The sequence below is a fragment of the Neobacillus sp. NPDC093127 genome, assembly GCF_044754175.1.
Taxonomy (GTDB): domain Bacteria; phylum Bacillota; class Bacilli; order Bacillales; family Cytobacillaceae; genus Neobacillus.
Map to the genome: position 1 here is coordinate 115,344 of NZ_JBIVOP010000010.1, position 57,671 is coordinate 173,014.

Consider the following 57,671-nt stretch of genomic DNA (forward strand, 5'->3'; position numbering starts at 1 on the left):
ACAATGCTTCGTTCAAAGATGAAAGTAAGGCATCGGTAAAAACGGCAGAGGCAACATTCAAGGAACAGGAAAAAAAGCCAAATCAAAAGAGTGGAAAAACTTATTTTTACTTACCTTCTGGTTACAGTATAAAAGATAAATCACCAAATAATATTATTCTACAAAATGGTGCTGACACCTATATTCTGTTCCTTAACCCGCAAGAAGGCAGCTCAAGTGATGTTGTCTATAAAGCAACGGTCGACCAATACAAGAAACTCGATACGAACGAGAAGTTTACAAATGATAATAAACTTGGCTTTTTAACAATAAAGCAGTTGAAGGATAACAGCCTGAACGAATTAACCATCGGTGTCGGCGGGGCAAAAATAACGACGCAAGCCAAAACAAGTAATCTGAATGATGTTGCCAAAGAAATGATGGAAATTGTCAATTCAGTTGAAACCGAGAAATAAAACGGAGGGGATCCCTTCGTTTTTTTGTGGTGTCAATATACTCCTGTATTAAAAAAACAATTAAAATTTGCTGTAACCTTTTTATTATTCATTCGTGGTTTAAGTGAAAGGAGGGGGAGCCTTGGACGAAAAGCGGAATATCAAACTAGAAGATATTTATCGGAAATACGCCGAGGGATTGTATTATTATCTACTCCGTCTAGCAGGCTCTCCCACCTTAGCTGAAGAGCTGGTTCAAGAAACCTTTTATCGTGCGACCATTTCCTTGCCATCGATTAAGCATCAGGAAGTAAAACCTTGGCTGTTTAAAATAGCACGAAATATTTATATTGACGAATGGCGAAAAAGGCAAAGGTGGAAATGGGTTCCGTTTTTTGAAAAGGAAGAAATGATTAGTCCGTACGGCATTCCGGAAGATGAAGCAGTAAAGAAGGAAAATAAAAAAGAGCTTAAGGATTTATTAGCCTTGCTGCCGGAAAATTACCGGACAATTCTTTATTTCCGAGAGTATGAGGACTTTACATATCAAGAAATTCAAGAAGCTATGGAATTATCTGAATCCCAGGTAAAGGTATTACTTTTTCGCGCTAGAAAAAGGTTAAAGGGATTAGCTGAGAATGTGAAAGGGGAAAGCAAACATGACAGAATGGACAAAGGATAAAGAGAAAAAAGTATTATGGAAATACCGTTTTTTGTTAACATTTAGAATCCTTAGAGTCATTGTCATTCTTCTCTGTCTTTACGGGGTATATATGATGCTATTATCGATTGGCTATTCAAAAACAAATCTCTACAGCAAAAATGAATTTCAAATGAATTTGGCGATTGATTGGACACAAGCTGGTAACTATGGAGAATCCGGTCTTCATGGAGAAATCACACCGTTTTTAAGTCAAAAAATCTCATTTCCACTGTACCGGACAATCGGAAAAGAAGAACAACCAATTGGCACAGTTAATTTAACCAAAGGGATTGGACCCTTTTCCACAAAAGAAATAACCTATTTAAATCCGGCAGATGCAAAGCTTTTTCAGTTCTATTTACCAGAAGATCCGCGAACGGGAAAAGCTTTAAGACTTCAAAGCACCCCAGAAGTCTGGAGTTCCTTGAACAAGGTGCATGAAGGGACTGTTGCCAACTTAGCTTTTTCGACAACAACATTTCTTAAGCCTGAAGAGTTGCTTGATCGCTTAAAGGATTATGATGTCGATGTCCTTTGGATGCCCATATACACGGGAGAACTTAAAGAGCTTAAGGATATTGGTTATACTCTAGGAGGAGATAACTATTTATCTGTCGATTCCCTTGGATTATCTAAAGCAAGGCAGAGTGATGATTACCATTCCTATAGTGTAACTGGTATTCGCAAGGAAACAATAAAGGAAAATGAGAACATCATGCTTTCCAATATGAAAATGCTAATTGATAACGAAAGCAGCTCGTATCTTGAAAATGTATTGGGTCTAAGATATTTAAATGAAAGGTACCAGTATTTAAAAAAGAATGGCTTTCATGTATATGGTGCAGTTGTAACGGGTCCGGTAAAGGAATTATTAAAGCTTAAAAACTTGGATATCGTACAGGGAGCAGAACTAGGAAAATTTGAATACTGGAATTGGGTAGAAAAAGAATAATCCTCATAAAGTCAGCTTGATTCTGGGTATGATATTAAGAGGGCTTCTGCAAATACGGTGCATATCGTTGGACTGAAAAGTTGGAAGACTGATATGATTTGAAAAGTAAGCTACTAAAATGGATTAATTCAAACGGAGGCGTTGAATTTGAAAAATTTAGAGTCAATGGAGCAATTTGAACAACTTCGTGACGGATCAAAAACGATCTTTATGTTTTCAGCAAACTGGTGCGGGGATTGCCGCTTTATCGAACCTGTGCTGCCGGAAATAGAAGCTAAATTTACTGAATTTACATTTATTCATGTAGACCGCGATCAATTTATTGATTTATGCCAACAGGTTGACGTCTATGGCATTCCAAGCTTTATCGCTTATGAAAACGGAAAAGAGCTTGGCCGCTTTGTCAGCAAAGACCGAAAAACGCAAGAAGAAATCGAAGGATTCATCTCGGGTTTAAAATAATCTAGCCTAACCCTCTCTCTTCTTTTGAGATGAGGGTTTTTTTAATGTACAATAGAAAAAGCAGCTCCTGGAATTGGAGGATTACAAAGTGAAAATGGATAGCAAAAAAATGAAAAGAGAATTAGAGGCGCGACTGGCTGGGAAAGACAGAGTCATTTCTTACGACCGTGAAAAAGATCAGCTGCGCATTGAAAGTGAATTAGTCGGTAAAGGTATTACCATTTCATTGCCTGGAATCGTTGCTAAATGGCATGTCAATAAAGAAAAGGCCATTGATGAAATCGTTTATTACGTCGAGGAAGGACTCCGAGCAATGGAGGAGCCCATTCAACTGACAGACCACGAACGAAAAATATTCCCTATCATCCGCTCCACTTCGTTCCCGTCAGAAGCGGAAGAGGGAATTCCGTTTTTGAGTGATGAGCATACGGCAGAAACCAAGATTTATTACGCCTATGATATGGGCAAAACTTATCGATTGATTGACATACGAATGATGGAAAAAGAGGGCTGGGAACCTAACAGGATAAAGGAGATTGCCCTTTTTAATGTCAGATCACTGTCAACGCAATTAAAAGAAGATCAAGTGGCTGGGAATACGTTTTATTTTCTCAATACGAATGATGGTTACGATGCCAGCCGGATATTAAATAAAGGTTTCCTCGCTGATTTTGAAAAGAAAATGACGGGGACAATGGTTGTTGCTGTTCCCCATCAAGATGTGCTGATTATTGCCGATATTCAGAACGACCGAGGCTATGATGTTATGGCCCAAATAGCCATGAGTTTTTTTGCAAATGGGCATGTGCCAATTACGGCATTGTCATTCATATATGAAAATGGGGAATTAGAACCGATTTTTATTATGGGAAAAAATAAATAACACATCATTCGAAAAAGGATCACAGAAAAAGTGGTCTTTTTTCCTTACCGCTAATAGCCATTTAGAAGATAATTTGACTCATTCTCAAGAATTATCTCGAAAAAATAATTTTTACTGCTAAAATAGAGTGATAGATAAAGTAGAAAGAGTGATAGTTTTGAGTTGGATTCAAGACTTTTTCCAAAAATTCAAAAGAGATGATGATGAAAAGTACGACGATTATAGCTTACATAATCATAGACCTGAAAACCTCCCGCTTCTTAACCAATATGAAAGTCTGAAGGATTTAGATACGAAAATTTCTTATCAATATCCAAAAGGCAGTGTTCGTCCTACTCCTGCACCACGGGAAAACCGAAAGGCAATCGAAGCACCTTTACGCCAAATAAGAACCAAGAAGCTTCTCGAGGAAAGAAGAAAGATAGAGCAGCAGGAAGTTCAACCAGTAAAAGAGGAAGTGCCTAAAATAAAGTATGAACAATCAGCAAGAAGCCGGGGGCCGTTTCAACCCACGGAAATTCCTTCACCGGTTTTCGGATTCAATAGGCCGAAAAAAACGGACACAGTCGTGGAGCATGAATTGAGCCACTTTATAACTGAGGATTTTGATAATCAGCTAGATGAGCTGGTTCTTAGAAAAGAGCCAGCGCCATTAACTTCCATTCACGAAGAGCCAGCGCCAAGAACTCCAGTTCACGAAGAGCCGGCGCCATTAACTTCCGTTCAGGAAAATCCATTTCCACTAACTCTAGTTCACGAAGGTCCATCTCAACGAACTCCAGTTCAGGAAGTGCCAAATGAACTAGGTGCTGCAGTGGAACTAGAGGTTATTGATACAGCCACTGAAGCTATTGAAATCATTCAGAATCAAAAGACCATCCCACTAGCCGAAGAGTTTGCGGAGGGTCTCAAGGAAGCAATGGAAGAGGCTGCGCCTGGACTTGAACTTGAAATGGAGTCTGAATCTAATCCTGAACAAAAAATTGAAATGAACCCTGAACCCCCGCCTGCACCAAAGCGTTCCCATTTGCCTTTCAATGTCATGATGCTAAAGCAGGATAATCAAAAATGGGAAGAACGAAAACGAAGAAGAGAACGGGAACAGCAGCAAGTTATTTCGACCGAAATCAAACCTGCCGAAATCGTTCAGCAGATTAATCAGCAAGCTCCTGACATAGTGGAGGAAATCCAGCATAAGATGGATGATGAATTATATGCACTTCCGAAATCCAGTTTGTTAAACCCACCTGTTACTGAGGTGAGGGATACCAAATGGCTGTTAGAACAAGAGGAGCTTTTAAACCTTACATTACAAAACTTTAATGTTGGTGCAAGTGTTGTCCATGTGACCCAAGGTCCGTCGGTTACTCGCTTTGAGGTACAACCAGAGCCGGGCGTTAAAGTAAACAAAATTACTAATCTAAGTGATGATATTAAACTAAGCCTTGCAGCAAGAGATATTCGAATCGAAGCTCCAATTCCCGGGAAACATACGATTGGGATTGAGGTTCCGAATCAAAAGTCACGTCCTGTTCTTATCAATGAAATTATTCAGACGAGTGTGTTTGAAGAATCAAGCTCACCGTTAACGGCGGTACTGGGCCTTGATATTGCCGGGAAGCCGATTGTAACTGACCTAAAGAAAATGCCGCACGGCTTAATTGCCGGGGCGACAGGCTCAGGAAAAAGTGTGTGTATTAACACGATATTAGTAAGCTTGTTATTCAAAGCTAAACCTGAAGATTTAAAGCTTTTGCTAATTGATCCAAAAATGGTGGAACTTGCGCCATATAATCGGATTCCCCACCTTGTCAGTCCGGTAATCACGGATGTGAAGGCAGCCACTGCCGCGCTTAAATGGGCTGTCGATGAAATGGAGCGGCGTTACGAGCTATTTGCCCATACTGGTGTTCGCGATATTAACCGGTTTAATGATCTGGCAATGCAACATAAACGCTATTCAGATAAGCTTCCGTTTATTGTCATCGTAATCGATGAGTTAGCCGATTTAATGATGATGTCTCCGGCAGATGTAGAAGAGGCCATCTGCAGGATTGCCCAAAAGGCTAGGGCTTGCGGGATTCATTTAATTGTTGCGACACAGAGACCATCTGTTGATGTGATCACCGGGCTAATAAAGGCGAATATTCCAACTCGGATTGCCTTTTCAGTTTCTTCCCAGGTTGACTCACGGACAATAATCGATATAAGCGGCGCTGAAAAATTGCTTGGCCGCGGCGACATGCTGTTTTTAGAAAATGGTTCTTCAAAGCCTGTCCGTTTGCAAGGAACGTATGTATCAGATGAGGAAATAGATCTTGTCGTTGCCCATGTAAGAGAACAGCGGGAGCCTGAATACTTGTTTGAGCAAGAAGAGTTATTAAAAAAGGCCCAAGTAACAGAAGAGGAAGATGAACTTTTCTACGAGGCTTGTGAATTTATTATTGAGCAAGGCGGTGCCTCCACCTCAAGCCTGCAGCGGCGCTTTAAAATTGGTTATAACCGGGCGGCGAGGTTAATGGATATGCTAGAAACGAATGGATATATAACCGGAGCAAATGGCAGCAAGCCGCGTGATGTCCTAATAACAGAGGCCGATTTAGAAGCGATTCATGACTAGGACTATCTAATTATCTTTTGTATTCTTTGTAGACAGAAACAAAGAATAAATAGTACACTGACCGGAACGGATTTAACTGCAAAGGTTATCAAATAGTTTTTCTTAAGGAACAATGTTATAATAATGAAATGATTTTAAAAAACGTAAGTGAACCTTATTCCATTTTTCAGTAAGGTTATAAATAATGTCAAATACAGACAGATGTCATATACTGTTTACAGTATTACGTTCGTTGGAGGTTCTTCTATGACTATTTACCATTTTGTAGGTATAAAGGGGTCTGGAATGAGTGCACTTGCACAAGTTCTACACGATATGAAATTTCAAGTGCAAGGCTCTGATTATGAAAAACATTTTTTTACTCAGGATGCGCTTGAACAATCAGGGATTACAATCCTTCCCTTTCAAAAGGAAAATATCAAGCCAGGAATGACGATAATTGCCGGGAATGCTTATCCCGATACTCATGAGGAAATTCAAGAGGCGATGAAGCTTGGGCTTCCTATTGTACGTTACCATCGCTTTTTAGGCGATTTTATGCAAAGCTTTATAAGTGTGGCGATTACCGGTGCACATGGAAAAACGTCCACAACTGGACTGCTGGCACATGTAATAGAAGGAGCTAAGCCCACCTCTTATTTAATTGGCGATGGAACAGGTAAGGGCCAAGAAGGTGCAGAATATTTTGTGTTTGAAGCATGCGAATACAGAAGGCACTTCCTATCGTACTTTCCAGACTATGCCATCATGACAAATATTGATTTTGATCACCCTGATTATTTTGCCAACATTGACGATGTTTTTTCGGCTTTTCAAGAAATGGCAATCCAAGTGAAAAAAGGGATATTTGCTTATGGTGATGATGAGCAGCTGCAAAAGATTCAGGCAAAGGTTCCTGTTTTGTTTTACGGATTTGGTGAAGAAAATGACTATCAGGCCAAAAATCTTGTCAAAACAACAAATGGAACGAGCTTTGATGTTTTTATTCGTAATACATTTTTTGATAACTTTTCGATTCCGACCTTTGGCGACCATAGTGTTTTAAATGCACTGGCCGTGATTGGTTTATGTCATTATGAAGAAATAAATGTCGATGTCGTTAAGGAACTTTTAACAACGTTCCAAGGTGTGAAAAGAAGATTTACTGAAAAAAGAATCGGGTCACAAATATTAATTGATGATTATGCCCATCATCCAACCGAAATTAAAGCTACCATTCAGGCGGCTAAACAGAAATATCCTGATCAAAAGATTGTCGCTGTCTTCCAGCCGCATACATTTACGCGCACCCAAGCCTTTTTAGAGGATTTTGCCGAAAGTTTAGGCTTGGCGGATAAAACGTATTTATGTGAAATCTTTGGCTCGGCACGGGAAAATCACGGAAAGCTGACAATTAAGGACTTACAAGATAAAATCGCTGAGTCTGAAATTATAATGGAAGAAAATACTTTCGTCTTAAATGAACATACCAACAGCGTCATTATTTTTATGGGCGCTGGGGACATCCAAAAATTTCAGGAGTCTTACGAAAAACAGCTTTCCTAATGTAAAAGGATGCCGGCATTTTGCCGGCATCCTTTTACTGTAACCATAAATCAAACTTCAGAGTGAATTTTTTAACACAAAAGGCAGGAAAACGAGACAAAGATAGGGAACTATTATAAGATAATTAGTGAGGTTTATATCCATCTAGGATGGGTAATACATAATGATAGAATTAAGGCGGGGGTGCATGATGCAAATTATTTTATACTTAAGTGTAGCCTTGATTGCGATTGCGTTTTTAGTGCTTGTTATTTACTTAGCAAAAACGCTTAAATCACTTCAGGGTACACTGACAAGCGTTTCGAAAACATTAACAGGATTAGAAAAACAACTGGATGGTGTGACAAGTGAAACAACGTTGCTGCTGCAAAAAACAAACGCACTAGCTGAAGATATTCAGCATAAATCCGAAAGTTTAAATAGTGTGGTTGACGCGGTAAAGGACGTTGGGACAACAGTCTCTAAATTTAATGGCACGCTTAAGAACATTACGAATTCAGTTGATAAGCAGGTTGATGAAAACAAAGAGAAAATCTCGCAAATTGTTCAATGGAGTAATGTCCTGCTTGAACTAAAGGATAACTGGCAGGCTAGAAAAGAAGCGAAAAATAAAATAAGCCCAGCTGAGGGCATGAAGGTAAGATCACATTAGAGGTTTCAAGGAGGTTAATAATTGATGGCTAAAAGAGAATATGAATCACGTGAAACGAATCAAGCTCGGAATGAGGGATCTTCGAATAGCTTTTTACTAGGAGCCCTCATTGGCGGTGTTGCCGGGGCTGCTGCAGCGCTGTTTTTGGCGCCTAAAACAGGAAAAGAGCTTCGAAATGCAGTAACAAATCAAGCTGGTTCTTTAATGGATAAAACGATTGAATTGCGGGGAAGCGTGAAGAACAAGAGCAATGAATTGGCCACGAAAACATCTTCTCTTTCCCAAGGGCTCGTCCAGCAATCCTCTGACCTATTAAAGAAAGTAACAGGAAGAACTAGCAGCCAAGATGAAACCGGGGAAGAAGCAGATTTAACCTTTATTCCGATTCATGAACCAAAAGAAAAGAAAGCCATCAAAAAAACCATTTCGATTGGGACATTAGACAGCTCGGAAATTAGAAAAAAGTTGGAGGAAGCCCAAAAAGCTTTTGACGCGGAAGAGAGTAAGGTAAAGCTTTAAAGGGAATTTATTTGTGATACAAACGGTGGAGTGATAAAATGACTTCACCGTTTATTTTTTATTTAATGGAGGTTGATGAGATGCTTAAGAAAGTGGAATCGGTTGAAGAATTTAAACAACTGGTAGATAAAGAAAGTAAATTTTTTCTTTTAAAACATAGTTTAACCTGTCCAATTAGCCATGCTGCGTATAAAGAGTATGAAAAATATGCTAATGAACACCAGGATATTCCAACGTATTTCTTAGCTGTTCAGGAAGCACGTCCTTTGTCTAACGAAATAGCGGAGAAATTCCAGATTAAGCATGAATCTCCGCAAGCGATTCTTTTTTCGGGCGGAGCACCATCATGGAATGCCTCCCACTGGAAAATAACGAATCGTGCATTGGTAAATGCCAGGATGGACACTCAATAAGACTGTACCCGTTGGCAAAGGAAAAAATTACAAGCAAATGATGCACAAATTAATAGTTTGTAACATAATTTAATTTAATAGACATAAAAATACTTTAATACTTAAAAGCGTTTAATTGTTAAAGAAAAAAAGGGTGACAAAGAAATATATTTCCGCTATAATAAAGCCTAATTAAAAAAATTATAAAATTTAAAAAAATTTGCTGGCAAGCTAATATCTCGTGATTATTGAATGTTACAAACTTTGGTATTAGACTGATTTGCAAATGAAAGGACGGGGACGATGGATGGGCAAAAATGATTTGGATCAACTAAGGGCGCGTGTCGATGAACTTAACTTGGAGCTGCTGAGGCTGATAAATGAAAGAGCAGGGCTCGTCCAAGAAATTGGACAAGTAAAAGGAAATCAAGGGGTTTACCGTTACGATCCAGTCCGTGAAAGAAAAATGCTAGAGGTTATTAAGGAGCATAATGATGGTCCGTTTGAAAATTCAACTATTGATCATATCTTTAAGGAAATTTTTAAAGCTGGCCTAGATTTGCAAAAGGATGACCATGAGAAAGCCTTACTTGTTTCAAGAAAGAAGAAGCCTGAAAATACAATTGTTACCCTAAAAGGTGACAATATTGGTGATGGAAAGCCGCATTTCGTTTTCGGTCCTTGCGCGGTAGAGTCATATGAGCAAGTGGCAACCGTTGCGACAGCAATGAAAGAAAAAGGCCTGAAGCTGCTTCGCGGCGGTGCTTACAAACCAAGGACTTCTCCGTATGATTTTCAAGGTCTTGGGGTAGAAGGATTAAAAATTCTAAAACGGGTAGCAGATGAATTCGATATGGCTGTTATTAGTGAAATCGTAAATCCTGCTGATATTGAAATGGCGGTTGACTATATCGACGTCATTCAAATCGGGGCACGGAATATGCAAAACTTTGAATTACTAAAAGCAGCCGGTGCTGTTAAGAAACCTGTGTTATTAAAAAGAGGTATTGCAGCAACAATCGAAGAATTCATCAATGCTGCTGAGTACATTATGGCACAAGGGAATGGACAAATCATTCTTTGTGAGCGCGGGATTAGAACATACGAGCGAGCAACAAGAAATACCCTTGATATTTCAGCAGTACCAATTTTAAAACAAGAAACACACTTGCCAGTCATGGTTGACGTAACCCATTCTACTGGAAGAAGAGATTTACTGCTGCCTGCAGCGAAAGCGGCGATTGCTATCGGAGCAGACGGAGTAATGGCCGAGGTTCATCCGGACCCTGCCGTAGCCCTTTCTGATGCCCAGCAGCAAATGGACCTGAACCAATTTGACAAATTCTATAATGAATTGCTCGCATCACACTTTGTTCGGATTTAAATAACAGTAGAAATCTTATTAAAACCCTTCTGCAGTCTTCATGCAGAAGGTTTTTTTAATAAAATATCGAGAAATTACGAAAAATGTTGACAAAGACAATTGCGGCTTTATTCTTCTTATCGTATGATTAAATACATATATCAGATTGTATATTTCCTCACAAATGAGTAGATTTATATTAGATGTTGTAAAATAAAGAAAACAATGTACGTTTTAGGAGAGTGTTATTAGTGAATATAACTATTTATGACGTTGCAAGAGAAGCCAATGTTTCCATGGCAACCGTTTCCCGTGTAGTAAACGGGAATCCAAATGTAAAACCAGTAACCCGCAAAAAAGTTTTAGAAGTCATCGAAAGGTTAGGCTACCGTCCGAATGCTGTTGCAAGGGGTTTGGCAAGTAAAAAAACGACAACTGTCGGTGTCATCATTCCAGATATCTCCAATATCTTTTTTGCTGAATTAGCCCGCGGGATTGAAGACATTGCCACGATGTATAAGTACAATATCATTTTGAGCAATTCCGATCAAAATAAGGAGAAGGAATTACATTTGCTTAATACGATGCTGGGGAAACAAGTGGATGGGCTTGTCTTCATGGGAGGAAATATTACTGCAGAACATGTGGAGGAGTTTGAAAAATCACCTGTGCCAATCGTTCTTGCCGGCTCAATTGAAGAATCGAATCAGATTCCTTCCGTAAATATTGATTATGAACAGGCTGTTTTTGATTCTGTTAAAGAATTCATCGAAAAGGGACATAAGAATATTGCCTTTGTTGTTGGGCCTCTTCATGAGCCGAAAAATGCCCTGAAAAAACTCAAAGGGTACCAAAGAGCATTGCAAGAAGCAGGGCTCCCTTATAATGAAGAGTTGGTTGTTGAAGGTGACTATACGTATGACTCTGGCATTGAAGCAGTGGAGAAATTACTTGAAGCACCAGAGAGACCAACGGCTATTTTAGTGGGTGCTGATGAAATGGCACTGGGAGTTGTCCATGGGGCGGAAGATAAAGGCTATAAAATTCCTGACGATTTTGAGGTTATCACTTCTGATAATACAAGGCTGTCGTTGATGGTACGACCGCAGCTGACAACTGTCGTTCAGCCGTTATATGATATTGGTGCCGTTGCCATGAGGCTGTTAACTAAATTAATGAATAAAGAGAAAACAAGTGAACATACTGTTGTTCTGCCTCACCGAATTGAACACCGTCAATCCACGAAGTAATGAGCAATGCAATGGAGACTCATCGAACGCGAAGTTAGATAATGAAAAGGGCTGCCAAACGTAATGGCAGCCCTTTAACTTGATTGACTTTTTTTCTGATTGCGAATCGGATACAGTGCTTTTTCAAGCGTAATTAAATTCTTCTCGGTTATCTCCGCTTTCCTAGGAATTGGGGGATATAAGTTATCAGGATCATCCCATTCCTTTGGCAATGGTACAGGTGATTCCTTTTGCCAGTAATCTACCCAATCAGCAGGTAAACTGCCATAACAATTGGAGTTTTCCGTCATTTCCAACCAAATGTGGGCCCAGGCTCTCGGCACAACCCTCCAAATATCATAACCGCCGCCTCCTACCGCAATCCATTTTCCACCACAATATTGATGGGCAATTTCATGGGCGAGCTTTGGAATTTCCCGGTAAATCTTCATCGTAGCTGATAAATGTGTTAAGGGATCATAGTAATGGGAATCGGCCCCATTTTGTGTCAAAATCACATCCGGCTTAAAAAACTCAGCTACTTCCTTAAGGGCTTGTGTGTAGGCATACAGCCACGATTCATCTTCAGTAAAGGCATCTACCGGAATATTAAAAGAATAGCCGTAGCCCAATCCCTGTCCTCTCTCATTGATATTTCCGGTTCCAGGAAATAAATATCTTCCAGTCTCATGAATCGACAGGGTACATACGTTAGGATCATCATAAAAGGACCATTGGACGCCATCACCATGGTGTGCGTCAGTATCGACATATAAAACACGGGCATGATATTTTTCTTGAAGATATTTAATTGCTACTGAACTATCATTGTATATGCAAAATCCTGAGGCTTTTCCGCGAAAACCGTGATGCAAACCGCCGCCAAGACTGAGGGCGTGCAGCGCCTTGCCAGTCATCACCTGATCGACAGCTGTCAGTGTGCCGCCAACTAATAAAGAGCTCGCCTCGTGCATATTAGTAAATACAGGAGTATCTTCTGTACCCAAGCCATAGTTCTCGGCAATTTCGTTTGGAAGCTGCCCATGTCCTGCTTTTTTAACTGCATCTATGTAGCTTGGATCATGAATAAGAGCAAGCTCTTCTTCTGTTGCCATTCTTGGCGCAATAATATGTTCTGAATCTAATCCACGAATTTTAGTTAATAAGTCTACTGTTAGTTTGAGCCGGTATTGATTGAAAGGATGATGACTGCTGAATTTATAACTCAGCAGTTCTTCTGAATAAATAAAGGCTGCGCGATCTTTCATATAGAAATCCCCGGCAGATTTGGCCATAAGACATGATGACCAGCCATTTTAAGTTCATGAATTAATCCCGTGGGATTCATTAATTGGACTCTAATGACAAGGATTTTATATTGCTCATCGTGTTTATCCGGGTATACCAGCACACTAAGAATATTTGCTTTTCGCTTGCGAATGATATCAGCAATATTACTGAGAACACCGGAGATATTAGGAACCCTTAGTTCGATTTGAGAACCCGGCTGATGGGCGCCTGTTAACTCGACCATGGTTCGCAGTAAATCTGTTTCAGTAATAATACCGACTAATTTCTTATCCTTTATGATTGGAATGGCGCTGATTTTTTGCTCGTAAAAAACTGCGGCAATTTCCTCAACAAAATCAAGTGGATGTCCGGTGATGACATTGCGCTCCATAATCACTTCAAGCGGTTTTTTCAAATCATCCGGATTGTCATTCGTCCGAAAAGTCGATGGTGTTGCCTCTTTTAATCGGGAAATGGTGACAAGACCGACTAAATTATTTTCATCATTAACGATGGGAATATGGCGGATATTATTGGTTTCCATTGCTTGGATAGCATCTGCAATGGAGTTTGTCGGTTGTAAGGTTACCACATCTGTATTCATAATTTCTTCTACAATCATTAGGAAATCCCCCTAATTATAAAAATTTCAGGCGAAATAAACTGAATTAATACATGAACCGATTCATAAAGCGGAGCCGGTCAAATTTTTGCACGGTTTCGAGATCAATGCGTTTCCCAATTCGGGCCATTAGGCAGTTAGCCGGATGTGAGCATATTTCGGGATCATCTGTTGCATACCATTCTAAACCGCCTGCGTTCATCATTTTTTCCATGATTTTGCGATATTCCCAGACATTTAATTTGGTGTTTTTTAAATCCCAATGCCAATAATACTCGGTTGTGATGATAAGATAATCCTCCATCGCATCATCCATCATCGATACGATTAATAGATTCTTTCCGACAGCGCAGCCCCGGAATTCTGGGATTACCTCAATGGCTCCAAGTTCGATTAAATTATCCATTTTTCCTTCAGACCAGCGCTCTAGCGGGTCTGGGTAAAGGTAGGTTACATAACCAACGATGGTATGCCGGTTTCGTGCGATAATAATCCTGCCTTCTTCTAGTTTCGCAATCCCTATTAAGGCCTGATGCTGCTGGGCAGGGGAGCGAAATGCGACAAGATCTTCATGAAATTCATAGCCTGCTAGTTTATCTGAAGAAATAGGTCCTTCAATGATTAAGTTCCCATGAGGAGTTTTTAATTGTTTAGCATTATAAGTCTTTTTGTGTTCCATACGGTCACCTACCCGGTAAGATCGTTTGTATTTCAATTCTATTATACATAAAAACAAAAAGAAAAAGTTGACTTTACCAAATTTTCAGTGTTGTTAAAAATATTGACAAATAGAAAAGGGAAAATATTAAAATAATTACAAGTGTATTTTTAAAATTGTGAATAGTTACTATTTGTACTATAATAATCTCATATTCTTCAAGAGGGGGAGATTGGAATGAAAGTGGAAGCGTTGCCAGTTGTGCAGGGGGAACATAATTTACGTAATTATGATGAGACGTACAATCAATTCGACTGGAAAGAAACCGAGAAGGCATTCTCTTGGAGTGAAACAGGGCTTGTTAATTTGGCCTATGAGGCGATTGACCGCCACGCTCAAACCTTCCGAAAAAATAAGGTTGCCTTATACTATCGTGATGCAACAAGAAATGAAAAGTACACCTTTAAGGAAATGAAGGATCTTTCAAACAAAGCTGGGAATGTGTTAAAAAATTATGGTGATGTAGAAAAAGGTGACCGAGTTTTTATTTTCATGCCGCGTTCTCCAGAGCTTTACTTTACAGTTTTGGGAGCGATTAAGCTTGGAGCCATTGTCGGCCCATTATTTGAGGCCTTTATGGAAGGGGCTGTCAGAGATCGTCTGCAAGACAGTGAAGCTAAAGTATTAGTTACGACCCCGGAATTGCTGGACCGTGTTCCAGTAAATGAATTACCGGCATTAAAGCATATTTTCCTAGTCGGAAAAAATGTCGATGAAGAGGGCCCTTATATTAATTTCTTGAATAAATTTAGTGAGGCAAGTAAGGATTTACGAATTGAATGGGTGGACCGGACAGATGGTCTGATTCTGCATTATACCTCTGGTTCTACAGGGAAACCAAAAGGAGTACTGCATGTACATAATGCAATGATTCAGCATTATCAAACAGCAAAATGGGTCCTGGATTTAAAAGAGGAAGATGTTTACTGGTGTACGGCCGATCCAGGCTGGGTTACCGGGACTTCCTATGGAATATTCGGCCCTTGGTTAACGGGAACCTCAAATGTGATTATTGGCGGACGCTTTAGTCCTGAAGCCTGGTATCAAATGATTGAGGATTTTGGGATCACGGTTTGGTATAGTGCTCCGACCGCTTTCAGGATGTTAATGGGTGCAGGTGACGAGGTTGTTAAGAAATTCGATTTAAGCAGCCTCAGGCATGTGCTGAGTGTTGGCGAACCATTGAATCCGGAAGTAGTGAAATGGGGAGCAAAGGTATTTAATAAACGGATTCATGATAACTGGTGGATGACTGAAACAGGTGCCCAGCTGATTAGTAACTATCCTTGCTTGGAAATTAAGCCAGGTTCGATGGGGAAACCAATTCCAGGAGTGGAAGCTGCTATTGTCGATAATCAAGGGAATGAACTCCCGCCATATCGAATGGGGAACCTTGCAATCAAAAAAGGCTGGCCATCGATGATGAATGCGATATGGAATAATCCGGAGAAATATGAATCCTACTTTATGCCAAATGACTGGTATGTCTCCGGTGATTCCGCCTATATGGATGAGGACGGGTACTTCTGGTTCCAAGGACGGGTTGATGATGTCATCATGACGTCCGGTGAGCGTGTTGGACCATTTGAAGTAGAAAGCAAGCTTGTTGAGCATCCCGCTGTTGCAGAGGCTGGCGTTATCGGAAAGCCGGACCCGGTCCGCGGAGAAATCATCAAAGCCTTTATTGCCCTGAGGGATGGATATGAACAGTCAGATGAACTGAAAGAGGAAATCAGGCAATTTGTTAAAAAGGGTCTTGCAGCCCATGCAGCGCCGAGGGAAATTGATTTCCGCGACAAACTGCCGAAGACGAGAAGCGGTAAAATTATGCGCCGCGTCTTGAAGGCTTGGGAGCTAAATTTACCAGCAGGTGACCTTTCCACATTGGAGGATTAATTAACAATTAAAACCGCACCGGTCAAATGATCGGTGCGGTTTTTAGTATTATGGTGTTGTTACAGGTATTTCAGTTTTTTCAGGCGCAGGTATGGCAGCTCCGACCTCAACAAGATTAGATGGAGCGGATTCGTTACCAGCGATATCTACGGCTGTTACATAATAAACACCGTTTCCGGCATTATATGAAAGGCTCGAACCATTGATTACACTCGCGACTTTAGTTGAAAACACATTCCCTTGGTAGACTCTGTAGCCCACAATATCATTATCCGAGGCTGCTGACCAAGTTAATTTATTTCCTGAGGCTGTTAATCGGACACTATTAGGCTTCTTCCCATTGTCGACCATTTTGGCGTCAGGAACCAGAATTTTCCCCCAACGATCTCTCTCAGGAATAAGCTGTCTAGTATTTTTGAAATTCTTTCCAACCATTCGAGTAATAAAGTCCGGATTTAAGATAAGACCAAACTGGGCAAACTCATTTGGCGTAGAATCTAACGCTAAATATCTTTTGCCGCCAATCGTGACAAACTTTCCTTCAATCAAGCTATCATCAATTTTCGTTGGAACATCTTTCACATTAAAGTAATCACTTTCGATTAAGCCGGCCTTTGAACACGCAGCGGATGGCAGCATGCCTGAAACAGCACAATAGGAGCGTTTTACGATTCCTTCAGGCATGGTAAATGACTCTTTTGGGGCCACTAAATCCGGCCTGATTTTATAAGCTGCATTCATTAATTCAGCCCAAAGGTTATTTGTGCGCTGGCTGTAGGACAGCACTCCTTTTGACTGCAGCGATTTTGGCGTATCGTAACCAGTCCAAATTCCAAAGGTAACGTTAGGGTTTGTCGCAACGAACCAGGAATCAGTATATTCATTACCTGTCCCTGTTTTCCCTGCCCAATCAGCTTTAAAGTTCAATTTACCATTAATCCCTGCGGCAGTACCCATTTTAATAACATCGCGCATCATATCTAGCGTGATATAAGCTGTTTGCGGTTTGAAAACATCCACTGGCTTCACTTCATGTTGATAGATAACCATGCCGTTTTTATCAACAATTTTATCAATTAAATAGGCATCAATAAATTTCCCATTGTTTGCAAAGGTACTAAAGGCATTCGTATTCTCTTCAATGGTAACACCCTTCCCTAACGAACCAATGGCAGCTGAAAGGTTTGTAAAATCATCTTTTAGAAGAGATGTAAATCCCATTTTTTCTAGGTATTTTGCCGGTTGTTGATCAACTATATCCTTGTATAATTTTACTGCCGGCACGTTATAGGATTTTGCAAGCGCATAGCGTGCAGAAACTAAGCCGCTATAACCTCCACTGTAATTTCGCGGCCATGGTTTACTTCTACTGGGATCCAAATATAATTCAACATTTGGCAGCGGTGTTCCCGGTGCCGCTTTACCTAATTCAACCGCAGGGCCATAGACAAGAAGCGGTTTCATCGTGGATGCATTTGGCCTGTAAGCACTAGTTGCATGATTAAGCTGCTGTTTGTTGTAATCCCTTCCGGCAACAAAGCTAATAATCTTCCCGGTCTTATTTTCGATTAGTTCTGCTCCAACCTCCACAGGCTCCATAATCGTTTTCTTTTCTCCAGTTTCCGGGTCTTCCACTTCCTGAGGTTTATCTGCTCCATAATATTTATAATTGTCTTTTACCTGCTGCATGACATCGTAAATATCTTTATCAATTGTCGTATGAATTTGGTAGCCGTTTTGATGCAAATTATGGTTAGCTAACGTTTTGTACTTGTAATAAAGATTATCATCATTTTTTAAGTCTTTTTCTGTATAGCCGTCCTTTTGAGCTAACACGGCAGTCATCGTCTCGATGGCACGCTTTTCGATTTCAACCGTCAGCCAAGGGTATTTTTCAAGTGGATTTGCAACCGGCTCGATAAAGTCCTTGGTGATATCATAGGCAGAGGCATCGGCGTACTGCTTCTCGTTTATATACCCGCCGTCAAACATTCGCTTTAATACTGTTTTCATCCGGCTAAGTCCTGGTTCAAGATTGTTCTTAATTGTTCCCTCTCTTGTAAAAGGGGTATAGCCAAATGGACTTTGCGGCAGCCCAGCGATGAAAGCTGATTGTGCCAAGTTTAATTCACTTGCTTTCTTGCCGAAAATCCCTTTAGCCGCCGTTTGTACACCGGCAATGTTTCGTCCGGATGAGTTTCTTCCAAAGGTTGAAACATTCAAGTAAGCTTCAAGAATTTCTTTTTTGTCAAAAAACTTCTCTAACCTGAGGGCAAGTAATATTTCATTGGCTTTCCTTTGAAATGAAACCTCATTAGTTAGAATTTGGTTTTTTATTAATTGCTGTGTTAAGGTACTGCCGCCTGTTTGGACAGAAGAGTTAGATACTTCCTGGAAAACGGCGCGAAAAACAGCTTTTGGGACAACGCCATTATGCTTGTAAAAGTATTCATCTTCGGTAGCGACAACAGCGTTTATCAAATCCTTCGATACTTGATCAACCGTCACTTCTTCGCGTTCAAGATCGGTTCTAAGTTTACCAAGATAGACATTATTAGAAAAATATAATTCCGATGTTTCTGTGTAATTATAAATATCCTTTTTCATACTCTCGTATGAGCGAACTGGCTCATCCTTTACAAGCGAGGCGAAATAGCCGGCCCCAACCCCTGCAGCGAATGAGCCTCCAATAATGACAACGGTCAATATAAGGAGAAATAAGTTCCAAACAACTTGATATGTGATTCGTGCACTTTTCACCGTTTTTTTATGGGTAAACAAGTTAAGTGCGGATTTCGCTTTTTCCAACCAAGCTTGTAATTTTTCATTATTCAAAAGCATCACCTCTTTTAAAATCACATCCATTATAGCATACAGATGGCGAAATAATTGACAAACTTCTACATTTTTCTGAAATTTCCAGTTCGGGTTTGACAGTAAGAAGAAAATATGATAAAAAAACTATAAGTTAATTTTATATTAAAGCTGTGAAGGGAACCAATTGTAGTTCTTCTATCCCTGTTTAAAGAGAGCCTGGCGGTGGTGGGAGCCGGCACATATAGAAGAGTGAATTACCTCCTTGAGCTTTCTCTGTGAATTTTATTATTAGTAACGGAGAACGGTGATAACCGTTATTTTTTTCGAGTTGGAGGACTTTTTTCCTCAAGCTGGGTGGTACCGCGTAAAATTACGTCCCTGCATATTGCAGGGGCGTTTTTATTTTGTAGTTGGAGGGATTTAGAATGGATTTATTAGAGGATTTAGCATGGAGAGGGATTATTTACCAACAATCAGATGAAGCAGGTTTGAAAGAGCTATTAGGTAACGAAAAAATTTCATTATATTGCGGAGCCGATCCGACGGCGGACAGTTTACACATCGGACACCTGGTTCCGTTTTTAACACTGAGAAGATTTCAACAGCATGGTCACCGTCCCATCGTATTAGTCGGCGGTGCAACAGGGTTAATTGGCGATCCTAGTGGAAAGAGCGAAGAGCGTAACCTTCAAACATTAGAGAAGGTACAAGAAAATGTCGCCGGCATCCAAAAACAGTTAGCGGCTATTTTTGAGTTTGAGGGTGAAAATGGCGCTACAATGGTGAATAACTACGATTGGGCCGGGTCGATGGATATTGTTACTTTTTTACGTGACATCGGCAAGCATATCGGGGTTAATTACATGCTCGCTAAAGACACGATTGCCTCAAGGCTTGAAACAGGTATCTCGTTTACTGAATTCACCTATACGATTTTACAGGCAATGGATTTTAATCATTTGTACCAACACCACAATTGTAAACTGCAAATTGGCGGCAGTGACCAATGGGGTAACATTACTTCTGGGTTAGAATTAATTCGGAAAATGCAGCCGGAAGGGGCAAAGGCATACGCTTTAACAATTCCGCTCGTGACAAAAGCGGATGGGACAAAATTTGGCAAGACAGAAGGCGGCGCTGTTTGGCTCGACCCTGAAAAAACTACACCATATGAGTTCTATCAGTTCTGGATTAATACAGCCGATGCTGATGTTATCAAATACTTAAAGTTTTTCACGTTCCTTTCTCATGAGGAAATCGAGAAATTGGAAACAGCTGTTGCGGAAGAACCGCATCTCCGTAAAGCTCAAAAGGCATTAGCGGAAGAGATGACTCGCCTTATCCATGGCGAGGACTCATTAGAGCAGGCGATTAAGATTTCGCAAGCATTATTTAGCGGTGATGTTAGCAGTCTTTCTGCTGCTGAGATTGAACAAGGCTTTAAAGATGTGCCAGCCTATGAGTCAGCTGCTGAGGAAAACTTGGTCGACCTTTTAGTTGCCGCAAAAATTTCCCCATCCAAGCGCCAGGCGCGTGAAGACATTAGCAATGGAGCGGTTACTGTAAATGGAGAGAAAGTAACGGACACCAGCTACGCCTTGGTGGAATCCGATAAAATCGAGGGACAGTTTACCATCATTAGAAGAGGCAAGAAGAAATATACTTTAATAAAATATTAAATAATCAGAGCTTTGGATTCCCAAAGCTCTTTTTTATAGAACTTCTTTAATACAAAAACCCCCGTGCCAAATTGGAACGGGGGTTTTGTGAAAGATTAACGTGAGTAGAACTCAACGATGAATGTTTCGTTAATTTCAGCAGCAAGTTCAGAACGCTCTGGTAAGCGAGTGAACGTACCTTCTAATTTGTCAGCATCGAATGTTACATAATCAGGAATGTAGTTCGTTACTTCGATTGCTTCTTTGATCACATCAAGGTTACGTGATTTTTCACGAACGCTGATTGTTTGACCAGGAGCTACACGGTATGATGGGATATCTACGCGAGAACCATCAACTAAAATGTGACCGTGGTTAACTAATTGACGAGCTGCACGACGAGTGCGAGCAAGACCTAAACGGTAAACAAGGTTGTCAAGACGTGATTCAAGAAGAATCATGAAGTTTTCACCGTGAACGCCGCCCATTTTGCCAGCTTTAACAAAAAGATTGCGGAATTGACGCTCATTAACTCCGTACATGTGACGAAGTTTTTGCTTTTCTTGCAATTGCAATCCGTATTCAGAAAGCTTTTTGCGTTGGTTTGGACCATGTTGTCCAGGAGCGTAAGGACGCTTTTCTAATTCTTTACCTGTGCCGCTTAGAGAGATTCCAAGACGACGGGAAATTTTCCAGCTTGAGCCAGTATAACGAGCCATGAATGACTCCTCCTTCGTGTTTTTATTTTGGTAAAATAAAAACCGTTAAGAAACACAATAACAGTCATTTTGTTTTCATGCACCATCGCCCTAGCAGCGGAGGGTTACTCGATGCACCATCACAAAAGTGTGAGGAACAAAATGAAACAATTAAGTTTATTCTTATAGGCTGCAATATTTTACACAAAGAGTATTATATAATTTTTATTCCCATTAAGTCAAGTATAATTTTGCTTTCATCACGAATGTCCTAGTGCTTAAAAAATAAATAGAAAAAATTAATAAATTATTCAAAAAAACCTTCCAAATGTATGCCAATATTAACTATAATTGGATTGTGATGTATATATCTGGAAGCGACGCTCGAAAAATTGAATGGATGCTTTTAAAGGAGATTTAATTTTGGAAGAAAACAAATATAAAAAATTATTTCAAATAACCGAAAAACTTCATTCGACCCTGGATGTGAATACTCTGTTAGGTGAATTATTCGTTATTCTTCAAGAAGTATATCCTGACTTTTCGTATTACTTACTTCTTTCACAGGATACTCACAGCCACAATGACCTACCGATAATTGACCTTGACTATGATAGTGAAAATATGACAGCCATTAATGCTTATGTATCGGGGAAAATCCAATTTGAAAAATCTATTGTTGCCAATCATGCCATTCTTTATGCCCCATTAAAAGGAGGGCGGGGGGTATATGGAGTATTGCAGATAATCGCGCCAAATACTCCTCAGTTTCCCGATTATGAAACCGAATTCATTACTTTATTAGCTAGGTGTGCGGGAAGCGCATTAGAAAATGCCCAGCTTTATCAACAGTCAAGGAAAGCCATATCTGATTTGCAATTAATTAACGAAACCTCGCGCCGCTTAAATTCTAACCTGCGGCTGACCGAGACGATGACGTTTATGTCGGAACAAATCATGACTTCGTTTGATGCGGAAGAAGTTGGTTTTTTTCTATTTTCTGATGATCAAGAAAAGGTGAAAGTACTCTCAGGCTCCACTCCCTATTTTTTTACAAAACAGGCTAGGAGCTATATTGACTACATAAAGGAAAAGATTCAAAAAGGAAGTGGTCCGCTGTTTATTGGAGATTTAAACCTTCCTACTATAACGAGCTTTCATTCTATAATGGCAGTACCAATGATTCAGAGACAGAAATTAAAAGGGTTTTCGATTATTATGCATCAACTACCTTATTTCTTCTCATTCCAGACATTTAAACTGCTTCAATCACTATTACATCATTCATCATTAGCACTTACCAATTCTCTGCTTCGAGAGGAATTGGAAACATTGGTCATCACGGACCATCTTACAAAGCTTCATTCCCGGAAGTTTTTGGATGAAAAAATCCAGCGTTCGATGAAAATGGATGAAGAAGGTACCTTTATTCTCATCGATATCGATAATTTCAAAGAAATCAATGATACCTATGGACATCAAATTGGCGATAAAGTGCTAATTCAGTTAGCCGATTTAATTAAAAGGAATATTCACGGGCGGGATATAGGTGCCAGGTGGGGCGGGGAAGAACTGGCCATTTACCTTCCTATGGTCCCTTTATACACCGGAACAGCAATCGCAGAGAGATTAGTTGAAAAGGTTTCAGAAAGCACGAACCCGCATATTACGGTTTCATGTGGTGTTTCTTATTGGAATAAAGAGCAGCTTGATTCTTATCAAAATTTATTTAAAAGAGCTGATGAAGCTTTGTATATCGCCAAAGAAACAGGAAAGAACAAGGTTATTATCCAAGGTGACAATATTACTGTAGTCTAGGCACCCATGATTACGGGTGCCCTAACGGTATACTGGTAACCGTCATAATGTATAATTAATTTTGATAGCGCTTATAAAAATGGAGGGGTCCACATTGGAGAAAAAGAAATCGCGGTTTGAGACGGAAGCTATTCATGCAGGCTATTCTAACGATGAACACCAAGGGAGCTTAGTTCCCCCTTTGTATCAAACATCCACGTTTACCTTTGCAAATGCTGAACAAGGGGAGAGAAGGTTTGCCGGAAAGGAAGAGGGCTTTATTTATTCCCGCTTGGGAAATCCAACGGTGAAAATACTTGAAGACAAGATAGCCGTTCTTGAAAAAGGAGAAGCAGCGTTAGCTTTTTCGTCAGGGATGGCTGCTGTAAGTGCGGTATTGGTGGCATTAACGAAAACGGGCGATCATATCCTTTGTTCTCAAGGAGTTTATGGATGTACATTTGGGCTGATGGAACTGCTAAAGGAGAAATATGGAATTGGACACGATTTTTCGCTGATGGATTCAGTGGAAACATTAGAAAATGATATTTTGCCTAATACGGCTTGTATTTATATCGAAACGCCAATAAATCCAACTATGAAGCTTGTTGACTTGGAGATGGTTGCAAGGATAGCGAATGAAAAGGGGATACCTGTTGTTGTCGATAACACTTTCTGTTCTCCGTATTTACAGACGCCTCTCGATTTAGGCTGCGATATTGTTATTCATAGCGCGACAAAGTATATATGCGGCCATGGCGATGTCATTGCCGGGCTGGTGGTCGGAAACAAGGAATTTATTGGACAGGTGTCCCGAACGACACAAAAGGACATTGGCGGCATTATCTCACCGTTTGATGCCTGGCTTTTGCTAAGAGGAATAAAAACACTTCCAGTCCGGATGGACCGCCATTCAGCAAATGCAGTTCGTCTGTTTGAATTTTTGAAAAATCACGCAAAGGTTGACTCCATCTATTTTCCTGGGGATCCCGAACACGTGGATTATGAAACTATGAAAAAACAAATGAAACAATCAAGCGGTCTCATTTCTTTTACCATAAAAGGAACAAAGGAAACAGCGCAAATGTTTATGAATCACTTACAATTGATAAAAATTGCGGTTAGCCTTGGCGATGCTGAGACATTGATTCAGCACCCAGCTACCATGACCCATGCAGTTGTACCGGAGGAAGAACGGAGAAAAATGGGGATTGAGAATACCCTGCTCCGTCTCTCAGTAGGCCTTGAAGCATGGGAAGATATCAAAGAAGACCTAGAGCAAGCATTTGATAAAATTTAAAGAAAAACTCGCCAATCGGCGAGTTTTCTTTATAAGTGTTCAACAAGGACAGCTGCGAATTCTTCGAGCTTTTGTTGGTCTAGTTCATCGAAGCGGTTTGTTTCTGGTGAATCGATATCTAATACACCAATTAATTGGCCGTCTTTCACAAGCGGAATGACTATTTCGGATTGAGAGGCAGAGTCACAAGCAATATGGCCTGGAAACTGATTTACATCTTCAACACGAATGGTTTCCTGCTTCAAGGCAGCGGTACCGCACACACCCTTGCCAACAGGAATGCGGATGCAGGCAGGAAGACCTTGAAATGGCCCCAGCACAAGTTCTCCATTTGTATCTATTAGATAGAATCCGACCCAGTTAACACGATCAAGAAATTGATTCAACAGGGCAGATGCATTACTTAGGTTAGCAATTTGGTTTTTCTCGTCATGAAGAAGAGCACGCAATTGCTTTATAACGAGTTCATAATTTTCTTCACGGTTTCCAGTATACATTTCGACGTTAAACATGAAATTTCTCCTTTTTTTCTTATACTTTATAATATATTTTATCAGAAATAGAAGAAAATGAGCAGACTTTGTCGATATTTTCATAAAGGAATCAGCAAGGACGTAAAGAATCATTATGTAAGGGGATAATGGGAAGACCTGAAGGGGGATAAATAATGAATAAAAATGCAAAAGAAGCAATAGTTAAGGCCGCTATTTCGTTGTTTAATTCAAATGGGTATTCGGGTACGTCGATTAGGGATATTGCAAGTTTAGCAAATGTAAATCCAGCAGCCATTGCCTACCATTTCAAGAATAAAACAGGACTCTTAGAATATTGCTTTATGCATTTTTTTGAACAGTACATCAGCAAAATTGAAGATGCTTACGCTTTCATTGATAGAGGTGCAAAAGAATGTTTAAAGCGGATTGCAGCAGATTTGCTCTTTTATCAAAGTGAACATAATCAGTTAACCAGTTTTGTGTATCGGGAGATGTCGATAGAATCACAAGTTGTCAGAGAAATCATGTCGACGTATTCGTTGAAGGAAAAGTACTATTTTCAGAAAATATTTGAAAGGGGTTTTGAATGGAATGAATTCCGTCCACATTCCATTCCCTATTTAATTATCCAGCTAAAAGGCCTGTTGATGATGCCATTTATGAATACGAGTTATATGAGAGAGGTCTTGTACGTTTTTCCAAATGAGCCGTTCTTTCAGCAAAAATATTTAAAAGAAATTCACTTATGGATTGATAAAACTCTCTGCTCGGATGTGCCTATAAAAAAGGGAGCGGTTGTAAAATAGCGATATTCGCTATTTTTTTTTGCCGAAATGTGCCTAATTTTAAATTAAATTAGGACTTGAAACATCCATTTATTTTATTTTACAAAAAAATTGAAAATTATAGTCAAAAATTGTCGTTTACATGGTATCATAAAAGCATTGAATCGAAAATTAACGTATTAATATAAATAGATGAAATCATATAACAGAATCAATGTTTTTGGATATAGGGGGCTTACAAGTGATTTATTATTTCATTGGATTTTTCATCCTCGTACTTGCCTTATTTGTATTGGGATATTTAATAAAGAAGAAATACTTTAAAGAAATGGACCGGTTGGAAGCGTGGAAAATCGATTTATTGAACCGCCCGGTACTCGATGAAATGTCAAAAGTGAAGCAGTTAAATATGACTGGCCAAACGGAAGAACTTTTCGAAAGTTGGCGCAATCAATGGGACGATGTTGTTACCGTCCAGCTTCCTGATTTAGAAGAGATGCTTTTTGATGCAGAAGAGTACATAGATCGGTATCGATTCAAAAAAGCAAAGGGTGTTCAACAGGCAATTCAAGCAAAACTACAGGAAACAGAGGAACATATCAAGAAGATATTGGAAGAGATACATGAGCTCGTTGGCAGTGAAGAAAAAAATAGGGTTGAAATTGAGGAACTAAAAGACCTCTATCGAGAATCGAAAAAGATGCTCCTGGCCCACCGTCACAGCTTTGGCAATGCCGAAAAACACTTAGAAGTGCAGCTGAGTGATGCGGTCCAAAAATTCCAAGAATTTGATGAAAAAACCGAACTTGGTAACTACCTTGAAGCCCGTGAAGTTGTTTTACTGCTGCATAACCAGCTTGGAACGATTAAAAGCCATATGGATTTGATTCCACAGCTTTTAATTGAATGTCAATCCCTTCTTCCGAATCTGATGTCCGAATGTTTAGACGGACACCGTGAAATGACAGAACAGGAATATTACTTAGATCATATTAATGTGGCGAAGGAAATTGAGCGGTTGGAAGAAAAGCTTGCGGAGAATTTACGTTTAATTGAAGCAACAGAAATTGAAAAAGCGGAAGAAGGAATCCAAGAAGTAAAGCAAAGAATTGATATCCTTTTTGACCTCTTAGAAAAAGAAGTTCACGCTAAGCATTATGTAGTAAAGAATGAAAAGGCTGCCTATGAACTTCTAGCTGCTGCTCAGGAGGAAAATAAACTTCTTTCAGATGAAGTGGTCCATGTACAGGAAAGTTATCAGTTATCTGAAAGTGACTTTGAAACACAAAGGAATCTTGAAAAGGAACTTGGCACTGTTTATAAACACTATGATATTCTGGTTGAAAAGTTGAAAATGAATGCAACCGCTCAAAGCGTGATTGGCGAGGAATTAAGTGCCCTTAAAGATCAGCTGGATGTCATCCGTGAAGGGCAGCAGGATTTTGCACTAAAACTTCAAGCGCTTAGAAAAGATGAACTTGAAGCAAGGGAAAAGATTAATGAGCTTACAAAACAGGTGGGCGAAACGGTTCGTTTTGTTTCTAAAAGTAATGTGCCTGGATTGCCGGCCGATTATAAATATTTATTAGAGGATACAAATGAAAGTATTCAAAATGTTAGATTCCAGCTGGAAGAAAAGCCATTGAATATTTCTGCCCTTAATCAGTATTTAGAAATTGCCGAGTTAACGGTTGAAAAACTTGTTAATACTACCTATGAAATGATCGAGAATGTCACGCTTGCTGAGAAAGCCATTCAATATGGTAATCGGTATCGAAGACATTATCCATCCGTTGCAAAAGGATTATCAGAAGCAGAAATAGCATTTAGACAATATGATTATCAAGAAGCATTAGAACAAGTCGCCGCCTCATTAGAGGGCATCGACCCGGAAGCCTTGAAAAAAATAAAAGCAAGTATTGAAGCTTAATAACCAAAAGGAAACTCGCTGGATAACCAGCGAGTTTTTTTTACTTTTTCAATTCGACAGGTTTATGATAAGATTTATTTTTGAAAGTGCGTTTTTGTTGGAGGAGAGAAAAAATGATTTATTTCGATAATAGTGCAACGACTAAACCATATAAAGAAGTATTAGATTCATTTATGACGGTTTCTAGTGAATATTTTGGAAATCCCTCTTCACTCCATGGATTAGGGGGACAGGCCGAAAAGCTCCTTTCACAGGCGAGGGAACAAGTCGCCAAGCTGCTGGAAGTGAAACCGTCCGAGATTTATTTTACCTCCGGCGGCACAGAAGGGAATAATTTAGCCATAAAAGGTGCTGCATCGGTTAATAGGAATCGCGGCCGGCATTTGATTACATCAAGTGTGGAGCACCCATCGGTTAGGGCGGCAATGGAGCAGCTTGAGCAGGAAGGCTTCGAAATAACGTATTTACCTGTTGACGAGGCTGGAAGAATTTCAGCCGCTGACGTTGAAAAGGCAATCAGAAAAGAGACCATCTTAATTTCGATTATGCAGGTAAACAATGAAGTGGGAACAGTGCAGCCGATTGAAGAGGTTGGAAACATACTAAAAAAATACCCAGCAATTTTATTTCATGTCGATGCAGTTCAAGGCATAGGAAAAGTTCCCTTGTCTTTAACTGAAAATAGAGTAGATTTTTGTTCTATTTCCGGGCATAAATTTCATGGATTAAAAGGTACAGGTGCCTTGTATATTCGTGAAGGTGCAAGACTTGCTCCGTTATTTTCCGGGGGCAGTCAAGAACGGAAAATGCGGAGCGGTACCGAAAATGTCGCGGGAGCAGTTGCGCTGGCAAAAGCGCTTAGAATAACGATGGCAAAAAGTATAGCAGGTACCGCGAAAATGAAGAAAATCCAGAGCATGCTAAGAACAGGTTTGAATGGAATCGAAGGAATCAACATAAATACCCCAATTGAAGATGCAGCACCGCATATTTTAAATTTTTCACTAAATGGAATGAAGTCAGAGGTATTTATCCATGCACTTGAGCAGCGGGAGATCTTTGTCTCGACGACCAGTGCCTGTTCTTCAAAAAAGAAATCACCAAGTAAGACACTTCTCGAAATGGGTGTCCCAGAAAGTTCCGCTGAAAGTGCCGTCAGGATAAGTCTTTCCTTTGATAATACTGAAGCTGAAGCCGGGACCGTTATCGAGGCGATTGAAAAAACGGTAAACCAACTACGAAAGGTTATGAATTAAATGAACTATGACCGTATACTAATCCGCTATGGAGAAATATCAACAAAAGGCAGAAACCGCAATAAATTTGTGGAAAAGTTAAGAAAAAGTGTAAGAATCGCTCTTGCCCCCTTTCCGAAAATAAAAGTTGAGGCAAGCCGTGACCGGATGTATGTGTTATTAAATGGCGAAAATGGTATAGAAATCATCGGAAAATTACAGACTATATTTGGGATTCAGTCCTTCAGTCCGGCAATAAAGGTAGCTAGGGATGTGGAATCGTTAAAACAGGCCGCACTTCAATTAATTCAAAACCTCTATAAGGATGGGCAAACATTTAAAGTAACCACTAAAAGGTCCGATAAAACATATGAACTAGATACGGATGGTGTCAATCAAACGATTGGGGCACATTTGTTAAAGAATATTCCCGGCATAAAAGTTGATGTAAAAAATCCTGATATTAATTTGCGGGTTGAGGTCAGAAAGGAAGCCATTTATTTATCGTGCGAAACCATTCATGGTGCCGGCGGCCTTCCGATTGGCTCAAGCGGCAAAGCAATGCTCATGCTTTCCGGCGGCATTGATAGCCCGGTTGCTGGCTTTTTAGCAATGAAGCGGGGTGTAGAGATTGAAGCTGTTCATTTTTTCAGCCCGCCATTTACCAGTGAAAGATCTAAGGAAAAGGTTATTGATTTAACGAAGAAGCTGGCGGAAATTTATGGTTCAATCACTTTGCATATTGTACCCTTTACCGCTATTCAACAAGCCATTCGCGAACAAATCCCGGAAAATTATTCAATGACAACAACAAGAAGAATGATGCTGAGAATCACGGATGAAATTCGGAAGAATCGTGAAGGGCTTGCTATTATTACCGGGGAAAGTCTGGGGCAGGTGGCGAGTCAAACAATTGAAAGTATGTATGCAATAAATGAAGTGACCAATACGCCTGTTTTGCGTCCGTTGATTACGATGGACAAGACCGATATCATTAAGATTGCGCAGGACATTGATACGCTGGAAATATCTAACAGGCCTTTTGAGGATTGCTGTACCATCTTTGTTCCAGCCTCTCCAAAAACGAAACCGAAAAGAGAAAAAGTAAATCACTATGAAAGCTTTAATGATTTTGAACCAATGATCCAAAAAGCTGTCCAGGAAATTGAAACACTTGTGATTAAACCGGACACCGAAAAGCAATCAGAATTTAATGGGTTATTTTAATAGGTTGTGTTAAAGAATATTGTTGATTTTGATCACAATGTTGATTGGAGTGGAAGGCGCGAGACTCCTGCGGGAGCAGCGGGACAGGTGAGACCCCGCAGGCGCTTTAGCGCCGAGGAGGCTCACCGCACGCCCCGCGAACCGCTCGCGCCTGGAACGGAAATCAACATTCACTTTTAACACAGCCATAATAAAGCAAATTTTGAACTTTTTGTGAACAATTACCAGTTGTGAGATAGAATGAAGCTCGGCAATTCTACACATTCTATACTCACAAGGAGGTGATATCACATGGCAGGCAACAATTCAAATCAATTATTAGTTCCTGGTGTTGAACAAGCTCTTGACCAAATGAAATATGAAATTGCAAACGAATTTGGTGTAAATCTTGGAGCAGACACTACTTCACGCGCTAACGGTTCAGTTGGTGGTGAAATCACAAAGCGTTTAGTTCAAATGGCTGAGTCTCAATTAGGCGGCGGATTTTCTCGATAATAAAAAATAAATATAATGGCTACAGAGAGTGTGGAGGGTTTCCTCCCACTCTTTTTTGTTTTCGTTTTTAAAAAAGAGGTATATAATTAGCATCAGGTACTAGGAGTAAATAAAAATTAAATCATATTTTAAAATTTTTATTTAATTCTGTATAATTAAGCTAAAGAAAATAATTGAGGGGGAGAACCATGAAACGCGAAGAATTAATTGCACCTGAAAAGTATAATCTTGTTTCTGAAATGGAGCGTTTTGCTAAGGATCCGAAGAGAGTTGCATTAAAATGGGAAAATGAAGCAGGTGAAACAAAACAAGTTACATATGAGTATCTAATGAAGCAGGTAAACCAAGCGGGAAATGTTTTCTCCCAAAATGGTTTAAAAAGGGGCGATGTCGTTCTTATTATCGTTCCGCGTCTTATTGAAGCATATGTCGTTTATTTAGCAGCCTTAAAATCAGGAATGGTTGTAATACCAAGCTCAGAAATGTTAAGGGAAAAAGACTTGCAGTACCGGATAACTCACGGTGATGTTAAAGCAGTAATAAGTTATTTTCCATATGTTGATCAATTTGAACAAATTACCGAAACACAGCCTCTGATTAAATTTACGATTGGGGCAGAGGAAAAAGGCTGGATCCATTTGGATGCTGAAATGGAAAAGGCTAGTACCCAATTCGCGATTGCTGATACGCAAAGCGATGATATGGCCTTTTTATCCTATACTTCTGGAACAACAGGCAATCCAAAAGGTGTTGTCCACACACATGGCTGGGCCTTTGCTCATTTAAAAACAGCGGCACCTAAATGGCTTTGTATTGAAGATGGAGATACGGTTTGGGCAACAGCCGGCCCAGGGTGGCAAAAATGGATTTGGAGTCCATTCTTGTCCGTACTTGGCTCCGGAGGTACGGGCTTAGTCTACAACGGAAAATTTGACCCGAAAAAGTATTTAAGCCTGCTCCAAAAATACGATGTCAACGTCCTCTGCTGTACGCCAACGGAATACAGGTTAATGGCAAAGGTCGACAACCTAGATGAATATCAATTGCCAAACCTGCATAGCGCTGTATCTGCAGGTGAACCGCTTAATCGTGAAGTGATTGATATATTTAGGAAGTATTTTCATATCGATGTCCGTGACGGCTATGGGCAGACGGAAAATACCTTACTTGTCGGTGTAACTAAAGGGATGGAATTGAAATCGGGTTCAATGGGCAAACCGACACCTGGGAACAGAGTAGAAATAATTAACGAAGAAGGTCAGGTTTGTGCCGTCGGTGAAGTGGGTGATATTGCCGTCCATGTGGAAACACCAGCGTTATTCAAAAATTATTATAAGGACCCGGAAAGAACCTCGATGCAGTTCCGCGGTGATTATTATGTGACTGGCGATAAAGCCAAGATGGACGAGGATGGCTATTTCTGGTTTGAAGGCCGCAGTGATGATATTATTATCAGCTCCGGCTACACGATTGGACCGTTTGAAGTAGAGGATGCTTTAGTTAAACATCCGTTTGTAAAAGAATGTGCGGTTGTGGCCAGTCCTGATGAAGTCCGCGGCTTTATTGTTAAAGCATTTGTGGTCTTAAAGGAGGAAGTCGACTCCAGTAATCCTGACTTAACGAAAAACCTGCAGGATCATGTCAAGGCCCTTACAGCACCATATAAGTACCCAAGAAAAATCGAGTATTTGACCGAGCTCCCAAAAACAACTTCAGGGAAAATTCGCCGGATTGAACTGCGACAAAAAGAAATGCAATCTGCGAAACATGTATAATTTTAAAATGAAGGCAGGCGGTTTTACCGTCTGCTTCTTAACTTTATATTCCGAAGGAGAATGAAAAATGGGGAAATTGTGGTATGGCGGAACGATTTATACGCTTGAAACGGAAACGGAAATGGTTGAGGCTGTTTTGACAGAGGGAGACCGAATTATTAAAACAGGGGAAAAAGCAAAATTAGAAGAAATTTATAACGAAAGGATTACGGAACGGGTCGACCTGAAAGGCGCAACGATGTTTCCAGGCTTTGTCGATAGCCATATTCATTTAATTGGCCATGGGGAAAAGCTAATCCGGCTTGACCTTTCAGGATTCAATTCGAAAGCAGAGGTCCTTGCCGCTGTTCGAGAATATGCCGCGGATGTGAAACCGGGTGAATGGATTATTGGCGAAGGCTGGAATGAAAACCGCTGGGCGCGAAAAGAAATGATTCATCGTCAGGAATTGGATGAAATTGTTCCGGATAATCCAGTCATGTTGAAGCGGGTCTGCCGCCATGCAATGGTTGTTAATTCACAAGCACTTACATCCGCTGGAATCTCAGAAGAAACTGTTTGCCCTCCAGGCGGGGTGATTGAAAAAGATATTCAAGGAGGATTAACAGGTCTGCTGAAGGATAAAGCCCAGGAATTTATTCAAGCAGCGATCCCGATGGTTTCAGAAGAATATTTGCAAAAATCAATGAGATCTGCAATTAAAGATTTATATCGCCTAGGCATTACCGGTGTCCACACGGAGGATTTAAACTATTACGGCGGGTTCCATCGTACATACAAAACGTTTAAAAAGGTAATCGAAGAGGAGGGGCTGATATTCAGAGCTCACTTACTTGTTCATCATGAGGTCATTGATGATATGGCTTCCATAGGAGCAGGATTTTTATCTGGTAACAAATGGATTGAATTCGGTGCGATGAAGATATTTGCGGATGGCTCGATTGGCGGAAGAACAGCACTATTAAGCCGCCCTTACAATGATGCACCAGAGACAAATGGGGTGGCCATTTTTAGTCAGGAAGAATTAAATGCCCTTGTCGCCAAGGCACGTGGAAATAACCTTCCAGTAGCAATTCACGCCATTGGTGATTTAGGATTTGAGTATGTCCTTAATGCGATTGAAGCACATCCACTTGTCGGACTAGGGAGGGACAGGCCGATACATGCTCAAATTTTACGGCAAGACCTTATTGAACGGGCTAAAAAGCTCCCAGTTGTCCTTGATATCCAGCCCGTATTCATGGCATCGGACTTTCCGTGGGTCATCGAGCGGGTCGGAGAAGATAGAATAGAGTATTGCTATGCCTGGAAGACATTATTGAAAGAAGGTCTGCACTGTGCCGGGGGATCTGATTCCCCAATTGAGCTGCCTAATCCGATGTTCGGTATCCACGCTGCGGTAACAAGGACCAATAGGAATGATCCTGAAGGAATGGTCTATGGTGAGAATCAGGCTTTAAGTGTGTATGAAGCGGTCAGTTTATTCACGAAAGGCAGTGCCTATGCAGCCTGTCATGAGGAGGACCGTGGAATGATTAAGGAAGGATTTTTGGCGGACTTTACTGTGCTGGAACAAGATATTTTTAATCTTCCTCCATCCAGTATCCCTACCGTTAATGCTGTATTGACGGTCATTGGCGGAGATATTGTTTATAAAAAAGAGTAACCTGGAAACAAATAAATCCCCTAAATAAACTGTTTCGCGTTATAATAGAGATTATTTCGAAACTAGAAAGAATAGGGGCTCGGGGACAGATGAAAAAAAATGAAACACAGCTTGGAGCTATCCATGCCGGCTTTTCCTATTTACTATGGGGATTATTGCCAATCTATTGGAAGTTATTAAACAATGTTGAGGCAAAAGAAATCCTCGCAAACCGCATTTTTTGGTCGTTCGTGTTTATGGTGGCCGTTCTGATTTTAACGAAAAAAGGGGATTTATGTGTACGAACGATTAAAGGCTTTGCGCAAAACAAAAAACAGCTCTATGCCCTGACACTTGCCTCCCTTCTAATTAGCGCGAATTGGTTTACCTATATTTGGGCGGTAAATAATGGTCATATGATTGAGGCAAGTCTTGGCTATTATATGAATCCGCTTGTCAGTATCGTATTAGGAATGATTGTTCTAAAGGAGAAATCAACCTTTTACCAATACCTTTCCTTCATTTTAGCTGCTGTCGGAGTATTGATTATTACCTTTTCCCATGGTGAGTTTCCATGGATTGCGATTATTCTTGCTCTTTCCTTTGGTTTATACGGGTTGGCAAAGAAGTTAATCAATGTGGATTCCTCAGTTGGCTTAACATTAGAAACACTTGTCGTGACGCCGTTCGCAGCAATATATATGCTTTTCCTTTTCTTGAACGGTTCAAGTTCCTTTTTAATAGCCGGTGCGGGAACGGACCTGCTATTAATTGGTGCCGGTGCAGCGACAGCCGTGCCGCTTCTCTATTTTGCAAAAGGAGCGCAGAAAATTCCCTTATCATTACTGGGATTCCTGCAATATATTGCTCCAACCTTAACATTACTTTTAGGTATACTTGTTTATCATGAACATTTTTCAACGGTACAGCTGTTATCGTTTTTATTCATTTGGATGGCATTGGCAATCTATTCTCTTTCAAAAACAAAACTATTGACTGCAAAAGAATTAAAATGGCGGAAAGAAAAACGTGCCAGTATGTAAATAAAAAACCTTATCCTAAAAAGCCGGATAAGGTTTTTCCTTTTATAGGAACGTCCGCTTAACTTTATCCCAAAAAGAATTATCCTTTAGTTTTAACGTTTTTATTTTTTTATCACTAATTTTTATGTTGATTTTATCAACACTGCGGATGCTTAGTGCTTCATTATCCATACCCATTGTAGGTTGGTCGTTATCATCTGAAATTACCTTAAGTGTGAGTGTCCGTTCTCTGCCGACTATAAAGGATGTACCAAGTGTGCGGTAAATGTTGTTGTTGACCGATGCAACCTCGCTAACCTGCATACAGGGGAGGAGAGGGTCAACTATTGAGCCATTGACGGATTTATTATAAGCCGTACTCCCGGTCGGGGTAGCGATGACAAGGCCGTCGCCACGAAATGTTTCTAAATGAAGCTGGTCGACAAATACATCAATGACAAGTGTTTTAATAACGGACGAGCGGATACTGAAATCGTTTAAACACGAAAACGTTCCCTGACCGTCAACAGAAACTTCAATTGTCGGATAGCGGCGGACCTCAGTACGTTCGCTTGCTGTAACTGTTTCAATCATCTTCGATGTATCGCTGAGGAGAAAATCGCAATACATGCTTAAACTATTTCCTGTTGCAATCCCCACGTAAAGGCAATCATTGCGGAAACCAGTCATTCTAACAGCCTGGAGGAATGTTCCATCATCACCAATGCTAGCAATAATATTCGCCTTACGATAATCAGAAACAATAGTAAAGTCATAGCGTTCTGCAATTTCGAAAAGAGGAGCAGCCTTTGCCAGCAAATCAGCATCACGCTTATGATAAAAATAAATATTTCGACGCATATCCATATTATGTACCCCCTGTAAAATGATAGAGTAAATCCCACTTTTTTAACCATATCAGAAATAACTTTGGTAAAATAGTGATAGTCTGAAATTAGTTTAGCACTTTTTTGAAACAATATGAAATGAATGATGTTAATTTTAGACGGAGAAAAAGGGGGAATACATATGAATGGAAAACGCTGGGCCGCTCTTGGGATTGCGGCAGCATTATTTTTTGTTTCGATTTTGATTAATGTTTTGTCTGCGGTCGCCTTTAAGGGGATTGAAACGGATTTCACTGATTTCATGAAGACAAAAGAACAGCCCTTTACAGAAGAAGTGGTCAAAAAGGGCAGTGAATTAAAGAAAATCGTCGTTCTCGATGTTGATGGCGTCATCCAGGACACAGGTGATGCAGGCTCATTTTTGCAAAGCGCTGGTTACAATCATCAGGATTTTATGAAAAAGCTGAACTATATTAAAGACGATGATACGGTTAAAGGTGTCATTATCCGAGTCAATTCTCCCGGTGGCGGAGTTGTGGAGAGCGCAGAAATTCATGAAAAATTAAAGGAAATTCAAAAGGATACGAAAAAGCCGGTTTATATTTCCATGGGTTCGATGGCTGCATCAGGGGGTTACTATATTTCAACTGCAGCGAAGAAAATCTTTGCCAGCCCAGAAACATTAACAGGATCTCTTGGAGTCATTATGGAAGGATATAATTACAAAGGCTTGGCAGATAAATACGGCGTCGATTTTGTCACGATTAAAAGCGGACCGTACAAAGACATCATGAGCCCGACGAGAAAAATGACGGATGAAGAACGACAAATTTTACAAAAAATGATTGATAACTCGTATGAAGGATTTGTCAAAGTCATTTCTGAAGGCCGCCATCTAACGGTTGATAACGTCAAAAAAATTGCGGATGGCCGTGTATATGATGGCCGTCAGGCGAAGGATTTAAAACTCATCGATGATTATGGCTACTTAGATGATGTTATTACGCGCATGGAAAAAGACGAGAAGCTGAAAGGTGCGAAGGTGGTCCGTTTTTCGGAGGATTTTGGGTTTGGCTCATTATTTAAAATGCAGACAAATAAATGGCTCGGTGAGAATGCTGAAATGGCGGGTCTAATGAAAATTCTTTCCAAGCCTAATTCACCCCGTCTCATGTATTTATATGCGGAATAAGGGGGGCATGCCACATGGAAACGATTGAACATCAAAATGAACGGAATGGATCAAAGGAATCACCTCTAAATCTGACGGACAATCAATCTGAGGCGTTAGATGCTGTTGTCCTTACCCCTGAAAGGGCAGTTGTTGAACAGAATTGGCCGATTAGATACGCCGGTTTTTGGATGCGCTTTTGGGCCTATCTTCTCGATCTAATTGTTGTTGGCAGCATTGAACGGATATTGATTAAGCCGCTCTTTCGTGTGCTTGATATTTCCTTAACGGAATTTAATATGTTTGCCCCTATTTCCATCGCGTCTGCGGTGATCTTTTACTTATATTTTGTCCTGATGACGAAATACTTTAATCAAACGCTTGGAAAAATGGTTTTTGGTTTAAAAGTAGTCGATTTGCATAATGACAAATTGACATGGGGAACTTGTCTTTTTCGTGAATGGATTGGCCGGTTTATTTCGGCAACGGTCATCGTCGGGTATCTCATAGTTGCCTTCTTACCGAAAAAGCAAGGCCTGCATGACCTCTTCACAGATACAACCGTCATTCATGTAGAACGCTAGAAATAGACCTATCAACTACGAGTTGATAGGTTTATTTTTTTCCTCAAAAAGGAATACTAGAAGGCGGAAAGGTTGTGAATGAAATTGTTTTGGCTGCTGCTTTCCTTGTCGATTCTATTGTTCTTATTCTTGTTGATTATTTTTACTAAACTAACGATTCTTGTAAATTATTATCATCATAACGACAATGATGACTTAAAGGTCGAGTTTAAAGTATGGTTCGGCCTCATAAAATACAAAATAAATGTTCCATTAATCAAAATCGATGACGATTCCCCGAGCATTGTTGTGAAAAGTCATACTAATATGGGGGGAGGTCCTGCCAAGGAAGCAAAACCTGAACATAAATTAACCCAAGTCACCAAGAAAGATGTGCTGACTAATTTAAAGAATGCGCAAGAATTGCTGCACCGCGTTTTTAATTTACATGTCATTGTCCGGAAATTCTTTCAAAAGGTTACGATAAAAAAAATAGAATGGCAATCCCTGATTGGGGTGGGGGATGCCGCTTATACTGGAATGGCAGCCGGAGCATTATGGGCGATAAAAGGCGGTATTACAGGACTTCTAAGCCACTATTTAAAACTTAAAGCATCGCCGCAAATTTCAATTACTCCCCATTTTCAAGCGGCCATCATACAGACCCGGTTAACATGTATTTTTCAGTTTCGAATCGGGCATGCTATACTCGCAGGTTTAAAACTGATTAAATTCTGGAAGGGCGGGAAACCGCACTTTAAAAGTAAAACAGAAGTTTCAAATGAAAAAACGAAATCGATATGAAAGAGGAGGAATAGCGCATGTCTAACCATCCAATTCAGGGTTTGATGACAACTGCAATGGAAAGCTTGAAAGAAATGATTGATGTAAATACTATCATTGGGGATCCGGTTGAAACCCCAGATGGAAGTGTCATTTTGACAGTGTCTAAGGTTGGCTTTGGATTTGCAGCTGGCGGCAGTGAGTTCAAGGCCGGTGGTTCCCAGTCTCAGGGCCAGTCTCAAGGTCAAGGTCAAGGTCAAGGTCAAGGTCAAAGCCAGGGGCAGTCAATGCTTCCATTTGGCGGCGGTAGCGGGGGCGGTGTTTCCATCACACCAATTGCCTTTTTAATTGTTAACTCTCAAGGTGTCAAAATGCTTCATTTAGATGAGAGTACTCATTTGTATGAGAAAATTTTAGAGCTCGCCCCACAAGCGGTAGATAAAATCCAGCAAATGTTCTCGAAGAAAGACCAAGGCAGCCAACAGCAAACTCAACAGCATCAATCGAAAATTGATCTTGATATTTAGATAAGAGGTTAATCTTCCATCCTTTGGAGGATTAACTTTTTTATTGAAAGGCTCAAATAATTGCAATAATGGCTCTGAAAAGATATATTTACACTGTACATATTAAAGTCACAAAAGCGATAATTTAATGGCTTTAACGACGACAAAGGAGGATGTTAGAATGGCAAATGTTACATTTAAGGAAAAAGCGATCACGTTACTAGGCAATGAAGTGAAGGTTGGCGACAAAGCTCCAAACTTTACTGTCCTTGCCAATGATTTATCAGAAGTTACTTTAGACTCTACTAAGGGGCAGGTACGGTTAATTACTTCTGTGCCATCATTAGATACTGGAGTATGTGATGCGGAAACCCGCCGATTTAATGAAGAAGCTAATTCACTTGGAAGTGTGAAAATCTTAACCGTCAGCTGTGACCTGCCATTTGCACAAAAACGCTGGTGTGCGGCAAGCGGCATCGAAAACGTGCAAACATTATCGGATCATCGTGATCTTTCTTTTGGAGAAGCTTTTGGGGTTGCTATTCAGGAGTTAAGACTATTGGCACGCGCTGTTTTTGTTGTGGATTCTAACGATACTGTCACATATGTAGAGTATGTCAGTGAAGCAACAAACCATCCGAACTACGAAGCTGCACTAGAAGCGGCTAAAGCAGCAAAATAATCTTATAATCAAGAAGGCCTCGTCACAGGCGGGGCCTTCTTAGTTGTTGTTTAAAATGATAAAGAAATTTAACGATGGGGAGGAAATATATGATTATTTCTCCGGTGGAACAGTTATTTACGCTATTTAATGAATCGGCCCTTATTTTACAAGAGGAATTGTCCTGCAGCTATCTTGAGGCCCTTGCCGAAACGGGCGAAAATCTATTTCAAGGTTCAATCCTTCAAGAGGAACTAAGTGAATTAACGGCAAAAAGATTGAAAAAACAATATGAAGAGCTTCATTTAGAAAAGTATTCGAATGAAGATATCCGCAAGGCCTACCAGCTAGTGATTTTAAAAGGGATGAAAGAAAATGTTCAGCCTAATCATCAAATGACACCCGATTCAGTAGGGATGCTTATAGGCTATTTAGTAGAGAGATTTATGAACCAGCCATCCTTCCGCTTGCTAGATCCTGCAGTGGGGACAGGGAATTTATTAACAACTGTTTTAAATCACATACATAAAGAGGTATCATCCATCGGTGTTGAGATTGATGACATTCTGATAAAACTAGCCTATGTTAATGCTAATTTACAGGAACATCCTGTACAGCTATTTAATCAGGATAGCTTGGAGCCATTATTTATCGAGCCAGTTGATGCCGTTATCGCGGATTTACCGGTTGGCTTTTACCCGAATGATGTCAGGGCTTCAGATTTTCAATTAAAGGCGAGTGTCGGACATTCCTATTCACATCATTTATTTATTGAGCAAAGTGTCAGGGCTGCCGTGCCTGGTGGTTACTTGTTCTTCATTATCCCAAGCGGTTTATTTGAAAGTGAGCAAGCAGCCCAGCTTCATGAATTCATCAGAGATACGACAATAGTCCAGGGACTTCTGCAATTACCAGAAAGCATGTTTAAGAATAAAAGCTCAGCTAAGAGTATTTTTATTTTGCAAAAAAAAGGCGAAGCGATCCAGCCTCCAAAGCAAGCTTTACTCGTGAAATTGCCCAAATTATCAAATGCGGTTGAGATGGATAAAATTCTCGCCCAAATGGATAAGTGGTTCCAGGAAAATAAAGGATAAAACTAGCTGAAATTCCTAGTTTTATCCTTTTTAATTTTTATAATAATTTTGAATATATTTACATTTACACTGAAACCGCTCCCAAGCAAGTTATTCCTTGAAATGTCTCAAGGACAATGATTAAATGAGGAATTGAGGGAAATAAACAAGGTCGGTTTGCACAAAATAAGTTGTACTAAACATAATCGGTTCGAATCGATGTTGTTATATAAAAGGAGCGGAAGCAAAAATGGCAAAAATTATTGCAATTAATGCGGGTAGTTCTTCATTGAAGTTTCAATTATTTGAAATGCCAAGCGAAGAGGTCATTACAAAGGGACTAATCGAAAGAATTGGCCTGAAGGACTCTGTATTTACGATTACTGCCGGTGGTGAAAAAGTCCAAGAAATCATTGATATTCCTGACCATGGTGTCGCTGTAAAAATGCTTTTAGATAAACTAACTACCTTAGGTATTATCAAATCCTTGGACGAGATTGAAGGAATTGGCCATCGTGTTGTTCACGGTGGAGAAACATTTACCGACTCTGTTCTCATAACTGAAGCAGTTTTAAATAAAATTGACGAATTATCTGAACTTGCTCCGTTGCATAACCCGGCAAATGTTACTGGTATTAAGGCATTCATGGATGTGCTTCCGAATGTACCGGCAATTGCAGTGTTCGACACTGCCTTCCATCAGACGATGCCGGAAAATTCTTTTCTTTATAGCCTTCCATACCAATACTATAAGGAATATGGGATTCGAAAGTATGGTTTCCACGGAACAAGCCATAAATATGTTTCCCAGCGCGCAGCCGAATTATTGGGACGCCCGGTTGAACAGCTGCGATTAATCTCCTGTCACCTTGGGAATGGAGCAAGTATTGCTGCCATCGAAGGCGGAAAGTCAATTGATACATCGATGGGCTTCACACCGCTTGCGGGGGTAACAATGGGTACTCGTTCAGGAAACATTGACCCGGCGCTAATTCCATATATCATGGAAAAAACCGGTAAGACGGCAGATGAAGTCCTAGATGTTCTAAATAAAAAGAGCGGTATGTTAGCTGTTTCTGGTTTTTCAAGTGATTTACGTGATATTGAAATTGAAGCGAAAAAGGGAAATGAGCGGGCACAGCTGGCGTTAGATGTGTTTGCAAACCGTATTCATAAATATATTGGTTCATATGCTTCTAGAATGTATGGTGTCGATGCAATTATTTTCACGGCCGGAATTGGTGAAAATAGTGACGTGATTAGAGAAAATGTATTAAAGGGTCTTGAATTTATGGGCGTGTATTGGGACCCAGCTCTTAATAAGGTAAGAGGAGAGGAAGCGTTTATCAACTATCCTCACTCACCGGTTAAAGTCATAATCATCCCAACAAATGAGGAAGTCATGATAGCGCGTGATGTAGTCCGCTTGGCGGATACTAATTAATTAATACCGGAAAAAGGCAAAAGCTGATATAATGGCTTTTGCCTTTTTAACGTTCTATTTCCTGTGATATACTGGAAATAGAAGCGTTGAAGGAGGGGACCGAGATGCCATTGACAGACCGGGAAACGAAAGTTTTGAATGGAATACGGGATTGGGAGAGGAACTTGCTCAATTATGAGGCGAACGACTTTCAATTAACATATGAAAAATATTTAGAACGTTCTTTTATGTTATTACCTGAAAAGGTTCAACAACAATTTTTTTCTGTCATGGATAGCTGGCTGTTTCATCTACATAGTTTAATCCAAGGCTCGCAGCTTCAAATGGACGCAAAGGAAAGAATACTAGCCTCGGGGAGAATTTTTCAAGAGGATATAGAAAAAATAACAGACTTAAAGCGGCTGGATATTAACCAGTTACAATACATAGCAGAGCAGCAAATTGCAAGGCATCGACTTTATTCCTTTGCTCAAGGCGGCCTTTCGGGTACAGGCGGACCGCTGCTTTTAGGTGCAGATATTCCGGCGATGGCGGTTATTAATTTAAGGGTTGTGCAATTAATTGCGATGACCTACGGTTTTGAGGTGAATACTCCATTTGAAATGATGACCTCTTTAAAGGTGTTCCATACCGCAACATTGCCGCCGCGAATTCGAAAAGCAGGATGGGCATCTTTAATGTCTGAGCTGGAAGCGAACGATGATTATTATTTTTACGAAGGAAATGAGGAAATTGTTGATATTACCTGGCTGGAGCAGCCTATCCAGCAGCTTTTAAAAGCGATGGTTATTGCATTGTTCCGAAAAAAGGTCATTCAAGGAATTCCGCTAGTCAGCATGGCGATTGGTGCTGGAACGAACTATCAATTAACAAGAAAAGTAACGGATCTTGCCCATAAATATTACCAGCTTCGCTACCTTAAAGAAAAAGAGGAGTTTAAATAATGAGCACGCAAGAGCATAAAAGTGTTGCACCTAAGACGGTTAATTGTAAAGTCATCACAGTCAGCGATACGAGGAATCAGGAAACAGACAAAAGCGGCAGGCTGATGATTAAACTGCTGGAACAAGCAGGGCATAGAGTGGTTGATTACGTCATTGTCAAGGATAAAGCTGAATCGATTCAAAGTGAAATAGTAAGGGGATGCGCCCGAGAGGATATAGATGTCATCCTCACAAATGGAGGCACTGGGATTGCCAAGCGTGATGTAACAATTGAATCTGTCCAAAGCTTGCTTGAGAAAGAAATCGTTGGCTTTGGGGAACTATTCAGGATGCTGAGCTATCAAGAGGACATTGGGTCGGCCGCCATTCTCTCGAGGGCTATTGCCGGAGTAGTCAAAAATAAAGCCGTATTCTCTACACCTGGTTCATCTGGTGCGGTGAAATTGGCAATGAGTAAATTAATTCTACCGGAAATTGGTCATGTAGTAAGAGAAATCAAAAAAGATTTATAAAGTGAAAACTCCCTTATCGAAGGGAGTTTTCTATTGATGCATTTTTTCCGAAATGGTCTGGTTGGCACGGTACCAAAGCCAGAGGTCATTGATAATGGAGGCCAGTTCTGCTATTTCTGAGTTCAATTGACAGGAACGGGCAAAATTATTTTCATCTGATAACTGGGCTTGTTTATGATTAATCTCATTTTCAAGCTCAAAAATTCGGTCGGGAATGGAGCCGCGGATTTTTTCCCAATTAAACAGAATCTCCTGTTGAGTATCTTTACTGTAATCGTCCCATTCTTCGGTCATATCGGGCAGAAAAATGCCAAGACGCTGATCGAAAGAAAAATGTTCTTTCATAATTTCCTCCAAGAAGTAAAAGTTATTTATAATTGTACTATACATTGAAGGTCCATTCACGTTAAAACGATAATTTTGGGTAAAATAAGAAGCACGGAGCTGATTGGCTCCGTGCTTTCGATTATGAATCTTTTTCGGTCCGGACGACAAGAACATCACATGGTGCATAGCGTGTGATATGTTCTGATACACTGCCAATAAAGATTCTTTCCACCATATTCATTCCGGTCGCACCGCAGATAATTAAATCAACCTTGTGCTTTTTAGCCAACTCTCTAGGGATTCTTACTTTAGGTGAACCAAAATCAATTTCATATTGAACCTCGAGCAGCCCCGCTTCGTTCGCTTGCAATTGATAGTTTTCAAGCATATCTTTTGCCAGCTTTTCTGCCCTGTCACCGATGACAGTGTCGTAGGCTTGGATAAGGGCAAATGATTTTGTATCAATCACATGGACTAACAGCAATGTCGCGTTATTTCTTTTGGCAATTTCTATCCCTTTTTTAAAAGCCCAATCTGCTTCCTTCGATCCATCAATTGCGACTAAAATATTCCGATATTTGAGTCCCATGAGATCATCTCCTTATCTTTATTATACAATATTTAACAACGTATAATTGTTTCAATTTTTCGAACAATAATGAGGTATCTAAGAATGGAAAGGAGATTTATCGATGGTTAAACGAGAACCTAATCATAAATTTACATTTGATTTTGATGAACAGGGGACTAACGAAGTGAGCCAGCAAATTATGGATTCGTATAATAGTGGTTTCATTGGTGAAGGAACTGCTTTGGCTGACAATGACGATAACGCTGCAACCGAAGGGTAGGGACAATTAAAATAGTAAGGTGACTGGCTGTCCTATACATATGGACAGCCTTTTATATTCCATTTAGATACGGAATGCATTTGGTTTTGGCGGTTCGTACTTCATTTAAAAAATTAAAAAATATTTGAATTTATTAATAAAGATTGCTGCTATGAGCGTTGTCCTTTGTGGTAAAGCTCTTAAAAGTGTTACCATAAAGATGATCGGTTGTTACATTTTTCCTTAGGCAAAAGGATATATTAATATTGACTTGGTTTTTTTATATGAATTTATTTGGAGGTAAGGGCATGCGGATTGGAGTACCTAAAGAAATTAAAAATAATGAAAACCGAGTAGCAATGACACCTGCGGGAGTGGTAACCCTTGTGAAATTTGGCCACGAGGTTTTTATTGAAACAGGGGCGGGACTTGGCTCTGGCTTTGCAGATGAGGATTATCGTTCTGCTGGTGCGAAACTGGCAGCAACCGCAGAAGAGGCCTGGTCCATGGATATGGTTATGAAGGTAAAAGAACCACTTCCTAGCGAATATCCATATTTCCGTGAAGGGTTAATTTTATTTACATATTTACATTTAGCGCCTGAACTGGAATTAACCAAAGCCTTAATCGATAATAAAGTTGTCGGGATTGCTTATGAAACGGTTCAATTACCTAACAGAAGCCTGCCATTATTGACGCCAATGAGTGAAGTAGCAGGAAGAATGGCGGCTCAAATCGGCGCGCAATTTCTTGAAAAAGTCCATGGTGGTATGGGAATTCTTCTTTCTGGTGTCCCGGGGGTACAAAGAGGAATAGTAACCATCATAGGCGGCGGCGTGGCCGGTACCAATGCAGCAAAAATGGCGATTGGATTAGGAGCAAAAGTGACGATTATTGATTTAAATCCTGACCGTCTTCGTCAATTGGATGATATTTTCGGCTCTAATGTGACAACATTAATGTCAAATCCTTATAATATTGCCGAAGCTGTAAAGGAATCGGATTTGGTTATTGGTGCTGTGCTGATTCCGGGGGCGAAGGCGCCGAAGCTTGTTAGCGAAGAAATGATTCAATCGATGAAACCAGGCAGCGTGGTCGTAGATATCGCCATCGATCAGGGGGGGATATTTGAAACGACTGACCGGATCACCACACACGATAATCCAACATATGTGAAGCATGGCGTTGTTCATTACGCTGTAGCGAATATGCCTGGTGCAGTCCCAAGAACTTCAACGTTTGCGCTAACAAATGTGACCGTCCCATATGCCGTCGACATTGCTAATAAAGGCTATAAAAAGGCGTGTTTGGATAATGAGGCATTGTTAAAAGGGATTAATACCCTTGATGGCTATGTAACCTACCAAGCGGTTGCCGAAGCACATGGACTTGAATTCAAAGATACAAAACCATTGCTAGAAAAATAAGAAAAAAGAAGAGGAATTCCTCTTCCTTTTTTAAAAAAACCAGCTCCCAAAAGAAGCTGGTTTAAATTTATACTATGTAAGCCGCATTTGCCGTAGAAATATAAGAAAGTTTTAAACCACCACTCCTCAAAGTGGGTGTTTTCAGAAACTTTTCTGCATGTCCTCCATGTCTTATAGACAGAGGCTTGTCATTCCAGCTTCGATGGTTAAACTCCCTATTACAGCTTAAAGGTTAAAACTTTATTATGATTACGAACAATGCAGCTTGTATTAGTATATTACACCAATACATTCGATAGTTCAATGTTAAAAAAATCCAAATGGGCCTATTTAATAATTTGTAATTCTTTTGGGAATTTAGTTAAAACTTTTGCACCATCAGCAGTAATATAAATATCATCCTCAATTCGAACTCCAGCTACATTAGGTACGTAAATTCCAGGTTCAATCGTATATACCATGCCTTCTTCGATCAATAACTGATTGGTTTCAGTCATGGAAGGATACTCATGAACGCCTATTCCAAGACCATGGCCTAAACGGTGTGGGAAATATTCTCCATATCCTGCATCGGCAATAATTCGACGCGCAGTAAGGTCAACTTCAGCTGCCGTTACACCAGGCTTACTTGCTTCAATGGCTGCGAGCTCCGCCTTTAAAACTGTATCATAAATTTCTTTTTGTTTGTCGTTAATGTCCCCATACGCAACGGTTCTCGTGATATCAGAACAATATCTGTCGACGACGACACCCAAATCGAATAAAACGAGGTCACCTTTACGAATTTTTGTTTCGCCAGGGTTCCCGTGAGGTGAAGCGGCATTTGCTCCGGTCAACACCATGGTCGAAAACGACATTTCTTTAACACCCTTTTGCTTTAAAGCGTACTCTAATGCATTAAGGATATCCAGCTCTGTTTTGCCTTCTTTAATTTCACTTGCACCGAATTCCACAGCATAATCGGCAAGGGCACAAGCCTCTTCAATACTTTTAAGCTCTTTTGCATCTTTTATCATACGCAGCTGTCGTAATTTCTCTTCTGCAGAAACAAATGATGCACGTGGGAACAATTGTGTAAGATGCTCATAGCGTTCGACATTCATATGTTCTTTTTCAATCGCCACTTTCGAAACACCATTGCTTCTTTTATTGATAGAATGCAGAATCATTTCCCACGGATTTTCGATGTCGCTATAGCCGATGATTTCATGCTCCCAGCCGGAACGTTTGGCGTCATGCACTTCCATTGCAGGACATACGAGGAACGGTTCCTCCTCTTGAAAAACAACAAGCGCCAGCAATCGTTCATGCGGGTCGGTGTAATAACCACTTAAATAAAATACATTTTCGGTTGAAGTAAGAAAACTAACTTCGGTCTCATTTTCCTTCATCCATGTTTGAAGCTTTACTAATCGCTGATTCATGTTTAGTGGCCCCCATTTTAAAAAATCAATTCCAATTTGAGAGTATCAATATTTATTTCAATTGTAAACTAACACATCTTAGCATGTGCTAATACCTGCAGCTTATGGGAATAAATGAGGAAGGATTTCAGAAACTTTTCGAGAAGTACATACTATATCAATTTAAAAGGAGTTGGGATGATGAGAGTTTCATATCACGGACATTCGGTTGTCCAAATTATCACAAATGGGAAAACAATTTTAATTGACCCTTTTATTAAGGGAAATCGATTAACGGACTTAACTGTTGAAGAGGTTAAACCAAATGTGATTATATTATCGCACGGTCACAATGACCATGTCGGGGAGACTGTTGAGTTAGCAAAAAGGCATAATGCCCTTGTGATTGCCAACCACGAAATTGCTACCTTCTTAGAATGGCAGGGAATCAATACCCACGGCCTGCATATTGGCGGTGCCTATCAGTTTGATTTCGGTAAAGTAAAGCTGACACAAGCCTTCCACGGCTCGAGCTACGAAACTGAAAATAATGAACTCATCTATTGCGGTATGCCAGCCGGAATTCTTGTTATGAGCGAAGGAAAAACCATTTACCATGCCGGTGATACGGGATTATTCTCGGATATGAAACTGATTGGAGAACGCCATCCGATTGATTTAGCCTTCTTGCCGATTGGCGACAATTTTACCATGGGACCTGAAGATGCAGCCTATGCAGCTAAACTGTTAAATGCCAAGACGGTTGTACCGATGCACTACAATACATTCCCGCCTATTAAACAGGATCCATATCAATTTATTGAACTGCTTGAAAATCAAAATGGTAAAGTGTTAGTCCCAGGCGAAGCAATCGATTTTTAAGCCCGATTCTAGGCGTTCATATACTTTTTTTCCTCCTATGTGCATAAAGATGGAACAAGCCGTATTTTTTAAAGGGAGGAAGAAAAGTTGAAGAAAAATAGATATTTACTTTGTCTGCTGCTAGTGGCCTTCATGCTCTATTTTGTAATACCGAGATTATCGGTTCATGCAAATGGTGCGGAGGGAATATTTTCGATCGCTTGGCTTGCGTTTGCATTGATGGTGATCGCTGGAAATCTTACTGGTCTGCTTTATAGCCCGAAAAGACAAGGACAAAGACACCAATCACAGCTGAAAAAAAAGAAATCCCGCTCATATTAAAGGGAATAAGGTGACTTTGTAAGAAACCGCATTGAATCAAGGCCTTTTAAACTCTATAATAAAATTTAGACAAATCTGGTTAAGGAATGACTGGATAAATTGGAATTTGAAAATAGAGGGTGAAGGTCTTGGCTACGAAGCATGAACAAATATTACAATATATTGATGGACTCCCGATTGGAGAAAAGATATCAGTCAGGCAAATTGCCAAGGCGATGTCCGTAAGTGAAGGTACAGCTTACCGGGCGATTAAGGAAGCGGAAAATAAGGGGTATGTCAGCACGATTGAAAGAGTTGGCACGATTCGAATTGAACGGAAGAAGAAAGAAAATATTGAAAAGCTTACGTTTGCCGAAGTAGTAAACATCGTGGACGGTCAAGTATTAGGCGGCAGAACTGGCTTGCATAAAACCCTTAATAAATTTGTCATCGGGGCAATGAAACTTGAGGCAATGATGCGTTACACTGAAGCTGGGAACCTGTTAATTGTCGGAAACAGGACGCAGGCACATGAGCTGGCGTTAAAAGCAGGGGCTGCAGTGTTAATAACCGGAGGCTTTGATTCTGAGGAACATGTGAAAAAACTGGCAGATAAAATGGAATTGCCAGTTATTTCTACAAGCTATGATACCTTTACGGTCGCTACGATGATTAACCGGGCCATTTATGACCAATTAATCAAAAAGGAAATTATTTTAGTAGAAGATATTTTAACACCACTTGCAGACACGTATTATTTAAAAACGTCTGATAAGGTGGCAAAGTGGCATGAATTTAACCAAAAAACAACGCACAGCCGTTATCCTGTTGTTGACCTGAACATGAAGATTCAAGGAATGGTGACAAGTAAGGATATTTTAGGTCAGGATTTAGAAGCTTCCATCGACAAGATTATGACGAAACATCCAATGACGGTTAATGGGAAGACAAGTGTCGCTTCGACCGCCCACACGATGGTTTGGGAAGGGATTGAAGTGCTTCCCGTTGCCGATGACTCCAACCGTTTAGAAGGGATTATCAGCAGGCAGGATGTCTTAAAGGCACTGCAAATGAACCAACGGCAGCCGCAGGTTGGGGAAACGATTGATGACATCGTAACCAATCAAATGGTATTAATGCAGGGTAGGGCAAAAGGGGATGAAGTATACTCCTGCGAAGTGACGCCGCAAATGACCAACCACCTCGGAACTATTTCTTATGGTGTCTTTACGACCATTGTCTCAGACGCTGCCAACCGGGTTCTAAGAAGCTATAAAAAAGGTGACCTCGTTGTCGAAAACATGACCATTTACTTTATTAAACCGGTTCAAATGGAGAGCAGATTAGAAATTTATCCAAAGATACTCGAAGTAGGACGCAAATTTGGCAAGGTAGATGTAGAGGTGTTCAATGAAGGGGTCTTGGTTGGAAAAGCGATGATGATGTGTCAGTTAATTGACAGAAGTTAACAATGTGAAAGCCGCTTCCCAGCCTGAGAAGCGGCTCAAATTTTTATTTTTGAGCATCGAGGGTCTTTGCTTCCTCGATGGCAAATGGAAGGTAATGTTTATATTTTTTGAAGCCAATCCAGCTGAATATGGCGCCATAAATAATAAATATTGCGGCAACAAGATAAGTCACCGTTGATTCGGAGATGAATAGCAGATGATTGATACCAAATAATAATACAAAAAGCCCAAGGGCAATATTTGCTTTTGCTGAAAGCCATTTCTTTTCGACATGACGGTTGCTTCTGAAGTATTTTGTTTTATAAAATAAATAGAAAGCAAATAATAGTACAATTAAGACAACGAATACAAACATGATCTGTTCCTCCAGGTTTCGAAAATCTTCTATAATTGTACATGTTCTATTAAAAAAATGCCACATTTGGTTCTAAGAAGGAGACCCTATGATTGAGAAAATAATAGCAGCAATTGAACAATATGAAACGATTATTATTCATCGCCACGTCCGTCCTGACCCTGATGCCTATGGTTCACAAGGCGGTTTGGCGGCGATTTTACAAGCATCCTACCCGGAGAAAAAGGTTTTCGCTGTTGGACAGGAAGAACCAACGCTAGGATTTCTTCGCAGGCTTGATGTAATTGAGAATGAAGTCTATAAGGGTGCCTTAGTGATTGTGTGTGATACGGCAAATGCTGAACGGATTTGTGATGACCGCTACTCATTGGGAGATAAGCTGATCAAAATTGATCACCATCCAAACGAAGATCCTTATGGTGATTTATTATGGGTCGACACAAATGCAAGCTCATGCAGTGAGATGATTTATGAATTTTATTTAGCCGGAAGAGAATTAGGCTTGAAAATGAATGATGAGGCGGCAAGACTGCTATATGCCGGGATTGTCGGTGATACAGGCAGATTCCTTTTTCCAAGTACGACAGAAAAAACGTTTGCCTATGCGGGCGAATTAATCCACTATCATTTCTCGCGCACTGAACTATATGACAGGATGTACGAATTGGATGCCCATATCATCAAGTTAAACGGGTATATTCTCCAAACATTTGAGCTCCAGAAAAACGGTGTTGCTTCTGTTAGATTGACAAAAGAGTTATTAGCGGAATACGGGGCAATGCCGGCGGAGGCCTCCCTGCTTGTTGGAACTTTAGGAAATGTAAAAGGGATTAAAGCCTGGGTCTTTTTCATTGAGGAAGGCGACCAAATACGGGTGCGGCTCCGTTCAAAGGGACCGGTGATCAATGGGGTAGCGAGAAAGTTCAAAGGCGGCGGACATCCACTTGCCTCGGGTGCATCCATCTATTCGTGGAACGAAGTAGAAGACGTCTTAAAAGAACTAGACGAGGTATGCGAAAACTATTTGAATTAAAGAAGAACGGCCCAGAAATTGGGCCGTTTACTCAAATTGAATCTCTAAGTGAATCGTTAGGTTTGTATAGATCACTAATTCCTTCACCTTAAGTTTATATCTTTTTTCATTGATTTTTATCGGTTTGTTTTCAATGATTTTTTTCAGTAGATCTTTAGATTTATAGACCGTTTCCAAATCCTTTGCCAGCATCATGTCGATATCATCTCTAACCGAGTCCTCTGTCTCTAAAACACTTAAGGAATCCAGCTTATATTTTTCCGCGTTGAGTATCTTTATATTGATTTTCTGAACCGTAAGCTGCTCAATATTCCGTTTGTTCATCTCCTTATATTCTTCCTGCCAAATCTTTTTCTCATTGTTTAAATCCACGATTTCCTGCTGTTGTTTACGAAGCAATTCCGTATTCTCTTCCTGCCAGACACCGTAAATGTATAAAAAGATGCACCAGCTAATGGCACCCCCAATAGCCATCCCGGCAAAAAAGCGCTGCCATGCTGGTCTGCGATATAATGGCGGAATTCTCATGATGAGATATACTCCTGAGTAAGCCAATTAATAATGAGTGCACCTGTCTGTGCGCCGCCTAAGGCAGAAAGAATTAATAATAATTGTTTAAAAAGATCCTTTGTGCCCGCATCCAAGAAGCCTTTTTCAAACGAATATACTGTATCAAATGTCCCGCCGATCGCCGCTATAATTGCCCAAATTCTAAGTGAAGAAGACAAGCGATAAACGGTTGTAAGCGGAGGTTGACCAGTTAAGAAGGCGGCAATTCCGCCAATTAATGAACCGCCCAGCAGAACCCCTAAGGCAATAAAATAGCTTTCGATAAAAGCAGGAAAAAAACCAATTTCTTTCATCCCTTCAACCGCCCTTACAGATAATCACATGACCTTTCTATCAAATATATGGACAAACCGTTATGAATATGATGAATAAATGAGAACATATTTTCCTTTTTCCCAAAAAAGTTCTATAATAAAGAGTAAGATCAAGTAATTAAGGGTGTGAAGAGGATGTCTTTTATTCACCTGCATGTATATAGTGCCTATAGTCTGCTTACAAGTACGGCCTCAGTCCCTCATCTAATTGAAAATGCCAAGAAGAAAGGCTTTATGGAGCTGGCATTAACAGACCGAAATGTCATGTACGGGACAATTGAGTTTTATAAATTGTGTAAAAAAAATAACATAAAACCAATCATTGGGTTAACCGTGGATGTGGAAAGTGATAGTAAAGAAAATGAGTCCTATCCACTGGTCTTACTTGCTGAAAATGATACAGGTTATAAGAACCTATTGAAAATCTCCAGTACAGTACAAACGAAAGCCGTTAATGGGATTCCGCTAAAATGGCTAAAGCATTATGCTAAGGGGCTGATTGCGCTTACTCCTGGATGTGAGGGAGAAATTGAGCAGTCCTTGTTGAATGGTAAAGAGGAATTTGCCAGAGAGTTAATAAAAAAGCTTGAAGCCGTTTTCGGCGCCGGGAATTTTTTTCTTGCAATCCAAAATCATCAACTGGAACAGGAGACGGAACTAAGGAAACAGCTCCAATTGCTTTCAAAAGACATGAATGTCCCGCTAGCGGCCGCCAATCAGGTATATTATTTAGAAAAAGAAGACATGTTTGCTCAGGAATGTTTGTCAGCTATTAAAAATGGTGAGAAATTACAGGATGAACATAGGGAAAGATTGCAAAGCGATCAATACTATCTGAAAACAGCCAGTGAAATGATCGACTGCCTTTCCGAGTTTCCTGAAGCATTGGAAAACACAATCCATATCGCCAAAAGATGCAATGTCAATATAGAACTCAACAAGACCTATTTGCCTGCGTTCCCGACAGAAAATGGCCTGGATGCTGAGGAATATTTGGAGGAATTATGCGAAAAAGGATTGAGTGAGCGCTTTTCCTCGGCAAGCCAAGAATATTTTGAACGATTATCCTATGAACTAGCCGTGATCAAACGAATGAAGTTTAGCAATTACTTTTTAATTGTCTGGGATTTTATGCGATATGCCCGTGAAAATGGAATATTGACCGGACCAGGCAGGGGTTCAGCAGCGGGATCGCTTGTTGCCTATGTTTTGTACATCACTGATGTTGACCCAATCAAGCATAACTTGTTATTCGAACGGTTTTTGAATCCTGAGCGTATTTCGATGCCTGATATCGATATTGACTTTCCGGACCATCGTAGAGATGAAGTGATTGAATATGTAGCTAAGAAATATGGCGAGCTCCACGTTGCGCAAATTGTAACGTTTGGAACGCTGGCGGCCAAAGCGGCAATACGTGACGTCGGCCGGGTATTCGGCCTGAATTCAAAGGAACTGGAGCAACTGTCAAGGCTTATTCCATCACGTTTAGGAATAAACCTGCAACAGGCATATGAAGAATCTGAAGGGCTTCGCAGGCTGATTAATGAAACCGAGCAATACAAACGGCTATTTGAAACAGCTTTAAAGCTCGAGGGTCTGCCGCGCCACACATCTACACATGCTGCAGGTGTGATCATTAGCGAGAAACAGCTTATTGAATTAATTCCGATTCAACGCGGGTCTAACCAAGTTTATTTAACGCAATATTCAATGGAACATCTTGAAGAAATTGGTCTCCTCAAAATGGACTTCCTTGGCTTACGAAATCTTTCACTTATTGAAACAATTCTATCATCCATACATCGTCATACGGGGAGAAAAGTGGACATCGGGCGAATCCCATTTGAAGATACCAAGACGTTTGAACTATTAGCAAGGGGCGAAACGACAGGGATTTTTCAGCTGGAATCGGAAGGGATACGGAAGGTGTTAACCAGATTAAAACCTTCTCGCTTTGAGGATATTGTAGCCGTCAATGCGTTGTATCGGCCGGGACCAATGGAAAGTATCCCGCTCTTTATTGATCGAAAACATGGCCGGCAAGCAGTCGAATACCCACACCCGGTTTTGCAGCCGATTTTAGAGAATACCTATGGTGTTATTGTCTACCAAGAACAAATCATTCAGATTGCTTCGGTAATGGCAGGATTCTCACTTGGTGAAGCCGATCTTTTGAGGCGGGCAGTCGGGAAGAAGCAAAAAGAGGTACTTGATAAAGAGCGTCATCATTTTGTTCAAGGAGCACTAAAGAAGGGCTATAACCAATCTCTTGCCAATGAGATTTATGATTTAATTGTCCGCTTTGCAAATTATGGCTTTAATCGCAGTCACGCAGTGGCTTATAGCATGATTGCCTACCAGCTTGCCTTTTTAAAAGCTAATTATCCAACTTTTTTTATGGCAGGCCTGCTTACCGCAGCAATTGGAAATGAAACAAAAATTGCTCAGTATATTATGGAAACAAAGCAAAAGGAAATTACCGTCCTGCCTCCATCTATCAACCATAGCGGTTTTTCATTTCATGTAGATCAAACAGGAGCCATCCGCTACAGCCTTGCTGCTATCAAAAGTGTTGGTGCTCAAGCATTGAAGGAAATCTTTCAAGCAAGGAAAAAGAAAAAATTTGCGAACCTTTTTGATTTCTGTATTAGGGTTTCTTCTAAAGCGATTAACCGGAAAACTCTGGAGTTTCTTGTCCACTCAGGATGTTTTGATGAGTTCGGTGAAGACCGAGCAGTCTTGCTTGCCAGTTTAGATGTAGCAATTGAGCATGCTCAAATTTTTAAGCCTGACGATGCCAGTCAAATTGATTTATTCGATGATGAATTTGTTCCCAAGCCGAAGTATGTTCAAGTCGATCCCATAAGTCAGGAGCATAAGCTGACATTTGAAAAAGAGGCACTTGGCTTCTATCTATCTGATCATCCCATTTCTATTTTTGCAAAAGAGCTTAAAGTTTGCGGTGCAGACGTTTTATTCCATTTGAAAAATGAGGTAAAAAGGGCTTCTGCAGGTGTTTATCTTTCATCCTTGAAAGCTATTCGCACCAAAAAGGGCGATTCTATGGCCTTTTTAACTGTAAGTGATGCAACTGGCGAAATGGAAGCAGTCGCATTCCCGATGGTCTATAAAAGGCACCAACAGCTTTTAAGACAGGGGAATTTTGTGCTGCTGGAAGGAAAAATTGAAGAACGCGAAGGGGAACCGCAATTTATCATTCAGCATGTTTCTCAGTTAGAACAATGGATTCAAACAAAATTAGTAAAGCAGTCAGTATTATATTTGAAAATTGTCGAAAATATACAGGATGAGCAATCATTACAAAAAATAAATCAGCTTCTTAAAGAAAATAAGGGTGAAGCAGGCGTTATTTTGCATTACGAATCAACCCGAAAAACAGTAAGGTTAGGTAAGGAGAATAACGTAAATCCAACCTCCGAATTACTGCGGCAATTAAAAAAAATACTCGGTTCAAAAAATGTTGTCCTGAAAGATTAATTCTTTACAACTTTCGAAGATATGTTATAGTGATAAAGAGACAAGTGTGGTCTGACCACCAATGTTGGCTTGTTATTTAGCGGGATGTTCCGATTCTTTTTGTATAAATCAAAGGGGTGACATATCTTGACTTTACGTGAAGAAGCATTACATATGCATCGAATTAATAAAGGGAAGTTAGAGTCGAAATCAAAAGTTCCTGTCCGGAACGCTCATGATTTAAGTTTAGCCTATTCACCAGGTGTGGCAGAGCCATGTAAAGATATTTATGAAAAGCCAGAAACCGTTTATGATTATACCATGAAAGGAAACATGGTTGCGGTGGTAACTGATGGGACGGCCGTTCTCGGACTTGGTAATATTGGACCCGAAGCAGCACTTCCTGTAATGGAAGGTAAGGCAGTTCTATTTAAAAGCTTTGCCGGAGTTGATGCGTTTCCCATCTGTCTAAACACGACAGATGTGGATAAAATTGTTGAAACCGTAAAGTTACTGGAGCCTACATTTGGTGGTGTGAATCTGGAAGATATCGCTGCACCTAATTGTTTCGTGATAGAGGAACGATTGAAGAAGGAAGCGAATATTCCGATCTTTCATGATGACCAGCATGGTACAGCCATTGTCACCGTGGCCGGGCTTGTCAATGCTCTAAAAATTATCGACAAGAAAATAACCGAAATTAAAGTGATAGCAAGCGGTGCTGGTGCAGCCGGGATTGCGATTATTAAGTTGTTATATAGCTATGGTGTCAGAGACATCATTATGTGTGATACAAAAGGTGCCATTTACGAAGGACGCCCACAAGGGATGAATGCGGTAAAAGCAGAAGTAGCGAAATTTACTAATCGGGATAACCTGACAGGAAGTCTCGCTGATGTAATTAAAGGCGCTGATGTATTTATCGGAGTTTCGGTAGCTGGTGCGCTAACCAAAGAGATGGTAGCATCGATGAACCCGGATTCGATTATTTTTGCGATGGCTAATCCAGACCCTGAGATTATGCCGGATGAAGCGAAAGCAGCCGGAGCCAAAGTAGTTGGAACAGGCCGGTCTGATTTTCCAAATCAAGTAAACAATGTCCTGGCATTTCCTGGGATTTTCCGTGGGGCGCTTGATGTTCGCGCAACACATATAAATGAAAAAATGAAAGTAGCAGCAGTGGAAGCCATTGCCGGCTTAATCACTGAAGATGAGTTAAATGCTGACTATGTCATTCCAGCACCGTTTGACCCTCGAGTAGCCCCAAATGTAGCCGCAGCAGTAGCAAAGGCTGCGATGGAAACAGGGGTAGCCCGGATCAAAGTGGATCCGGAAGATATTAAAGAAAAAACACAAAGGCTCGCTATTATTGGTAAAAGTGAGTGATAAAGTAAGTGACGAATACAAAAGTATACTTAGAGATTGTAAAACAATTACGAGAAATGATTACTATAGATGGTCTAAAGACCGGAGATAAGATTCCATCAGAACGAGAACTGTCTGAGCGCCTGAATTTCGGGCGCTCTTCCGTTCGCGAAGCACTAAGGGCATTGGAATTGCTTGGTTTAATCGAAACACGTCGCGGCGAAGGGACGTTTATCAGAGACTTTCGCGGCAA

55 protein-coding genes, 1 other RNA gene and 1 other annotated feature (2 of these 57 cut by a window edge) are annotated in these 57,671 nt (G+C 40.3%); of the genes, 42 read left to right on the plus strand and 14 right to left on the minus strand.

Annotation, left to right across the window (positions count from 1 at the left end; genetic code table 11):
• From ACIQCO_RS15235 to ccpA, 12 genes are all read left to right on the plus strand, one after another.
• Positions 1 to 455: the 3' portion of a hypothetical protein gene (locus ACIQCO_RS15235; RefSeq protein WP_400429993.1), read on the plus strand. 31 nt of this gene lie to the left of the window's left edge; the window shows 455 of its 486 coding nt (coding positions 32-486); the start codon falls outside the window, past its left edge; the stop codon is at positions 453 to 455.
• A 121-nt stretch (positions 456 to 576) separates the two neighbouring features.
• Positions 577 to 1,116, plus strand: a complete 540-nt coding sequence (locus tag ACIQCO_RS15240; protein ID WP_400429994.1) for a sigma-70 family RNA polymerase sigma factor — start codon at positions 577 to 579, stop codon at positions 1,114 to 1,116.
• Positions 1,094 to 2,089, plus strand: a complete 996-nt coding sequence (locus ACIQCO_RS15245) for an anti-sigma factor (RefSeq protein ID WP_400429996.1) — start codon at positions 1,094 to 1,096, stop codon at positions 2,087 to 2,089. The genes ACIQCO_RS15240 and ACIQCO_RS15245 overlap by 23 nt, the downstream gene beginning before the upstream one ends.
• Positions 2,090 to 2,236: 147 nt before the next feature.
• Positions 2,237 to 2,551 carry a thioredoxin family protein gene (locus ACIQCO_RS15250; RefSeq protein WP_400429997.1) on the plus strand — a complete coding sequence of 105 codons (315 nt, stop codon included), beginning with the start codon at positions 2,237 to 2,239 and terminating at the stop codon, positions 2,549 to 2,551.
• Positions 2,552 to 2,645: 94 nt separating this feature from the next.
• Positions 2,646 to 3,434, plus strand: a complete 789-nt coding sequence (locus tag ACIQCO_RS15255; protein ID WP_400430116.1) for a DUF1444 domain-containing protein — start codon at positions 2,646 to 2,648, stop codon at positions 3,432 to 3,434.
• 157 nt (positions 3,435 to 3,591) lie between these two features.
• Entirely contained in the window at positions 3,592 to 6,054 is a 2,463-nt protein-coding gene (locus ACIQCO_RS15260; RefSeq protein WP_400429998.1) for a DNA translocase FtsK, read from the plus strand.
• Positions 6,055 to 6,300: 246 nt separating this feature from the next.
• Positions 6,301 to 7,599: a UDP-N-acetylmuramate--L-alanine ligase gene (gene murC, locus ACIQCO_RS15265; protein WP_400429999.1), complete on the plus strand. Its 1,299-nt coding sequence runs from the start codon at positions 6,301 to 6,303 to the stop codon at positions 7,597 to 7,599.
• A 190-nt stretch (positions 7,600 to 7,789) separates the two neighbouring features.
• A complete protein-coding gene (locus ACIQCO_RS15270; protein ID WP_400430000.1) occupies positions 7,790 to 8,251 on the plus strand; it encodes a DUF948 domain-containing protein in 462 nt (153 codons plus the stop codon).
• A 24-nt stretch (positions 8,252 to 8,275) separates the two neighbouring features.
• The gene (locus tag ACIQCO_RS15275; RefSeq protein ID WP_400430001.1) at positions 8,276 to 8,770 is read left to right on the plus strand and encodes a YtxH domain-containing protein; all 495 of its coding nucleotides are present in this window, start codon (positions 8,276 to 8,278) and stop codon (positions 8,768 to 8,770) included.
• A gap of 80 nt (positions 8,771 to 8,850) precedes the next feature.
• Positions 8,851 to 9,183 (plus strand): bacillithiol system redox-active protein YtxJ, encoded by a 333-nt coding sequence (gene ytxJ, locus ACIQCO_RS15280; RefSeq protein ID WP_400430003.1) that lies wholly within the window; start codon positions 8,851 to 8,853, stop codon positions 9,181 to 9,183.
• 286 nt (positions 9,184 to 9,469) lie between these two features.
• The gene (locus ACIQCO_RS15285) at positions 9,470 to 10,546 is read left to right on the plus strand and encodes a bifunctional 3-deoxy-7-phosphoheptulonate synthase/chorismate mutase (RefSeq protein ID WP_400430005.1); all 1,077 of its coding nucleotides are present in this window, start codon (positions 9,470 to 9,472) and stop codon (positions 10,544 to 10,546) included.
• 230 nt (positions 10,547 to 10,776) lie between these two features.
• Positions 10,777 to 11,775 carry a catabolite control protein A gene (gene ccpA, locus ACIQCO_RS15290; protein WP_400430007.1) on the plus strand — a complete coding sequence of 333 codons (999 nt, stop codon included), beginning with the start codon at positions 10,777 to 10,779 and terminating at the stop codon, positions 11,773 to 11,775.
• Between the two features lie 74 nt (positions 11,776 to 11,849).
• Here the strand turns inward: ccpA and ACIQCO_RS15295 are convergent, their stop codons facing one another.
• From ACIQCO_RS15295 to ACIQCO_RS15305, 3 genes are read right to left on the minus strand one after another with little or no spacing between them, the layout of a single operon-like run.
• Positions 11,850 to 13,022: an acetoin utilization protein AcuC gene (locus ACIQCO_RS15295; protein ID WP_400430009.1), complete on the minus strand. Its 1,173-nt coding sequence runs from the start codon at positions 13,020 to 13,022 to the stop codon at positions 11,850 to 11,852.
• On the minus strand, positions 13,019 to 13,666 hold the full coding sequence (locus ACIQCO_RS15300; RefSeq protein WP_400430011.1) for an acetoin utilization AcuB family protein: 648 nt from the start codon (positions 13,664 to 13,666) through the stop codon (positions 13,019 to 13,021). The genes ACIQCO_RS15295 and ACIQCO_RS15300 overlap by 4 nt, the downstream gene beginning before the upstream one ends.
• Positions 13,667 to 13,712: 46 nt before the next feature.
• Positions 13,713 to 14,345: an N-acetyltransferase gene (locus tag ACIQCO_RS15305; RefSeq protein ID WP_400430012.1), complete on the minus strand. Its 633-nt coding sequence runs from the start codon at positions 14,343 to 14,345 to the stop codon at positions 13,713 to 13,715.
• A 216-nt stretch (positions 14,346 to 14,561) separates the two neighbouring features.
• On the opposite strand from ACIQCO_RS15305, the gene acsA reads away from it, so the two are divergent.
• Entirely contained in the window at positions 14,562 to 16,280 is a 1,719-nt protein-coding gene (gene acsA / locus ACIQCO_RS15310; RefSeq protein ID WP_400430014.1) for an acetate--CoA ligase, read from the plus strand.
• Between the two features lie 48 nt (positions 16,281 to 16,328).
• Here acsA and ACIQCO_RS15315 read toward each other — a convergent pair whose 3' ends face one another.
• On the minus strand, positions 16,329 to 19,145 hold the full coding sequence (locus ACIQCO_RS15315; protein ID WP_400430016.1) for a transglycosylase domain-containing protein: 2,817 nt from the start codon (positions 19,143 to 19,145) through the stop codon (positions 16,329 to 16,331).
• A gap of 113 nt (positions 19,146 to 19,258) precedes the next feature.
• Positions 19,259 to 19,480 (plus strand) — a binding site (T-box leader).
• A 42-nt stretch (positions 19,481 to 19,522) separates the two neighbouring features.
• Between ACIQCO_RS15315 and tyrS the strand changes: the two genes are divergently transcribed.
• Complete coding sequence (tyrS, locus tag ACIQCO_RS15320) at positions 19,523 to 20,776, plus strand: tyrosine--tRNA ligase (RefSeq protein WP_400430018.1); 1,254 nt, start codon at positions 19,523 to 19,525, stop codon at positions 20,774 to 20,776.
• Positions 20,777 to 20,871: 95 nt separating this feature from the next.
• On the opposite strand, the gene rpsD is transcribed toward tyrS, so the two are convergent.
• The gene (gene rpsD / locus ACIQCO_RS15325; protein WP_400430020.1) at positions 20,872 to 21,474 is read right to left on the minus strand and encodes a 30S ribosomal protein S4; all 603 of its coding nucleotides are present in this window, start codon (positions 21,472 to 21,474) and stop codon (positions 20,872 to 20,874) included.
• Positions 21,475 to 21,876: 402 nt separating this feature from the next.
• Between rpsD and ACIQCO_RS15330 the strand changes: the two genes are divergently transcribed.
• Positions 21,877 to 23,271, plus strand: a complete 1,395-nt coding sequence (locus ACIQCO_RS15330; RefSeq protein ID WP_400430022.1) for a sensor domain-containing diguanylate cyclase — start codon at positions 21,877 to 21,879, stop codon at positions 23,269 to 23,271.
• Positions 23,272 to 23,365: 94 nt separating this feature from the next.
• Entirely contained in the window at positions 23,366 to 24,550 is a 1,185-nt protein-coding gene (megL, locus tag ACIQCO_RS15335) for a methionine gamma-lyase (RefSeq protein ID WP_400430024.1), read from the plus strand.
• Between the two features lie 29 nt (positions 24,551 to 24,579).
• Here megL and ACIQCO_RS15340 read toward each other — a convergent pair whose 3' ends face one another.
• On the minus strand, positions 24,580 to 25,062 hold the full coding sequence (locus tag ACIQCO_RS15340) for a GAF domain-containing protein (protein ID WP_400430025.1): 483 nt from the start codon (positions 25,060 to 25,062) through the stop codon (positions 24,580 to 24,582).
• A gap of 155 nt (positions 25,063 to 25,217) precedes the next feature.
• Here ACIQCO_RS15340 and refZ point away from each other — a divergent pair, with 155 nt between their 5' ends.
• The 8 genes from refZ to rarD all read left to right on the plus strand — a co-directional run bounded on the left by refZ (position 25,218) and on the right by rarD (position 35,179).
• Positions 25,218 to 25,850 (plus strand): forespore capture DNA-binding protein RefZ, encoded by a 633-nt coding sequence (gene refZ, locus ACIQCO_RS15345; RefSeq protein ID WP_400430026.1) that lies wholly within the window; start codon positions 25,218 to 25,220, stop codon positions 25,848 to 25,850.
• Between the two features lie 220 nt (positions 25,851 to 26,070).
• Positions 26,071 to 27,759, plus strand: a complete 1,689-nt coding sequence (gene ezrA, locus ACIQCO_RS15350) for a septation ring formation regulator EzrA (protein WP_400430027.1) — start codon at positions 26,071 to 26,073, stop codon at positions 27,757 to 27,759.
• Between the two features lie 113 nt (positions 27,760 to 27,872).
• Positions 27,873 to 29,015 (plus strand): cysteine desulfurase family protein, encoded by a 1,143-nt coding sequence (locus ACIQCO_RS15355; RefSeq protein WP_400430028.1) that lies wholly within the window; start codon positions 27,873 to 27,875, stop codon positions 29,013 to 29,015.
• Positions 29,016 to 30,221, plus strand: a complete 1,206-nt coding sequence (gene thiI / locus ACIQCO_RS15360; protein ID WP_400430030.1) for a tRNA uracil 4-sulfurtransferase ThiI — start codon at positions 29,016 to 29,018, stop codon at positions 30,219 to 30,221.
• A gap of 291 nt (positions 30,222 to 30,512) precedes the next feature.
• Positions 30,513 to 30,716, plus strand: coding sequence for an alpha/beta-type small acid-soluble spore protein (locus tag ACIQCO_RS15365; RefSeq protein WP_024030749.1), 204 nt, complete (start codon positions 30,513 to 30,515; stop codon positions 30,714 to 30,716).
• A gap of 188 nt (positions 30,717 to 30,904) precedes the next feature.
• Positions 30,905 to 32,491 (plus strand): acyl-CoA synthetase MbcS, encoded by a 1,587-nt coding sequence (gene mbcS, locus ACIQCO_RS15370; RefSeq protein WP_400430032.1) that lies wholly within the window; start codon positions 30,905 to 30,907, stop codon positions 32,489 to 32,491.
• 67 nt (positions 32,492 to 32,558) lie between these two features.
• The gene (locus tag ACIQCO_RS15375) at positions 32,559 to 34,157 is read left to right on the plus strand and encodes an amidohydrolase (protein WP_400430034.1); all 1,599 of its coding nucleotides are present in this window, start codon (positions 32,559 to 32,561) and stop codon (positions 34,155 to 34,157) included.
• 89 nt (positions 34,158 to 34,246) lie between these two features.
• Positions 34,247 to 35,179 carry an EamA family transporter RarD gene (gene rarD, locus ACIQCO_RS15380; protein WP_400430036.1) on the plus strand — a complete coding sequence of 311 codons (933 nt, stop codon included), beginning with the start codon at positions 34,247 to 34,249 and terminating at the stop codon, positions 35,177 to 35,179.
• 42 nt (positions 35,180 to 35,221) lie between these two features.
• Here rarD and ACIQCO_RS15385 read toward each other — a convergent pair whose 3' ends face one another.
• Positions 35,222 to 36,025, minus strand: coding sequence for an NAD kinase (locus tag ACIQCO_RS15385; protein ID WP_400430038.1), 804 nt, complete (start codon positions 36,023 to 36,025; stop codon positions 35,222 to 35,224).
• Positions 36,026 to 36,187: 162 nt separating this feature from the next.
• Between ACIQCO_RS15385 and sppA the strand changes: the two genes are divergently transcribed.
• The 9 genes from sppA to ACIQCO_RS15430 all read left to right on the plus strand — a co-directional run bounded on the left by sppA (position 36,188) and on the right by ACIQCO_RS15430 (position 43,663).
• Positions 36,188 to 37,198, plus strand: coding sequence for a signal peptide peptidase SppA (gene sppA / locus ACIQCO_RS15390; RefSeq protein WP_400430040.1), 1,011 nt, complete (start codon positions 36,188 to 36,190; stop codon positions 37,196 to 37,198).
• Positions 37,199 to 37,212: 14 nt separating this feature from the next.
• Positions 37,213 to 37,761, plus strand: coding sequence for an RDD family protein (locus ACIQCO_RS15395; protein ID WP_400430041.1), 549 nt, complete (start codon positions 37,213 to 37,215; stop codon positions 37,759 to 37,761).
• A 78-nt stretch (positions 37,762 to 37,839) separates the two neighbouring features.
• On the plus strand, positions 37,840 to 38,544 hold the full coding sequence (locus ACIQCO_RS15400; protein WP_400430043.1) for a DUF2953 domain-containing protein: 705 nt from the start codon (positions 37,840 to 37,842) through the stop codon (positions 38,542 to 38,544).
• Between the two features lie 17 nt (positions 38,545 to 38,561).
• Complete coding sequence (gene ytfJ, locus ACIQCO_RS15405) at positions 38,562 to 39,050, plus strand: GerW family sporulation protein (RefSeq protein WP_400430045.1); 489 nt, start codon at positions 38,562 to 38,564, stop codon at positions 39,048 to 39,050.
• Between the two features lie 160 nt (positions 39,051 to 39,210).
• On the plus strand, positions 39,211 to 39,711 hold the full coding sequence (gene tpx, locus ACIQCO_RS15410; protein ID WP_400430046.1) for a thiol peroxidase: 501 nt from the start codon (positions 39,211 to 39,213) through the stop codon (positions 39,709 to 39,711).
• Positions 39,712 to 39,800: 89 nt separating this feature from the next.
• Positions 39,801 to 40,784, plus strand: coding sequence for a class I SAM-dependent methyltransferase (locus ACIQCO_RS15415; protein WP_400430047.1), 984 nt, complete (start codon positions 39,801 to 39,803; stop codon positions 40,782 to 40,784).
• 229 nt (positions 40,785 to 41,013) lie between these two features.
• On the plus strand, positions 41,014 to 42,207 hold the full coding sequence (locus tag ACIQCO_RS15420; RefSeq protein WP_400430049.1) for an acetate kinase: 1,194 nt from the start codon (positions 41,014 to 41,016) through the stop codon (positions 42,205 to 42,207).
• Positions 42,208 to 42,311: 104 nt separating this feature from the next.
• Complete coding sequence (locus ACIQCO_RS15425) at positions 42,312 to 43,151, plus strand: EcsC family protein (RefSeq protein WP_400430051.1); 840 nt, start codon at positions 42,312 to 42,314, stop codon at positions 43,149 to 43,151.
• Positions 43,151 to 43,663, plus strand: coding sequence for a MogA/MoaB family molybdenum cofactor biosynthesis protein (locus ACIQCO_RS15430; protein ID WP_400430053.1), 513 nt, complete (start codon positions 43,151 to 43,153; stop codon positions 43,661 to 43,663). Before ACIQCO_RS15425 ends, ACIQCO_RS15430 begins: the two co-directional genes overlap by 1 nt.
• A 30-nt stretch (positions 43,664 to 43,693) precedes the next feature.
• Here the strand turns inward: ACIQCO_RS15430 and ACIQCO_RS15435 are convergent, their stop codons facing one another.
• Both ACIQCO_RS15435 and ACIQCO_RS15440 read right to left on the minus strand, forming a co-directional pair.
• Positions 43,694 to 44,008 (minus strand): hypothetical protein, encoded by a 315-nt coding sequence (locus tag ACIQCO_RS15435; protein WP_400430056.1) that lies wholly within the window; start codon positions 44,006 to 44,008, stop codon positions 43,694 to 43,696.
• Between the two features lie 121 nt (positions 44,009 to 44,129).
• The gene (locus tag ACIQCO_RS15440) at positions 44,130 to 44,579 is read right to left on the minus strand and encodes a universal stress protein (protein WP_400430057.1); all 450 of its coding nucleotides are present in this window, start codon (positions 44,577 to 44,579) and stop codon (positions 44,130 to 44,132) included.
• 103 nt (positions 44,580 to 44,682) lie between these two features.
• Between ACIQCO_RS15440 and ACIQCO_RS15445 the strand changes: the two genes are divergently transcribed.
• Both ACIQCO_RS15445 and ald read left to right on the plus strand, forming a co-directional pair.
• Entirely contained in the window at positions 44,683 to 44,841 is a 159-nt protein-coding gene (locus tag ACIQCO_RS15445; RefSeq protein ID WP_400430059.1) for a hypothetical protein, read from the plus strand.
• 287 nt (positions 44,842 to 45,128) lie between these two features.
• Complete coding sequence (ald, locus tag ACIQCO_RS15450; RefSeq protein ID WP_400430061.1) at positions 45,129 to 46,247, plus strand: alanine dehydrogenase; 1,119 nt, start codon at positions 45,129 to 45,131, stop codon at positions 46,245 to 46,247.
• A 74-nt stretch (positions 46,248 to 46,321) separates the two neighbouring features.
• Here ald and ssrS read toward each other — a convergent pair.
• Positions 46,322 to 46,517: non-coding RNA, 6S RNA (gene ssrS / locus ACIQCO_RS15455), on the minus strand.
• Positions 46,518 to 46,573: 56 nt separating this feature from the next.
• Positions 46,574 to 47,671 (minus strand): M24 family metallopeptidase, encoded by a 1,098-nt coding sequence (locus ACIQCO_RS15460; protein WP_400430063.1) that lies wholly within the window; start codon positions 47,669 to 47,671, stop codon positions 46,574 to 46,576.
• Between the two features lie 180 nt (positions 47,672 to 47,851).
• Here ACIQCO_RS15460 and ACIQCO_RS15465 point away from each other — a divergent pair, with 180 nt between their 5' ends.
• From ACIQCO_RS15465 to ACIQCO_RS15475, 3 genes are all read left to right on the plus strand, one after another.
• The gene (locus tag ACIQCO_RS15465; protein WP_400430065.1) at positions 47,852 to 48,532 is read left to right on the plus strand and encodes a metal-dependent hydrolase; all 681 of its coding nucleotides are present in this window, start codon (positions 47,852 to 47,854) and stop codon (positions 48,530 to 48,532) included.
• 87 nt (positions 48,533 to 48,619) lie between these two features.
• Positions 48,620 to 48,853 (plus strand): hypothetical protein, encoded by a 234-nt coding sequence (locus ACIQCO_RS15470; RefSeq protein ID WP_400430067.1) that lies wholly within the window; start codon positions 48,620 to 48,622, stop codon positions 48,851 to 48,853.
• A 128-nt stretch (positions 48,854 to 48,981) separates the two neighbouring features.
• Positions 48,982 to 50,301 (plus strand): DRTGG domain-containing protein, encoded by a 1,320-nt coding sequence (locus ACIQCO_RS15475; protein WP_400430068.1) that lies wholly within the window; start codon positions 48,982 to 48,984, stop codon positions 50,299 to 50,301.
• A 43-nt stretch (positions 50,302 to 50,344) separates the two neighbouring features.
• Here the strand turns inward: ACIQCO_RS15475 and ACIQCO_RS15480 are convergent, their stop codons facing one another.
• The gene (locus ACIQCO_RS15480) at positions 50,345 to 50,656 is read right to left on the minus strand and encodes a YtpI family protein (RefSeq protein WP_066090781.1); all 312 of its coding nucleotides are present in this window, start codon (positions 50,654 to 50,656) and stop codon (positions 50,345 to 50,347) included.
• An 88-nt stretch (positions 50,657 to 50,744) separates the two neighbouring features.
• Here ACIQCO_RS15480 and ACIQCO_RS15485 point away from each other — a divergent pair, with 88 nt between their 5' ends.
• Positions 50,745 to 51,689: a DHH family phosphoesterase gene (locus tag ACIQCO_RS15485; protein ID WP_400430071.1), complete on the plus strand. Its 945-nt coding sequence runs from the start codon at positions 50,745 to 50,747 to the stop codon at positions 51,687 to 51,689.
• Between the two features lie 27 nt (positions 51,690 to 51,716).
• Here ACIQCO_RS15485 and ytrI read toward each other — a convergent pair whose 3' ends face one another.
• Together ytrI and ytrH are read right to left on the minus strand one after the other, a co-directional pair.
• The gene (ytrI, locus tag ACIQCO_RS15490; RefSeq protein WP_400430073.1) at positions 51,717 to 52,217 is read right to left on the minus strand and encodes a sporulation membrane protein YtrI; all 501 of its coding nucleotides are present in this window, start codon (positions 52,215 to 52,217) and stop codon (positions 51,717 to 51,719) included.
• Positions 52,214 to 52,552, minus strand: coding sequence for a sporulation membrane protein YtrH (ytrH, locus tag ACIQCO_RS15495; RefSeq protein ID WP_024028593.1), 339 nt, complete (start codon positions 52,550 to 52,552; stop codon positions 52,214 to 52,216). Before ytrH ends, ytrI begins: the two co-directional genes overlap by 4 nt.
• Positions 52,553 to 52,708: 156 nt before the next feature.
• On the opposite strand from ytrH, the gene dnaE reads away from it, so the two are divergent.
• The 3 genes from dnaE to ACIQCO_RS15510 all read left to right on the plus strand — a co-directional run.
• Complete coding sequence (gene dnaE, locus ACIQCO_RS15500; RefSeq protein WP_400430074.1) at positions 52,709 to 56,074, plus strand: DNA polymerase III subunit alpha; 3,366 nt, start codon at positions 52,709 to 52,711, stop codon at positions 56,072 to 56,074.
• Positions 56,075 to 56,200: 126 nt separating this feature from the next.
• Positions 56,201 to 57,439, plus strand: a complete 1,239-nt coding sequence (ystJ, locus tag ACIQCO_RS15505; protein ID WP_400430076.1) for an NADP-dependent malic enzyme — start codon at positions 56,201 to 56,203, stop codon at positions 57,437 to 57,439.
• A gap of 8 nt (positions 57,440 to 57,447) precedes the next feature.
• Positions 57,448 to 57,671 carry the beginning of a FadR/GntR family transcriptional regulator gene (locus ACIQCO_RS15510; protein ID WP_400430077.1) on the plus strand. 403 nt of this gene lie beyond the right edge of the window, so 224 of the gene's 627 nt are visible here — the first part of the coding sequence; it begins with the start codon at positions 57,448 to 57,450; the stop codon falls past the right edge of the window.

Excerpts from the sequence above, each read along its gene's own strand:
- rarD (WP_400430036.1), top strand. The coding sequence starts at position 34,247 with ATGAAAAAAAATGAAACACAGCTTGGAGCTATCCATGCCGGCTTTTCC.
- ACIQCO_RS15315 (WP_400430016.1), bottom strand. The coding sequence starts at position 19,145 with ATGGATGTGATTTTAAAAGAGGTGATGCTTTTGAATAATGAAAAATTA.
- ACIQCO_RS15425 (WP_400430051.1), top strand. The coding sequence starts at position 42,312 with ATGCCATTGACAGACCGGGAAACGAAAGTTTTGAATGGAATACGGGAT.
- ACIQCO_RS15420 (WP_400430049.1), top strand. The coding sequence starts at position 41,014 with ATGGCAAAAATTATTGCAATTAATGCGGGTAGTTCTTCATTGAAGTTT.
- tyrS (WP_400430018.1), top strand. The coding sequence starts at position 19,523 with ATGGATTTATTAGAGGATTTAGCATGGAGAGGGATTATTTACCAACAA.
- ACIQCO_RS15285 (WP_400430005.1), top strand. The coding sequence starts at position 9,470 with ATGGGCAAAAATGATTTGGATCAACTAAGGGCGCGTGTCGATGAACTT.
- ACIQCO_RS15355 (WP_400430028.1), top strand. The coding sequence starts at position 27,873 with ATGATTTATTTCGATAATAGTGCAACGACTAAACCATATAAAGAAGTA.
- refZ (WP_400430026.1), top strand. The coding sequence starts at position 25,218 with ATGAATAAAAATGCAAAAGAAGCAATAGTTAAGGCCGCTATTTCGTTG.
- ytrI (WP_400430073.1), bottom strand. The coding sequence starts at position 52,217 with ATGAGAATTCCGCCATTATATCGCAGACCAGCATGGCAGCGCTTTTTT.
- ACIQCO_RS15485 (WP_400430071.1), top strand. The coding sequence starts at position 50,745 with ATGATTGAGAAAATAATAGCAGCAATTGAACAATATGAAACGATTATT.
- ACIQCO_RS15460 (WP_400430063.1), bottom strand. The coding sequence starts at position 47,671 with ATGAATCAGCGATTAGTAAAGCTTCAAACATGGATGAAGGAAAATGAG.
- ACIQCO_RS15300 (WP_400430011.1), bottom strand. The coding sequence starts at position 13,666 with ATGATTGTAGAAGAAATTATGAATACAGATGTGGTAACCTTACAACCG.
- ACIQCO_RS15465 (WP_400430065.1), top strand. The coding sequence starts at position 47,852 with ATGAGAGTTTCATATCACGGACATTCGGTTGTCCAAATTATCACAAAT.
- ald (WP_400430061.1), top strand. The coding sequence starts at position 45,129 with ATGCGGATTGGAGTACCTAAAGAAATTAAAAATAATGAAAACCGAGTA.
- ACIQCO_RS15245 (WP_400429996.1), top strand. The coding sequence starts at position 1,094 with ATGACAGAATGGACAAAGGATAAAGAGAAAAAAGTATTATGGAAATAC.
- ytfJ (WP_400430045.1), top strand. The coding sequence starts at position 38,562 with ATGTCTAACCATCCAATTCAGGGTTTGATGACAACTGCAATGGAAAGC.
- ACIQCO_RS15445 (WP_400430059.1), top strand. The coding sequence starts at position 44,683 with ATGGTTAAACGAGAACCTAATCATAAATTTACATTTGATTTTGATGAA.
- sppA (WP_400430040.1), top strand. The coding sequence starts at position 36,188 with ATGAATGGAAAACGCTGGGCCGCTCTTGGGATTGCGGCAGCATTATTT.
- ACIQCO_RS15415 (WP_400430047.1), top strand. The coding sequence starts at position 39,801 with ATGATTATTTCTCCGGTGGAACAGTTATTTACGCTATTTAATGAATCG.
- ACIQCO_RS15440 (WP_400430057.1), bottom strand. The coding sequence starts at position 44,579 with ATGGGACTCAAATATCGGAATATTTTAGTCGCAATTGATGGATCGAAG.
- tpx (WP_400430046.1), top strand. The coding sequence starts at position 39,211 with ATGGCAAATGTTACATTTAAGGAAAAAGCGATCACGTTACTAGGCAAT.
- ytrH (WP_024028593.1), bottom strand. The coding sequence starts at position 52,552 with ATGAAAGAAATTGGTTTTTTTCCTGCTTTTATCGAAAGCTATTTTATT.
- ACIQCO_RS15305 (WP_400430012.1), bottom strand. The coding sequence starts at position 14,345 with ATGGAACACAAAAAGACTTATAATGCTAAACAATTAAAAACTCCTCAT.
- ACIQCO_RS15430 (WP_400430053.1), top strand. The coding sequence starts at position 43,151 with ATGAGCACGCAAGAGCATAAAAGTGTTGCACCTAAGACGGTTAATTGT.
- ACIQCO_RS15255 (WP_400430116.1), top strand. The coding sequence starts at position 2,646 with ATGGATAGCAAAAAAATGAAAAGAGAATTAGAGGCGCGACTGGCTGGG.
- ytxJ (WP_400430003.1), top strand. The coding sequence starts at position 8,851 with ATGCTTAAGAAAGTGGAATCGGTTGAAGAATTTAAACAACTGGTAGAT.
- ACIQCO_RS15385 (WP_400430038.1), bottom strand. The coding sequence starts at position 36,025 with ATGGATATGCGTCGAAATATTTATTTTTATCATAAGCGTGATGCTGAT.
- ACIQCO_RS15340 (WP_400430025.1), bottom strand. The coding sequence starts at position 25,062 with ATGTTTAACGTCGAAATGTATACTGGAAACCGTGAAGAAAATTATGAA.
- ACIQCO_RS15270 (WP_400430000.1), top strand. The coding sequence starts at position 7,790 with ATGCAAATTATTTTATACTTAAGTGTAGCCTTGATTGCGATTGCGTTT.
- ACIQCO_RS15375 (WP_400430034.1), top strand. The coding sequence starts at position 32,559 with ATGGGGAAATTGTGGTATGGCGGAACGATTTATACGCTTGAAACGGAA.
- murC (WP_400429999.1), top strand. The coding sequence starts at position 6,301 with ATGACTATTTACCATTTTGTAGGTATAAAGGGGTCTGGAATGAGTGCA.
- dnaE (WP_400430074.1), top strand. The coding sequence starts at position 52,709 with ATGTCTTTTATTCACCTGCATGTATATAGTGCCTATAGTCTGCTTACA.
- rpsD (WP_400430020.1), bottom strand. The coding sequence starts at position 21,474 with ATGGCTCGTTATACTGGCTCAAGCTGGAAAATTTCCCGTCGTCTTGGA.
- mbcS (WP_400430032.1), top strand. The coding sequence starts at position 30,905 with ATGAAACGCGAAGAATTAATTGCACCTGAAAAGTATAATCTTGTTTCT.
- ACIQCO_RS15275 (WP_400430001.1), top strand. The coding sequence starts at position 8,276 with ATGGCTAAAAGAGAATATGAATCACGTGAAACGAATCAAGCTCGGAAT.
- ACIQCO_RS15435 (WP_400430056.1), bottom strand. The coding sequence starts at position 44,008 with ATGAAAGAACATTTTTCTTTCGATCAGCGTCTTGGCATTTTTCTGCCC.
- ACIQCO_RS15480 (WP_066090781.1), bottom strand. The coding sequence starts at position 50,656 with ATGTTTGTATTCGTTGTCTTAATTGTACTATTATTTGCTTTCTATTTA.
- ACIQCO_RS15395 (WP_400430041.1), top strand. The coding sequence starts at position 37,213 with ATGGAAACGATTGAACATCAAAATGAACGGAATGGATCAAAGGAATCA.
- ACIQCO_RS15295 (WP_400430009.1), bottom strand. The coding sequence starts at position 13,022 with ATGAAAGATCGCGCAGCCTTTATTTATTCAGAAGAACTGCTGAGTTAT.
- thiI (WP_400430030.1), top strand. The coding sequence starts at position 29,016 with ATGAACTATGACCGTATACTAATCCGCTATGGAGAAATATCAACAAAA.
- acsA (WP_400430014.1), top strand. The coding sequence starts at position 14,562 with ATGAAAGTGGAAGCGTTGCCAGTTGTGCAGGGGGAACATAATTTACGT.
- ACIQCO_RS15400 (WP_400430043.1), top strand. The coding sequence starts at position 37,840 with ATGAAATTGTTTTGGCTGCTGCTTTCCTTGTCGATTCTATTGTTCTTA.
- ACIQCO_RS15365 (WP_024030749.1), top strand. The coding sequence starts at position 30,513 with ATGGCAGGCAACAATTCAAATCAATTATTAGTTCCTGGTGTTGAACAA.